The organism is Macromonas nakdongensis (genome assembly GCF_002837145.1).
Lineage (GTDB): Bacteria > Pseudomonadota > Gammaproteobacteria > Burkholderiales > Burkholderiaceae_C > Macromonas_B > Macromonas_B nakdongensis.
The window spans coordinates 1-48,583 of sequence record NZ_NWMV01000016.1; the positions used below are offsets into that span (position 1 = coordinate 1).

Annotated in this window: 47 protein-coding genes and 1 tRNA gene; 14 read left to right on the forward strand and 34 right to left on the reverse strand. The window is 66.7% G+C overall.

The window, feature by feature from the left end; genetic code table 11:
- The 5 genes from mutS to CON77_RS02700 form a co-directional block, all read left to right on the forward strand.
- The coding region (mutS, locus tag CON77_RS02680; RefSeq protein ID WP_101047580.1) for a DNA mismatch repair protein MutS at nt 1-2,011 on the forward strand (2,011 nt) is incomplete at its 5' end.
- A gap of 42 nt (nt 2,012-2,053) precedes the next feature.
- A complete protein-coding gene (locus tag CON77_RS02685) occupies nt 2,054-2,737 on the forward strand; it encodes a TetR/AcrR family transcriptional regulator (RefSeq protein ID WP_101047582.1) in 684 nt (227 codons plus the stop codon).
- A 40-nt stretch (nt 2,738-2,777) separates the two neighbouring features.
- On the forward strand, nt 2,778-3,476 hold the full coding sequence (locus tag CON77_RS02690; protein ID WP_101047584.1) for a protein-L-isoaspartate O-methyltransferase family protein: 699 nt from the start codon (nt 2,778-2,780) through the stop codon (nt 3,474-3,476).
- Between the two features lie 14 nt (nt 3,477-3,490).
- Nucleotides 3,491-3,841, forward strand: a complete 351-nt coding sequence (locus tag CON77_RS02695) for a rhodanese-like domain-containing protein (protein WP_101047586.1) — start codon at nt 3,491-3,493, stop codon at nt 3,839-3,841.
- Nucleotides 3,842-3,884: 43 nt separating this feature from the next.
- On the forward strand, nt 3,885-5,255 hold the full coding sequence (locus CON77_RS02700) for a TolC family outer membrane protein (RefSeq protein WP_101047588.1): 1,371 nt from the start codon (nt 3,885-3,887) through the stop codon (nt 5,253-5,255).
- Here the strand turns inward: CON77_RS02700 and CON77_RS02705 are convergent.
- From CON77_RS02705 to CON77_RS02715, 3 genes are read right to left on the reverse strand one after another with little or no spacing between them, the layout of a single operon-like run.
- The gene (locus CON77_RS02705) at nt 5,233-6,546 is read right to left on the reverse strand and encodes a 3-deoxy-D-manno-octulosonic acid transferase (protein WP_101047639.1); all 1,314 of its coding nucleotides are present in this window, start codon (nt 6,544-6,546) and stop codon (nt 5,233-5,235) included. The two genes, CON77_RS02700 and CON77_RS02705, sit on opposite strands and share 23 nt — an antisense overlap.
- A gap of 12 nt (nt 6,547-6,558) precedes the next feature.
- Nucleotides 6,559-7,617: a glycosyltransferase family 4 protein gene (locus CON77_RS02710; RefSeq protein ID WP_101047590.1), complete on the reverse strand. Its 1,059-nt coding sequence runs from the start codon at nt 7,615-7,617 to the stop codon at nt 6,559-6,561.
- Between the two features lie 16 nt (nt 7,618-7,633).
- A complete protein-coding gene (locus CON77_RS02715) occupies nt 7,634-9,031 on the reverse strand; it encodes a phosphomannomutase/phosphoglucomutase (protein ID WP_101047592.1) in 1,398 nt (465 codons plus the stop codon).
- 98 nt (nt 9,032-9,129) lie between these two features.
- Between CON77_RS02715 and CON77_RS02720 the strand changes: the two genes are divergently transcribed.
- Together CON77_RS02720 and CON77_RS02725 are read left to right on the forward strand one after the other, a co-directional pair.
- Entirely contained in the window at nt 9,130-9,627 is a 498-nt protein-coding gene (locus CON77_RS02720) for a methylated-DNA--[protein]-cysteine S-methyltransferase (RefSeq protein ID WP_101047594.1), read from the forward strand.
- The gene (locus CON77_RS02725; protein ID WP_232788377.1) at nt 9,624-10,532 is read left to right on the forward strand and encodes a DMT family transporter; all 909 of its coding nucleotides are present in this window, start codon (nt 9,624-9,626) and stop codon (nt 10,530-10,532) included. Before CON77_RS02720 ends, CON77_RS02725 begins: the two co-directional genes overlap by 4 nt.
- 42 nt (nt 10,533-10,574) lie before the next feature.
- On the opposite strand, the gene CON77_RS02730 is transcribed toward CON77_RS02725, so the two are convergent.
- The 11 genes from CON77_RS02730 to hemN form a co-directional block, all read right to left on the reverse strand.
- Nucleotides 10,575-10,928, reverse strand: coding sequence for an integration host factor subunit alpha (locus CON77_RS02730; RefSeq protein WP_101047596.1), 354 nt, complete (start codon nt 10,926-10,928; stop codon nt 10,575-10,577).
- Nucleotides 10,929-10,950: 22 nt separating this feature from the next.
- Nucleotides 10,951-13,374, reverse strand: a complete 2,424-nt coding sequence (gene pheT / locus CON77_RS02735; RefSeq protein ID WP_101047598.1) for a phenylalanine--tRNA ligase subunit beta — start codon at nt 13,372-13,374, stop codon at nt 10,951-10,953.
- 30 nt (nt 13,375-13,404) lie between these two features.
- A complete protein-coding gene (gene pheS, locus CON77_RS02740; RefSeq protein ID WP_101047600.1) occupies nt 13,405-14,475 on the reverse strand; it encodes a phenylalanine--tRNA ligase subunit alpha in 1,071 nt (356 codons plus the stop codon).
- Between the two features lie 114 nt (nt 14,476-14,589).
- Complete coding sequence (gene rplT, locus CON77_RS02745; protein ID WP_101047602.1) at nt 14,590-14,949, reverse strand: 50S ribosomal protein L20; 360 nt, start codon at nt 14,947-14,949, stop codon at nt 14,590-14,592.
- A 25-nt stretch (nt 14,950-14,974) separates the two neighbouring features.
- Complete coding sequence (gene rpmI / locus CON77_RS02750) at nt 14,975-15,178, reverse strand: 50S ribosomal protein L35 (RefSeq protein WP_087278704.1); 204 nt, start codon at nt 15,176-15,178, stop codon at nt 14,975-14,977.
- 173 nt (nt 15,179-15,351) lie between these two features.
- A complete protein-coding gene (gene infC, locus CON77_RS02755) occupies nt 15,352-15,954 on the reverse strand; it encodes a translation initiation factor IF-3 (RefSeq protein WP_101047604.1) in 603 nt (200 codons plus the stop codon).
- A 36-nt stretch (nt 15,955-15,990) separates the two neighbouring features.
- Complete coding sequence (thrS, locus tag CON77_RS02760) at nt 15,991-17,898, reverse strand: threonine--tRNA ligase (protein WP_101047606.1); 1,908 nt, start codon at nt 17,896-17,898, stop codon at nt 15,991-15,993.
- A gap of 321 nt (nt 17,899-18,219) precedes the next feature.
- Nucleotides 18,220-18,870, reverse strand: a complete 651-nt coding sequence (locus CON77_RS02765; protein WP_101047608.1) for a LysE family translocator — start codon at nt 18,868-18,870, stop codon at nt 18,220-18,222.
- 83 nt (nt 18,871-18,953) lie between these two features.
- On the reverse strand, nt 18,954-20,285 hold the full coding sequence (gene aceA, locus CON77_RS02770; RefSeq protein ID WP_101047610.1) for an isocitrate lyase: 1,332 nt from the start codon (nt 20,283-20,285) through the stop codon (nt 18,954-18,956).
- 344 nt (nt 20,286-20,629) lie between these two features.
- Nucleotides 20,630-21,301 carry a sulfite exporter TauE/SafE family protein gene (locus CON77_RS02775; RefSeq protein WP_101047612.1) on the reverse strand — a complete coding sequence of 224 codons (672 nt, stop codon included), beginning with the start codon at nt 21,299-21,301 and terminating at the stop codon, nt 20,630-20,632.
- Nucleotides 21,302-21,334: 33 nt separating this feature from the next.
- Nucleotides 21,335-22,714 carry an oxygen-independent coproporphyrinogen III oxidase gene (hemN, locus tag CON77_RS02780; protein WP_101047614.1) on the reverse strand — a complete coding sequence of 460 codons (1,380 nt, stop codon included), beginning with the start codon at nt 22,712-22,714 and terminating at the stop codon, nt 21,335-21,337.
- A gap of 144 nt (nt 22,715-22,858) precedes the next feature.
- Here hemN and fnr point away from each other — a divergent pair, with 144 nt between their 5' ends.
- Entirely contained in the window at nt 22,859-23,575 is a 717-nt protein-coding gene (gene fnr / locus CON77_RS02785; protein ID WP_101047616.1) for a fumarate/nitrate reduction transcriptional regulator Fnr, read from the forward strand.
- Here the strand turns inward: fnr and CON77_RS02790 are convergent, their stop codons facing one another.
- The 9 genes from CON77_RS02790 to CON77_RS02830 form a co-directional block, all read right to left on the reverse strand.
- Nucleotides 23,576-23,899, reverse strand: a complete 324-nt coding sequence (locus tag CON77_RS02790; RefSeq protein WP_101047618.1) for a hypothetical protein — start codon at nt 23,897-23,899, stop codon at nt 23,576-23,578.
- 28 nt (nt 23,900-23,927) lie between these two features.
- The gene (locus CON77_RS02795) at nt 23,928-24,233 is read right to left on the reverse strand and encodes a hypothetical protein (protein ID WP_232788379.1); all 306 of its coding nucleotides are present in this window, start codon (nt 24,231-24,233) and stop codon (nt 23,928-23,930) included.
- A 35-nt stretch (nt 24,234-24,268) separates the two neighbouring features.
- Nucleotides 24,269-25,696: a cytochrome c oxidase accessory protein CcoG gene (gene ccoG, locus CON77_RS02800; RefSeq protein ID WP_232788380.1), complete on the reverse strand. Its 1,428-nt coding sequence runs from the start codon at nt 25,694-25,696 to the stop codon at nt 24,269-24,271.
- Nucleotides 25,697-25,726: 30 nt separating this feature from the next.
- The gene (gene ccoP, locus CON77_RS02805; protein WP_101047620.1) at nt 25,727-26,635 is read right to left on the reverse strand and encodes a cytochrome-c oxidase, cbb3-type subunit III; all 909 of its coding nucleotides are present in this window, start codon (nt 26,633-26,635) and stop codon (nt 25,727-25,729) included.
- Between the two features lie 26 nt (nt 26,636-26,661).
- Complete coding sequence (locus CON77_RS02810) at nt 26,662-26,799, reverse strand: cbb3-type cytochrome oxidase subunit 3 (protein ID WP_101047621.1); 138 nt, start codon at nt 26,797-26,799, stop codon at nt 26,662-26,664.
- Nucleotides 26,800-26,817: 18 nt separating this feature from the next.
- Entirely contained in the window at nt 26,818-27,444 is a 627-nt protein-coding gene (ccoO, locus tag CON77_RS02815) for a cytochrome-c oxidase, cbb3-type subunit II (protein WP_198552246.1), read from the reverse strand.
- Nucleotides 27,445-27,457: 13 nt separating this feature from the next.
- Nucleotides 27,458-28,900, reverse strand: coding sequence for a cytochrome-c oxidase, cbb3-type subunit I (gene ccoN, locus CON77_RS02820; RefSeq protein ID WP_101047623.1), 1,443 nt, complete (start codon nt 28,898-28,900; stop codon nt 27,458-27,460).
- Nucleotides 28,901-28,969: 69 nt separating this feature from the next.
- Nucleotides 28,970-29,107, reverse strand: coding sequence for a cbb3-type cytochrome oxidase assembly protein CcoS (ccoS, locus tag CON77_RS02825; protein ID WP_101047624.1), 138 nt, complete (start codon nt 29,105-29,107; stop codon nt 28,970-28,972).
- 5 nt (nt 29,108-29,112) lie between these two features.
- Nucleotides 29,113-31,503 (reverse strand): heavy metal translocating P-type ATPase, encoded by a 2,391-nt coding sequence (locus tag CON77_RS02830; protein ID WP_101047625.1) that lies wholly within the window; start codon nt 31,501-31,503, stop codon nt 29,113-29,115.
- A gap of 100 nt (nt 31,504-31,603) precedes the next feature.
- Here CON77_RS02830 and CON77_RS02835 point away from each other — a divergent pair, with 100 nt between their 5' ends.
- On the forward strand, nt 31,604-32,047 hold the full coding sequence (locus CON77_RS02835; protein WP_101047626.1) for a universal stress protein: 444 nt from the start codon (nt 31,604-31,606) through the stop codon (nt 32,045-32,047).
- Nucleotides 32,048-32,073: 26 nt separating this feature from the next.
- On the opposite strand, the gene CON77_RS02840 is transcribed toward CON77_RS02835, so the two are convergent.
- The 4 genes from CON77_RS02840 to CON77_RS02855 form a co-directional block, all read right to left on the reverse strand.
- Complete coding sequence (locus tag CON77_RS02840) at nt 32,074-33,624, reverse strand: malonate--CoA ligase (protein WP_101047627.1); 1,551 nt, start codon at nt 33,622-33,624, stop codon at nt 32,074-32,076.
- A 37-nt stretch (nt 33,625-33,661) separates the two neighbouring features.
- Nucleotides 33,662-34,471, reverse strand: a complete 810-nt coding sequence (gene lgt, locus CON77_RS02845; RefSeq protein WP_101047628.1) for a prolipoprotein diacylglyceryl transferase — start codon at nt 34,469-34,471, stop codon at nt 33,662-33,664.
- A gap of 76 nt (nt 34,472-34,547) precedes the next feature.
- Entirely contained in the window at nt 34,548-36,407 is a 1,860-nt protein-coding gene (ilvD, locus tag CON77_RS02850) for a dihydroxy-acid dehydratase (protein ID WP_101047629.1), read from the reverse strand.
- A 118-nt stretch (nt 36,408-36,525) separates the two neighbouring features.
- Entirely contained in the window at nt 36,526-36,768 is a 243-nt protein-coding gene (locus tag CON77_RS02855; protein ID WP_101047630.1) for a TIGR04438 family Trp-rich protein, read from the reverse strand.
- A gap of 125 nt (nt 36,769-36,893) precedes the next feature.
- On the opposite strand from CON77_RS02855, the gene CON77_RS02860 reads away from it, so the two are divergent.
- Nucleotides 36,894-37,199, forward strand: a complete 306-nt coding sequence (locus tag CON77_RS02860) for a c-type cytochrome (protein WP_101047631.1) — start codon at nt 36,894-36,896, stop codon at nt 37,197-37,199.
- Nucleotides 37,200-37,289: 90 nt separating this feature from the next.
- Here CON77_RS02860 and acs read toward each other — a convergent pair whose 3' ends face one another.
- Entirely contained in the window at nt 37,290-39,284 is a 1,995-nt protein-coding gene (gene acs / locus CON77_RS02865) for an acetate--CoA ligase (protein ID WP_101047632.1), read from the reverse strand.
- A 158-nt stretch (nt 39,285-39,442) separates the two neighbouring features.
- On the opposite strand from acs, the gene CON77_RS02870 reads away from it, so the two are divergent.
- The gene (locus tag CON77_RS02870) at nt 39,443-40,036 is read left to right on the forward strand and encodes a TIGR00645 family protein (protein ID WP_101047642.1); all 594 of its coding nucleotides are present in this window, start codon (nt 39,443-39,445) and stop codon (nt 40,034-40,036) included.
- A 42-nt stretch (nt 40,037-40,078) separates the two neighbouring features.
- On the forward strand, nt 40,079-41,629 hold the full coding sequence (locus CON77_RS02875) for a fumarate hydratase (RefSeq protein WP_101047633.1): 1,551 nt from the start codon (nt 40,079-40,081) through the stop codon (nt 41,627-41,629).
- 52 nt (nt 41,630-41,681) lie between these two features.
- Here CON77_RS02875 and CON77_RS02880 read toward each other — a convergent pair whose 3' ends face one another.
- Nucleotides 41,682-42,308, reverse strand: coding sequence for a DUF6806 family protein (locus tag CON77_RS02880; protein ID WP_101047634.1), 627 nt, complete (start codon nt 42,306-42,308; stop codon nt 41,682-41,684).
- Nucleotides 42,309-42,415: 107 nt separating this feature from the next.
- Between CON77_RS02880 and CON77_RS02885 the strand changes: the two genes are divergently transcribed.
- Nucleotides 42,416-42,502 (forward strand) — tRNA-Leu (locus CON77_RS02885).
- Nucleotides 42,503-42,542: 40 nt separating this feature from the next.
- On the opposite strand, the gene CON77_RS02890 is transcribed toward CON77_RS02885, so the two are convergent.
- From CON77_RS02890 to CON77_RS02910, 5 genes are all read right to left on the reverse strand, one after another.
- Nucleotides 42,543-43,148 carry a hypothetical protein gene (locus CON77_RS02890; RefSeq protein WP_101047635.1) on the reverse strand — a complete coding sequence of 202 codons (606 nt, stop codon included), beginning with the start codon at nt 43,146-43,148 and terminating at the stop codon, nt 42,543-42,545.
- A 145-nt stretch (nt 43,149-43,293) separates the two neighbouring features.
- Entirely contained in the window at nt 43,294-44,250 is a 957-nt protein-coding gene (gene ylqF / locus CON77_RS02895; RefSeq protein ID WP_101047636.1) for a ribosome biogenesis GTPase YlqF, read from the reverse strand.
- Between the two features lie 31 nt (nt 44,251-44,281).
- Nucleotides 44,282-44,941 (reverse strand): HAD family hydrolase, encoded by a 660-nt coding sequence (locus tag CON77_RS02900; protein WP_101047637.1) that lies wholly within the window; start codon nt 44,939-44,941, stop codon nt 44,282-44,284.
- 70 nt (nt 44,942-45,011) lie between these two features.
- Nucleotides 45,012-45,320, reverse strand: a complete 309-nt coding sequence (locus CON77_RS02905; RefSeq protein ID WP_101047638.1) for an H-NS histone family protein — start codon at nt 45,318-45,320, stop codon at nt 45,012-45,014.
- 33 nt (nt 45,321-45,353) lie between these two features.
- Complete coding sequence (locus CON77_RS02910) at nt 45,354-46,361, reverse strand: RluA family pseudouridine synthase (RefSeq protein ID WP_101047643.1); 1,008 nt, start codon at nt 46,359-46,361, stop codon at nt 45,354-45,356.
- Between the two features lie 559 nt (nt 46,362-46,920).
- Here CON77_RS02910 and CON77_RS02915 point away from each other — a divergent pair.
- A partial coding sequence (locus CON77_RS02915) for an Rne/Rng family ribonuclease (RefSeq protein ID WP_157826826.1) occupies nt 46,921-48,583 on the forward strand: 1,663 nt, incomplete at its 3' end.

Consider the following 48,583-nt stretch of genomic DNA (forward strand, 5'->3'; position numbering starts at 1 on the left):
CGCCTGGGCCTTCGACGGCGCCCTGGGCGAGCGCAAGCTGCGCGAGCAGTTGCAGAGCGCCAGCCTGGCCGGCTGGGGCGCGCAGGAACTGCCCGAAGCGCACGCCGCCGCCTCGGCCCTGCTGGACTACGCCGAACACACCCAGGGCCGGGCCCTCGCCCACGTGCGCCACCTGCAGGTGGCGCGGCCGAACGAGGTCATCGACCTGCCCGCCACCACCCGCCGCAACCTGGAGCTGACGCAGAACCTGCGCGGTGAGGCGGCGCCCACGCTGTTTTCCCTGCTCGACACCTGCCAGACCGGCATGGGCAGCCGCGAACTGAAACGCTGGTTGCTGGAGCCGCCACGCCAGCGCGACACGGCCGAACAACGCCTGCAGGCCATCGCGGCGCTGCGCGCCGGTTTGCTGGAGCCCCTGCGCCGTGCCCTCAAGGGCGCCACCGACGTGGAACGCGTCACCGCCCGCACCGCCCTGCGCCAGGTGCGCCCGCGCGAACTGGTGGGCCTGGGCGCCACCTTGCAACAGGCCGCCGAACTCGCCACCGGCCTGCAACAGGCCCTGGGCCAGCACGGCGCGGACTCCGCCCTGCTCGGCCACCTCGTCACCGAGCTGGAACCCCCCGAAGACTGCGCCGTGCTGCTGCACCGCGCCCTGCTGCCCGAGCCGGCCGCGCTGGTGCGCGACGGCGGCGTCATCGCCCACGGTTTTGACGCCGAACTGGACGAACTGCGCGCCATCCAGACCAATTGCGACGGCTTTCTGCTCGACCTCGAAACGCGCGAACGCGCCCGCACGGGCATTGCCAACCTGCGCGTGCAGTTCAACAAGGTGCACGGCTTCTACATCGAAGTCACGCAGGGCCAGATCGACAAGGTGCCCGACGACTACCGCCGCCGCCAGACGCTGAAGAACGCCGAGCGCTTCATCACCCCCGAACTCAAGGCCTTCGAGGACAAGGCCCTGAGCGCCCAGGAACGCGCCCTGGCGCGCGAAAAATGGCTGTACGAAGGCCTGCTCGACGCCCTGCAGCCCTTCGTCCCGGCCCTGGGCCGCATCGCCCGCGCCTTGGCCGGGCTGGACGCGCTCTGCGCCCTGGCCGAGCGCTCGCTCACGCTGAACTGGACCGCCCCCGAGTTCGTCAAGGAGCCGTGCATCGAAATCCGCGGCGGACGCCACCCGGTGGTGGAGGCGCGCCTGAACGAAACCGGCGGGGGCCACTTCGTCCCCAACGACACGGTGCTGGGCAACAAGGCCCGGCTGCAGGTCATCACCGGCCCCAACATGGGCGGCAAATCGACCTACATGCGCCAGGTGGCCGTCATCGCCCTGCTCGCCAGCCTGGGCAGCTACGTGCCCGCCAGCCGCTGCCGCCTGGGGCCGCTGGACGCCATCCACACCCGCATCGGCGCGGCCGACGACCTGGCCAACGCCCAGTCCACCTTCATGCTGGAGATGACCGAGGCCGCGCAAATTTTGCACAGTGCCACGCCGCACAGCCTGGTGCTGATGGACGAGATCGGCCGCGGCACCTCCACCTTCGACGGGCTGGCCCTGGCCGGCGCCATCGCCACCCACCTACACGACAAGGTCAAGGCCTTCACCCTGTTCGCCACCCACTATTTCGAGCTGACCGAATTCCCGGCCGAGCACCACGCCGCGCTGAACGTGCACGTCAGCGCGGTGGAAAGCCAGGGGCGCGACATCGTGTTCCTGCACCAGATCGAGCCCGGCCCCGCCAGCCGCAGCTACGGCGTGCAGGTGGCGCGCCTGGCCGGCGTGCCCAGCGCCGTGGTGCAGCACGCGCGCCACGCACTGGAAGCTCTGGAAACCCACAGCGCCCACGCACAGGCCCAGGTGGACCTGTTCGCCCCGCCCCCCGCCGCGGCCACGCCCGAGCCGAGCGAAGTGGACCGCGCCCTGGCCCAGATCGACCCCGATGCCCTGAGCCCGCGCGAAGCCCTGGAAGCGTTGTACCGCCTGAAACAACTCCAGGCCCCCGGCAGCGCCTGATCCGGCCCGGCTGCGGTATATTTAATGACCCATCGGTCAATAATGCAAACCGCCACCCCGTCCGCCCCCGCCAAACGCGCCCGCCGCAAAGACGCCCGTCCGGGCGAACTGCTCGACGCCGCACTCGACTTGTTCGTGGAGCACGGCTACGCCGCCACCCGGGTCGAGGCCGTGGCCCAACGCGCCGGCGTGTCCAAAGGCACGCTGTTCCTGTACTTTCCCAGCAAAGAAGACCTGTTCAAGGCCGTGGTGCGGCACCACCTGGCCGGGCGCTTTGCCGAATGGAACGAGGAGTTCGATGCCTTCGAGGGCTCCAGCGCCGACATGGTGCGGTATTGCCTGCTGCAATGGTGGGAGCGCATCGGCGCGACCCGCCTGTCGGGCATCACCAAGCTGGTCATGACCGAGTCGATGCACTTCCCCGAAATCGCCCAGTTCTACGAGGCCGAAGTCATCGCACCGGGCAACGCCCTGCTCAAACGCGTGCTGCAGCGCGGCATCGACCGCGGCGAGTTCCGCGCGCTCGACCTGGACCACGGCCTGTACGGCCTGCTCGCCCCGATGATTTTTCTGGTGCTGTGGAAACACGCCATGGCGCCCTGCCTGCCGCAGAGCCAGGCGATCAATCCGTTCGCCTTCATACAGACCCAGGCCGACGCCCTGCTGCACGGCCTGTTGCAGCGCCCCGCCCCGCCCGGACAGCCCGGCGACACCCACCTTCGGTAAAATGGGCCAGAACCGGCCAATATACCCAATGGAGTATCAAATGAGCACCGCCACCCCCGCCTTCGATTTCGAACAAGCCCGTTTCAACATGATCGAACAGCAGATCCGCCCCTGGGAGGTGCTGGACGCCCGGGTGCTGGAACTCCTGGGCCAGGTCAAGCGCGAGCAGTTCGTCCCGGCGGCCTACCGGGCGCTGGCCCTGGCCGATATGGAAATTCCCCTGAGCACGCCCGCGCGCGACGGCGCCTGCCTGCTGGCCCCCAAGGTCGAGGCCCGCACCCTGCAGGACCTGGCCCTGACCCCGACCGACCGGGTGCTGGAAATCGGGACCGGCTCGGGCCACATGGCCGCCCTGCTGAGCCGGCTCTGTGCCCAGGTGCTCACGGTCGAAATCGACCCGGCCCTGGCCGAACAGGCCCGCGCCCACCTGGCCCAGGCCGGTGTGACCAATGTGGAAGTCAGGACCGCCGACGCCGCCGCCCACCATTTCGCCGCCTGCGCCTCGGGCGCGCCTTACGACGCCATCGTCCTGAGCGGCTCGGTGACCGAAGTGCCGGGCGACCTGCTCGACCTGCTCAAGGTCGGCGGCCGCCTGTTCGCCATCGTCGGCCAGGAACCGGTGATGCGGGCCACCCTGGTGCGCCGCACGGCGCAGGGCAGCTTCCACAGCGAACAGCCCTGGGACACCGTGGCCCCGCGCCTGCAGCACTTCCCGCAGCCCTCCGAATTCCGCTTCTGAACGGGCGCGCCACTGTGATCCAGCACATCCGCCCCGCCCAACTGGCCGACTGGCTCGCCAGCCACAACGCCGGCCCCGATCAGGCCCTGCCCATCGTGCTGGACGTGCGCGAACCGTGGGAACTGCAGACCGCCAGCGTGCGCCCCCAGGGCTTTGAGCTGCTGCACATGCCAATGAGCAGCGTGCCGGCCCGCCTGAACGAACTGCCGCGCGAGCGGCCCATCGCCTGCCTGTGTCACCACGGCGGCCGCAGCGCCCAGGTCGCGTTCTTTCTGAAAAACCAGGGCTACGACGCGGTCGTCAACATCAACGGCGGTATCCACCTGTGGTCTGCCGAGGTGGACCCGACCGTGCCCCGCTACTGAGCACGCCACCCTTCCACCCCACCGCCTGAAAGGCCCGGCCGCCATGACATCCCTCCGCGATCGACATTTCCCCCCTGTGTTGACCCGCACGCAGCCGGTGCGCCGCCCCCTGGCGGTGGTGGCGGGCCTGGCTTGGTGCCTGGGCAGCGCGGGCGCGCAGGCCCAGAACCTGCAGACCCTCTACGAAGCGGCCCGGGGCTTTGACGCGACCTACCTCTCAGCCCTGTCGCAATTCCAGGCCAGCCAGGCCCGCGCGGCGCAGGCGCTGGCCGGCGTCCGGCCCAACGTCGGCTTGTCGGCCGGGGTCAACTGGACCCACACCGACAGCAGCCTGCCCGGCCAGGACCGCAGCACCAACGGCCAAAGCGCCGCCGTGTCGGCCAGCCAGCCGCTGTACCGCCCGGCCAACCGCCTGACCGTGGAGCAGGCCGACCAATCGCTGCTGGCCGCACAGGCCCAGTTGCGCAGCGCCGAGCAGGAACTGATCGTGCGCACCGCGCAGGCCTACTTCGACGTGCTCGCCGCGCAGGACAGCCTGACCTTTGTGCAGGCCCAGAAAACCGCGGTGGCCGAGCAGCTGGCCGCGGCCAAGCGCAATTTCGAGGTCGGCACCGCCACCATCACCGACACGCGCGAAGCCCAGGCCCGCTTCGACCTGGTCACGGCCCAGGAAATCGCCGCCGACAACGACCTGCGGGTGAAGAAACTGGCGCTGGACCAGCTGGTCGGCCGCTCCGGCACGGCCCCCTGGAAGCTGGCCAGCGCGGCGCGCCTGCCCGAACTCGCTCCGGCCGACGTGAACCAGTGGGTGGGCCGGGCCGAAGCCGAACACCCGCTGGTGCAGCAGGCCAGCGCCGGCCTGACCGTCGCCGAGCTGGAAACCCGCAAGGCCCAAGCCGCCCGGCTCCCGACCCTGGACGCCACCGCCCAGTACCAGGTCGGCCGGGGTCCGACCACCGGCGTGCCCTACAGCTACGTGCGCAGCCACAACGCCACCGTGGGCCTGCAGTTCAACCTGCCGCTGTACACCGGGGGCGCGGTACAGAACCGCATCGCCGAGACGCTGGCACTGGAAAACAAGGCCCGCACCGACCTGGACGCCGCCCGCCGCGGTACCGCCCAGGCCACGCGCACCGCCTACTTCGGCGTGGTGTCTGGCCAGGGCCAGGTCAAGGCCCTGGAAGCGGCCGAAGCCTCCAGCCAGAGTGCGCTCGAGGCCAACCAGCTGGGCTACCAGGTGGGGGTGCGCATCAACATCGACGTGCTCAACGCCCAGAGCCAGCTGTTCCAGACCAAGGCCAGCCTGGCCAAAGCGCGTTACGACGTGCTGGTGGGGGGCCTGCGCCTGCGCCAGGCCAGCGGCGTGCTCCAGACGGAGGACCTGGGTCCGGTCAACGCCCTGCTGGCGCCTTGAACCAGACCGACACGGCCTGGGCGTAACGCCCGGCCGCGCCCGCACCGCTGTCGACCAGGGTGCGGCAGGCGCCTTCGGCACGGCCGCGCGCCGCGCCGTCCGCCACCCAGTCCTGCAGTTGCCGCAAGGCCTGCCCCAGGTCGGGCACCCGTACGGCCGCGCCCACGTCCACCGCGGCCGCCGCGGCCTCGGCAAAGTTGAAGGTGTGCGGCCCCATCACCAGGGGGCATTCGCAGGCGGCGGCCTCGATCAGGTTCTGCCCACCCAGCGGCAAAAAGCTGCCGCCCAGCAAAGCCATCTGGGCCAGACCGTAGTACAGGGGCATCTCTCCCATGGAGTCGCCCAGCCACACGTCGGCGTTCAGCGCCTCGGGCGGCAATGCCGCCGCGGTGGGCGGCAACTGGCTGCGGCGCCACACCCGCCAGCCCTGGGCTTGCAGCAGACCCGCGACCTCGTCAAAACGCTGCGGGTGCCGCGGCACCACCACCCACAAGGGGCGCACCCCCGCCGGCCAGGGCGCTTGGTGCAAGGCCTCCAGCCAGGCGCTTTCCTCGCCTTCGCGGGCGCTGGCCCACAGGACGATGGGTCGCTCGGCGGCCAGCTGCTGGCGCCAGGCCCGCCCGCGCGCCCAGGGGTCGGGGTGCCAGGGCACGTCGAACTTGAGGTTGCCGTACACCCCTCGCACCGGCGCCCCCAGGTCGCGCAGGCGCGCTGCGTCGTCCTCGGACTGGGCGTAGACCGCCGTCAAGCCGCGGTAGGCGGGGCCCGACAGGGCGGCCAGTCGCTGTGCCCGGGTGTGCGAGCGCGCGTTCAGTCGGGCGTTCACCAGCAGCAGCGGCACACCGGCACGCCGACAGCCCCGCACCAGGTTGGGCCAGACCTCGGTCTCCATCAACACGCCGACGGTGGGACGGAAATGGTCTAGAAAGCGGGCGACGGCCCCGGGCAGGTCCCAGGGCAACCAGGCTTGGACATCGCCCGGGCGCAGCAGCTTGGCGCCTTCGGCCCGGCCGGTGGCGGTGCTGTGGGTCAGCAGCAGGCGCAGGCCCGGCGAGCGCTGCCGCAACGGCTCGATCAGCAGGGCCGCGGCGCGCGTTTCGCCCAGGGACACGGCATGCACCCACAACCAGCCGCCGGCCGATGTGGCGGGCTCGGTGTAACGGCCCCAGCGTTCGGCCACCCGGTGCAGGTAGCCGGGTTCGTGCGCGCCCCGCCGCCGCAGTTTGCGGCGCAGCGCCGGCTGCAAGCCCCACACAGCGACGCTGTACAGCGCCAGGGCCACGGTCTCCAGCACCGACACCGTTCAGGCAGCGGCGAAGAGCCGCTCGTACACCCGGCCGATGCCCGCGGCCTCCTGCGCCAGCGAGAAGTGCGCCACGACGCGCTCGCGCGCCGCTTCGCCCATGCGCCGGGCCGCTTCGGGGTCGCGCATCACGCGCTGCACCGCCTCGGCCAGGCCGGCGGCGTCGCCGGTGTCCACCAAGTCGCCGTTCTCGCCCGGGCGCACCAGCTCTTCAAACGCCCCGGTGCGGGAACAGACCACGGCACAGCCGGTGGCCGCGGCCTCGAACGGGGTCAGGCCAAAGGGTTCGTAGCGCGGGCACGCCACGCACAGCAGGCAGCGCTGGTACCAGCGGTGCACCTCGCCGGCCGGCACCTCGCCCAGGAAGACGATGCGCTCGCTCAGGCCCGCGGCCGCGATCTTGTCTTTCAAGGCCTGCTGGTAGGCCTGGTGCTTGGGCTGGGCCAGGCCAGCGATCACCGCCGTGGCGTCGGGCAGGTGCGGCAGGGCAGCGATCATCGCGTCCACGAACACGTCGGTGCCTTTGTCGTCGCGCACCCGGCCGAACACGCCAATGCCGTATTTGCCGGGCAGGCCGCTGTCGGCCCAGGCCTGCAGCTTGTCGGGCGGCGGCGAAAAGCGCGACAGGTCGATGCCGTGCGGCACCACCGCGGTGGTGTTGGGCACGCAACTGGCGGCCTTGGGCGTGGTCGAAATCACCGCATCCATGCGGCTGATGAGCCAGCGCGGGAACCAGCCGTGGCGGTGTTGCGCCGCCGAGGTGAACATCAACTTGATCGGCAGCCGCAGCACGTCGCGCGCCCACAGACCGGCCATCATCTCGTGGTCGCGGCGCACGTGCCAGATACGGAACGGCCGCCCGGCGGCCGGCTGGCGCGAGAGGCGGATCGCCTCTTTCAGGCGCATGCCGGGCACACCGTTGGACAGCGGCGTGCCGCAATATGCCAGCCGCCACTGCCCCAGTTGCAGCGGCACCAGGGCGTTGACGGTCGCCGACACCCCGGTGTAGCGGTGCTTCAGGTTGAAAACGATGACTTCGGGGTCGGCGCTGGGGTGCATGGTAGCGGTGGGTGGGTCAGTGGGCCGAGTGTTCGATGCGCGCGTCCGGCTTGGCGGCCAGCAGCACGGCCATCATGGTGGCGCGGATGCGCTCCAGCGCCTCGGGCGTCTGGCCTTCAAAGCGCAGCACCAGCACCGGCGTGGTGTTGGAAGCGCGGATCAGGCCGAAACCATCCGCCCAGTCAACGCGCAGGCCGTCGATGGTGTTGACCTGGGCGGCCTCGTCGAAGCGGGCCTGGGTCTGCATCTGCGCCACCAATTGGTGCGGCTCGCCGTCGGCGCAGGGCACGTTCAACTCGGGGGTGCTGTGGCTGGTGGGCAGGGCTTCCAGCACGGCGGCCGGGTCGGGGTGGCGCGCCAGGATTTCCAACAGGCGGGCACCGGCGTAGGTCCCATCGTCGAAGCCGAACCAGCGCTCCTTGAAGAAAATATGGCCGCTCATCTCGCCGCCCAGGGGCGAATCGACCTCTTTCATCTTGGCCTTGATCAGCGAATGCCCGGTCTTGAACATCAGCGGCTCGCCTCCGGCGGCGCGGATGGCCGGCGCCAGGCGCTGGCTGCACTTCACATCGAACACGATGGTGCCACCGGGTACGCGGCTGAGCACGTCCTGCGCGAACAGCAGCATCTGCCGGTCGGGGAAGATGTTTTCGCCACGCGGGGTGACGATGCCCAGACGGTCGCCGTCGCCGTCGAAGGCCAGGCCCAGGTCGGCCCCGGTGCGGGCCAGGGCGGCGATCAGGTCGCGCAGGTTTTCCGGCTTGGACGGGTCCGGGTGGTGGTTCGGGAAGTTGCCGTCCACCTCGCTGAACAACTCAGTGACCTCGCAGCCCAAGGCGCGGAACAAGGCCGGCGCCGAGGCCCCGGCCACGCCGTTGCCGCAATCGACCACGATCTTCAGCGGGCGTGCCAATTTCACGTCGGACACGATGCGTTCGCGGTACGCGGGCCCCACATCCTGGGTGCTGACGGCACCACCGGCCCGCACCACCCCGTCGTCGGCCAGCATGGACTGGCGCAGCGCCTGGATCTCGTCGCCGTAGATGGCACGACCGGCCAGCACCATCTTGAAACCGTTGTGGTGCTTGGGGTTGTGGCTGCCCGTCACCTGGATGCCGCTGCGGCACAGCGTGTGCGCCGCGAAATACAACATCGGCGTTGTGACCATGCCCACGTCGATCACTTGCACACCAGCGTCCACCAGACCTTGGATCAAGGCCGCGGCCAGCACCGGGCTGCTCAGGCGGCCATCGCGGCCCACGGCCACGGTGCTTTCGCCCAGGGCCAGGGCGCGGGCGCCGAAGGCCCGGCCCAGGGCATGGGCAAAGTCCGGGTTGAGCGCGTCGGGCACCACCCCACGGATGTCGTAGGCCTTGAAGGCGGAAGGGGGAAAGGCGGCAATGGCAAAGGTCATGGCAAATCGAAGAGAGTGTGTGACAAGCCCCGATTGTAGAAACTGCCACACCGACCACGGCACGCGGCCTAGAATCTCTTTTTGCCTGGAGCCCGGCCATGTCGCATCCACCCCCCGCCCTGCACGCCCTGCGCTGGCACAGCCCAGTGGGCGAATTGCTGCTCGCGGCCAGTGACACGGCCCTGTGCGGCCTGTGGTTCGCCGACCAGCACCGCATTCCCGCCTGGGCACAGGCTGCTGCGCCCCAGGCCGACCACCCCCTGCTGCGCGAAACCGTGGCCCAGTTGCAGGACTACTTTGCCGGTGGCCGCCAACGCTTTGACCTGCCCCTGGACACCGGCCACGGCACGCCCTTCCAGCAGGCCGTGTGGGCCACGCTGGCACACATCCCCTACGGGCAGACACGCAGCTACCGCGACATCGCCCAACACATCCAGCGCCCGGCGGCCACGCGCGCCGTGGGCGGGGCGGTGGGCCGCAACCCACTGGGCATCGTGCTGCCCTGCCACCGGGTGCTGGGCGCGGGCGGCGCGCTCACGGGCTACACCGGCGGACTGGAGCGCAAGGTGGCCTTGCTGCGCCTGGAAGGCCTGTGAGCCCCGCCCTGCCCCGTTCCACCGCCGCCGAATTCATCGCACTGGCGGCGCTGTGGGGTTCGTCGTTTCTGTTCATGCGCCAGGTGGCCCTGGAACTGGGTCCCTGGGCCACCGCCGGCGCGCGCGTGGCCATCGCCAGTCTGGCCCTGGCGCCGGTGCTGTGGTTCAGTGGCCAATGGCCGGCTTTCAAAACCCACGCCGGTCGCATCCTGTTCGTGGGCGTGCTCAACTCCGGCCTGCCGTTCGCGTTGTACGCCTATGCGCTGCTGTCCATCAGCACCGGTCTGTCGGCCATCCTGAACGCCACCGCGCCGCTGTTTGGCGCCCTGGTGGCCTGGGGGTGGCTGGGCGAGCGCCCGGGGCGCTGGCGCGCCCTGGGGCTGGCCCTGGGCTTTGTCGGGGTGGCCTTGTTGTCGTGGGACAAGGCCAGCTTCAAGCCCGGCGGCACGGGCTGGGCGGTGCTGGCCTGCCTGGGCGCCACCCTGTGCTACGGCCTGGCCGCCAGTTTCACCAAGAAATACCTGACCGGGGTGCCCCCGATGGCCACGGCCACCGGCAGCCAGTTCGGCGCCACCCTGGCCCTGACCGCGCCCACCCTGTGGCACTGGCCGGCACAGGCCCCCAGCGCCACGACCTGGGGTGCCATGCTGGCCGCGGGCGTGCTGTGCACCGCACTGGCCTACCTGCTGTTTTTTCGCCTGATCGCCAGCGCCGGGCCCAGCAAGACGCTGACCGTGACCTTCCTGATCCCGGTGTTCGCGCTGGGCTACGGCGCTTGGCTGCTGCAGGAGGCCATCAGCGCGGTCATGGTGCTGGGCGGTGCCGTGATTTTGTGCGGGGTGGCCTTGGCCACGGGCTTGGTCGCCCCCCGAACACCGGCGCCGGCACAGACCGCACCGAACTGAGCGACGGCACCGCACGCAGCGGGCCGCCTGTGCCCAGCGCGGTCAGTCCCCGTCCACCGGGCTGCCGCCCTGGACCGATTCCTTGAGCTTGGGGCTGGCGTGAAAGGTGACGACACGCCGCGCCTCGATCGCCACCGGCTCGCCGGTGCGCGGGTTGCGTCCCGGGCGCGGCGCCTTGGTGCGGATCTGGAAGTTGCCGAAACCGGAAATCTTCACATCCTCACCGCTCACCAGGCTGTCACCGACCAGGTCGAAGAAGGCATCGACCATGTCTTTGGACTCGCGCTTGTTCAGGCCGATCTGCTCGTACAGCAGTTCGGCCAGTTGGGCCTTGGTCAGGGCCGACGCGTCGGCATCGGGCGTGTCGGCGTCGGGGGGCGTTGGCAGGGCGGCCATGGTCGTGCTCCTTCGCAAGCGGTCAACGCAAACGCGCCTGGACGCGCTCGGCCAGTGTGGCGAGCACCGCCTTGACGGTGCCGTCGATCTCTTCGTCGGTCAGGGTGGCGTCCTCGCGCTCCAGCGTCAGGCGCACGGCCAGGCTTTTCTCGTCGGGGGCCAGGCCACCGCCGTGTTCGGCGCCCTTCTTGGGCCGGTAGACGTCGAACAGCACCGCCTGCTTGAGCCAGCCCTGGGTCGGGGCGGCGTGCACCGCCGCCATCAAGGCGGCGTGGCCCACGCCTTCCTTCACCACCACGGCGATGTCGCGTTCCACCGGCTGGTGACGCGCCACGGCACGGGCCACGGCGACCTCGCGCGCCAGCACCGCCGGCAGCTCGAGTTCGAACATCACCGGGGCTTGCAGCCAGCCTTCGGCCTGGCGCCAGCGCGGGTGCAGTTCGCCCACAAAGCCGATGGCCACGCCGTCCAGGCAGACGCGGGCGCAACGTCCCGGGTGCATGGCCGGGTGTTCGGCCGCTTCAAAGGTCGGCACGCGCGGGGCCAGCAAGGCCTCCACATCGCCTTTCACGTCGAAAAAATCGACCGCTCGCGCCGCGTGGCCCCACTGCTGCGTGGCCTCGTCGCCGAAGGCCAAGCCCGCCACCCGCATCGGTTGGTCGAAGCCGGCCACGGTGGTGTCGCTGTCAGTCACCGAGGCGTCTTTGCGGAACACCCGACCCAGTTCGAACACGCGCACGCGCGCGGCCTTGCGATCGGTGTTGAACTTGAGCACGTTCAGCAGACTGCCCAGCAGCGAGGAGCGCATCACGCTCAACTGGCTGGCGATGGGGTTGAGCAGCTGGATCGGGTCGGCGTTGCCGGCGTAATCGCGCTCCCAGCGCGCCTCCACGAAGCTGTAGTTGATGGTTTCCTGGTAGCCCAGTTGCGCCAACTGGCGGCGCAGCTGGAAGGGCCCACGGCGGTTTTCCGGGCGGATCTTGGCCGTCACCGGCGCCAGCGGCGGGGTGTGCGGCAGCTGCTCGTAGCCGATCACGCGCGCCACTTCCTCGATCAGGTCTTCCTCGATCTGCAGGTCGAAGCGGAAGGACGGCGGGGTCACCGTCACGCCGCCATCGCCTTCGGTCACCGGCAGGCTCAGGCTGCGCAGCGCGTCGGCACATTGCTGCTGCGTCAGCGGCATGCCGATCACCTTGTTGGCGCGCGCCACGCGCAGCGTCACCGGCTGGGCTTGCGGCAGGTTCACGGTCTGGTCGTTCACCGGGCCGGCCTCACCACCGCAAATGTCCAGGATCAGCTGGGTGATGCGCTCGACGTGCTCCACCGTCTGCTGCGGGTCCACGCCGCGCTCGAAGCGGTGGCCGGCGTCGGTGCTGAAGTTGTAGCGGCGCGAACGGCCGGCGATGGCTTTGGGCCACCAGAACGCGGCTTCCACGAACACGTTACGGGTGTCGTCGCCCACGGCGGTGGCGTCACCGCCCATGATGCCGGCCAGCGATTCCACCGCCTGCTCGTCGGCGATCACGCCCACGGTCTCGTCCACCGCCACGGTGTTGCCGTTGAGCAGCTTCAAAGTTTCACCGGCCTTGCCCCAACGCACCTGCAAGCCGCCGTGGATCTTGTCCAGGTCGAAAATGTGCGACGGACGGCCCAGCTCGAACATCACGTAGTTGGAAATGTCCACCAGCGCCGACACGCTGCGCTGGCCGCAACGGGCCAGGCGGTCCACCATCCAGGGCGGCGTGGCGGCTTGCGGGTTGATGCCGCGCACAATGCGACCGGTGAAGCGGCCGCACAAGTCGGGCGCATGCACCTGCACCGGCAACACATCGGCGTGCTGCACGGGCACAGCCTGGAAGGTGGGCGCGTTCAGCGGGGCGCCGGTCAGCGCGGCCACCTCACGGGCAATGCCGTAGACGCTCAGGCAGTGCGCCAGGTTGGGTGTGAGCTTCAGGGTGAACAGCTGGTCGTCCAGCTTCAAATACTCGCGGACCGACTGGCCCACCGGGGCGTCCAGCGGCAACTCGAGCAGGCCCGCGTTCTCTTCCGACAGTTTCAGTTCGCGCGCGGAGCACAGCATGCCGAAGCTTTCCACCCCGCGCAGCTTGCCCTTGCCGATCTTGAAAGGCTTGCCATCCTCGCCCGGCGGCAGCTCGGCGCCCACCAGCGCACACGGCACCTTGATGCCCACGCGCGCATTGGGCGCACCGCAGACGATCTGCAGCAGCTCGCCGGTGCCGGCGTCCACCTGGCACACGCGCAGGCGATCGGCGTTGGGGTGCTGCTCGGCCGCCACGATGGCGCCCACCACGATCTGGGTGAAAGGCGGCGCTACGGGCACGCACTCCTCCACCTCCAGACCGGCCATGGTCAGGGTGTCGGCCAGCTGCTGGCTGGTCAGGGACGGGTTGCAGAATTCGCGCAGCCAGGACTCGGGGAATTGCATGTTCTCTACTCTCGAATTGCGGGGCGCGGGTCAGCGGAATTGGCTCAGGAAACGGACATCGCCGTCGAAGAACAGGCGCAGGTCGTTCACGCCGTAGCGCAACATGGTCAGGCGGTCCGGGCCCATGCCGAAGGCAAAACCGATGTATTTCTCGGGGTCCAGCCCCATGTTGCGCACCACGTTCGGGTGCACCTGGCCGCTACCGGCCACCTCCAGCCAACGGCCCGCCAACGGGCCTGTCTGGAACTGGATGTCGATCTCGGCGCTGGGCTCGGTGAAGGGGAAGAAGCTCGGGCGGAAACGCAGCACCAAGTCATCCGACTCGAAGAAGGTGCGGCAGAAATCGGTGAACACGAACTTCAAGTCCTTGAAGCTCACGTTCTCGCCGATCCACAGGCCTTCGCACTGGTGGAACATGGGCGAGTGGGTGGCGTCGCTGTCCACCCGGTAGGTGCGGCCTGGCGCGATCACGCGGATCTCGGCCATGTCACCGCTGAACAGCGTATCCGCCGGGGCGCCGGCCAAGGCCTTGGCGCGCTTGACGTGCTGCACCGCGTGGCGGATCTGCATCGGGCTGGTGTGCGTGCGCAGCAGGTTCGGCGCCTTGTCGCTGCCGCCTTCCACGTAGAAGGTGTCGTGCATGGACCGCGCCGGGTGGTCTTCGGGCGTGTTCAGCGCGGTGAAGTTGAACCAGTCGGACTCGATTTCGGGGCCGTCGGCCACCTCGAAGCCCATGGAACCGAAGATCGCCTCGATGCGCTCCAGCGTCAGGCTCACCGGGTGCAGACCGCCGGTGCCGCGCTGGCGGCCGGGCAAAGTCACGTCCAGCGCCTCGGCCTGCAGCTGGCGCTGCAATTCGGCTTCGGCCAGGGCGGTGCGGCATTCGTTCAATGCCGCCTCGATCGCCTGCTTGGCCACGTTGATGGCGGCGCCCCGGGTCTTCTTCTCTTCCACGCTCAGGCTGGCCATGCCCTTCATCAGCTCGGTCATGCGGCCGCTCTTGCCCAGGTACTGGGCTTTGGCGTTTTCCAGGTCGGCGGGGGTGGCGGCCTGCGCGAACAGCTCGCGCGCCGACTGCACCAGGGAATCGAGGTCGTTCATCTCAACGGTCCACTGCGGGCCCTGCAAGGGCGTGATCCAAATGAAAAAGGGCCAGTGCCGTACAGCGCTGGCCCTTCAAACCGGGTATTTTCGCTCAGAAAAACCCGAGGTCCATCAAGCGGCCAGCTTGGCCTTGACCTGAGCGACGATGGCGCCGAAGGCGGCCTTGTCGTTCACAGCCAGATCGGCCAGCATCTTGCGGTCGATCTCGATGGCGGCCTTCTTCAGACCGTTGGCGAACTGGCTGTAGGTCAGGCCCAATTCGCGCGCACCGGCGTTGATACGGGCGATCCACAGCTGGCGGAACACACGCTTCTTCGCACGGCGGTCGCGGTAGGCGTACTGACCGGCCTTCATCACCGCCTGTTTGGCGATGCGGTAGACGTTGCCGCGGCGGCCGCGGAAACCTTTGGCCAGGGCCAGGACTTTCTTGTGACGGGCACGTGCGGTGACACCACGTTTGACGCGAGGCATAAGCTACTCCTTGTTCGTCGTTGAATTACAGGCCGGCCTTGGGCAGCATCTGTGCCATGTGACCCATGTTGGTCTCATGCACATTCACCGCACCGCGCAGGTGGCGCTTGTTCTTGGTGGTCTTCTTGGTCAGGATGTGACGCTTGAAGGCTTGACCGCGCTTGACGGTGCCACCCGGACGAACGCGAAAACGCTTTTTCGCACTGCTCTTGGTCTTCATCTTGGGCATTTCAATGCTCCTTATGGTTTGTGCTCGTGAGGCGCCGCGAACCTGATCGCGGTCTTGTTGGCCCCGAGCCACTTGGTGTGGTGCGCAGAAAACCGCGCACCGTGCGGCGTCCAAAAACGCCGCACGGACCTGGCAGGCGACCCACCCACCAGGCCCGTGTTCGGTGTGGCGGCTTACGCCGCCGTTTCGACCGTTGCGTCCGCCGGCTTGGCAGCGCCACCGGCCTTCTTGCGGCCGGGGGCGATCATCATGATCATCTGACGGCCTTCGAGCTTGGGGAACTGCTCCACCACGATCAAATCCGCCAACTCGTCGCGGATGCGGTTCAGCAGCGCCAGACCCAACTCCTGGTGGGTGATTTCCCGGCCGCGGAAACGCAAGGTGATCTTGCACTTGTCGCCGTCGTCCAGGAAGCGCTTGATGTTGCGCATCTTGATGTTGTAGTCACCATCGTCGGTACCGGGGCGGAACTTGATTTCCTTGACCTCGATGACCTTCTGCTTGGCTTTCGCTTCCGCGGCCTTTTTCTGCTCGGCGTACTTGAACTTGCCGTAGTCGATCAGGCGGCACACCGGCGGCTTGGCCATCGCGGCGATCTCCACCAGGTCCACGTCCAGTTCACCCGCCATGCGCAGCGCCTCTTGCAGGCTGACTACGCCGATGGCCTCGCCTTCGGGGCCGGTGAGGCGGACCTCGGGGGCCATGATTTCGCGGTTCAGGCGGTGGGCGCGTTCCTCGCGCTGACGACGGTCACGGAAGTTGGGAGCGGTAGCGATGGTGAAATCCTTTGTTCAATGGGCTGCAGGGCCTTTTCAGGCCTTGGCGGCGATGTCGCCACGGATGCGGCTGGCAAACGCCTCGAGCGACAACACCCCCAGGTCCTGGTTGCCGCGCGCACGCACCGCAACCGCCCCGGCGGCCTTCTCTTTGTCACCCACCACGAGGATGTAAGGCAGCTTCTGCAGCGAAAACTCTCGGATTTTATACGTGATTTTTTCGTTGCGCAAATCGAGCGCCACCCTAAGACCTTGATTTTCCAGCGTTTTGGCAATTTCGCGACAGTAATCGGCCTGCGCGTCGGTGATATTGAGGATCGCCACCTGCACCGGCGCCAGCCAAGTGGGCAGCGCACCGGCGTGTTGTTCCACCAAAATGCCGATGAAACGCTCCAGGCTGCCGACGATGGCACGGTGCAGAATCACCGGGCGCTGACGGCTGCCGTCCTCGGCCACGTACTCCGCGTCCAGGCGCTCGCTCAGGTTGAAGTCCACCTGGATGGTGCCGCACTGCCACTCGCGGCCGATCGCATCCTTCAGGGTGTATTCGATCTTGGGGCCGTAGAAGGCGCCATCGCCCTCGGAGATGACGAACTCGCAGCCGCTGTGGCGCAGGCTGTCCATCAGCGCTTTTTCGGCCTTGTCCCACAGCTCGTCGGAGCCGATGCGCGCGGCCGGGCGGGTCGATACCTTGTACAGGATGTTGGTGAAGCCGAAGTCGGCGTAGACCTGCTTGAGCACCTTCGTGAAGGTGTCGCACTCGGCCAGGATCTGGTCTTCGGTGCAGAAAATGTGGCCGTCGTCCTGGGTGAAGCCACGCACGCGCATGATGCCGTGCAAGCCACCCGAGGGCTCGTTGCGGTGGCACTGGCCAAATTCACCGTAGCGCAGCGGCAGGTCGCGGTAGCTCTTGATGCCCTGCTTGAAGATCAGGATGTGGCCGGGACAGTTCATCGGCTTGAGCGCGTAGTCGCGCTTTTCCGATTCGGTGGTGAACATGTTGTCGCGGTATTTGTCCCAGTGGCCGGTTTTTTCCCACAGGGCTTTTTCCAGGATCTGCGGACCCTTGACCTCCAGGTAGCCGTTCTGGCGGTAGACGCGGCGCATGTACTGCTCCACCTCCTGCCACAGCGTCCAGCCCTTGGGGTGCCAGAACACCAGGCCGGGCGCGTGCTCGTCGATGTGGAACAGGTCCAACTCGCGGCCCAGCTTGCGGTGGTCGCGCTTTTCGGCCTCTTCCAGCATGGTCAGGTATTGCTGCAATTCGTCTTTGGTGGCCCAGGCGGTGCCGTAGACGCGCTGCAGCATCTCGTTGCGGTGGTCGCCGCGCCAGTAGGCGCCGGCCACCTTCATCAGCTTGAAGTGCTTGAGCTTGCCGGTGCTGGGCACGTGAGGGCCGCGGCACAGGTCCTCGAACGCGCCTTCGCGGTACAGGCTCACGTCCTCGTTGCTCGGGATGCTGGCGATGATTTCGGCCTTGTAGTGCTCGCCCAGGCCTTTGAAATAAGCCACCGCTTCGTCGCGCGGCAGCACACGGCGCACCACCGGCTCGTCCTTCGCGGCCAGCTCGGCCATTTTCTTTTCGATCGCAGCCAGGTCGTCGGGCGTGAACGGGCGCTTGTACGAGAAGTCGTAATAGAAGCCGTTGTCGATCACCGGGCCGATGGTCACCTGCGCTTCGGGGAACAGGGCTTTCACCGCGTAGGCCAGCAGGTGGGCGGTGGAGTGGCGGATCACGTCCAGGCCGTCGGCGTCCTTGGCCGTGACGATGGCCAGGGCGGCGTCTTGCTCGATGCGGAAGGAGGTGTCAACCACTTGGCCATCCACCTTGCCTGCCAGCGCGGCCTTGGCCAAACCGGTGCCGATGGACGCGGCCACCTCGGCCACGGTGACGGGGCCGGGGAACTGGCGTTGCGAACCGTCGGGAAGCGTGATGTTCAACATGAGAGATGTCCAGACAACAAAAACGCGGCTCGGGGCCGCGCTGGGAAGAAGAACAAAGTGCAGGCGCGAACTGCCGCCCATCAATGGGCAGTGAACAACTCCTGTGTAGTTCGCGGTGTCATAACCGGGGCGCCTTTCTCGTTCTTGCTGAATGCGTTCAATCGTGCATTTTCCCACAGTTCGCCGCGCCCATGCCAGCGCAGCCCCTTTCGGCCATCGGGGGCGGCTGTGGCGGCGGCGGGGTTTCTGGACGTTGTCAAGATTTCCCGGGCTGCACCGGGAAAATTCCCCATGTGTCTTGACTCCACTTTGGCACCGACTTCATGGCCCCGGGCGCTCGGTCAGGGCCAGTCGAAGACCAAACAAGACGAACATCACCCCCGCGACTTTGTCGAGCCCATGCATGCCGCGCTGAACGAAATCGTGACGCGCCATCCACGCAGCCAGCAGGGCCCACCCGGCGCTGACGGGAATGCTGTTCAGGTTGAAAAGCAAGCCCAGCAGCAAGAACGCCTGCGTCTTGTCGGCCACATCGGGCGCGATGAACTGGGGCAGAAAGGCCAGAAAAAACAGCGCCACCTTGGGGTTGAGCACATTGGTCAAAAAGCCACCCCAAAAGACTTTGTGCAGCCCCGTGCTCGGCAACCCACTCGCCAGCGCCCGCAGGTCATTCGAGGCCGTCGGGGCGCGCGCCACCAACATGCGCACGCCGGTCCACAGCAGGTAGGCCGCGCCCAGCCACTTGAGCACCGTGAAGGCGGTGGCCGACGCCGCCAGCAAGGCCCCCATGCCCAGGGCCGCCGCGAACACATGGACAAAGCATCCACCCGTGATGCCCAACCCGGCCACCATGCCGGCACGCCAGCCGCCGCGAAGCGCGTGCGTGACGATGTAAAGCACGTCAGGCCCTGGCGCCAAATTCAGCAACCAACCCGCGGCGATGAACACAAGCAGGTGGGGCGTGTCGGGCATGGGAGGCTTTTAAAGATTTGAAAAAAAGGGCCACCCCGCAGGGTGGCCCGTCTGTCTCCGCCTCCCCGCAAGGGGCTGGGAGATCAGTGGAACTGCTCTTCTTCGGTGGAACCGGTCAGGGCCTTCACGGAGGAAGAACCGCCCTGGATCACGGTGGTCACGTCGTCGAAGTAACCGGTGCCCACTTCTTGCTGGTGCGACACGAAGGTGTAGCCTTGTTCGCGGGCGGCGAACTCGGGCTCTTGCACCATGTTGACGTAGTGCTTCATGCCTTCGCCGCGGGCGTAAGCGTGGGCGAACTTGAAGGTGTTGTACCAGTTGACGTGGATGCCGGCCAGGGTGATGAACTGGTACTTGTAGCCCAGCGCGCTCAGCTCTTCCTGGAAGGAAGCGATCTGGCTGTCGTTCAAGTTCTTCTTCCAGTTGAACGACGGCGAGCAGTTGTACGACAGCAGCTTGCCCGGGCAGGCGGCCAGCACGGCTTGGGCGAATTCGCGGGCGAAGCCGATGTCAGGCACGCCGGTTTCGCACCACACCAGGTCAGCGTACGGAGCGTAAGCCACGCCACGGCTGATCGACTGCTCCAGACCGTTCTTCACGCGGAAGAAGCCTTCCTGGGTGCGCTCGCCGGTCAGGAAGGGCTTGTCGTTCTCGTCGTAGTCGCTGGTGATCAGGTTGGCGGCTTCGGCGTCGGTACGGGCCAGGATGAGGGTGGGCACACCCATCACGTCAGCAGCGAAACGGGCGGAGATCAGCTTTTCGACGGCTTCGCGGGTGGGGACCAGCACCTTGCCGCCCATGTGGCCGCACTTCTTGGCAGCGGCCAGCTGGTCTTCGAAGTGCACGCCAGCAGCGCCGGAGGCGATCATGTTCTTCATCAGTTCGAAGGCGTTCAGCACGCCGCCGAAACCGGCTTCCGCGTCGGCCACGATGGGCAGGAAGTAGTCGATGAAGCCTTCGTCACCGGGGTTGATGCCACGGCTCCACTGGATTTCGTCGGCGCGCTTGAAGGTGTTGTTGATGCGACGGACCATGGTCGGCACCGAGTCGTAGGCGTACAGCGACTGGTCCGGGTACATGGTTTCAGAGGTGTTGCCGTCGGCGGCGACTTGCCAGCCCGACAGGTACACGGCTTCCAGGCCGGCCTTGGCCTGCTGCATGGCTTGACCGGCGGTGATGGCGCCGAAAGCGTTGACGTAGCCTTTCTTGGCGCCGCCGTTCACTTTGTCCCACAGGACCTGGGCACCGCGCTGGGCCAGGGTGTACTCGGGCTGCAGGCTGCCACGCAGACGCACCACGTCAGCGGCGGAGTAACCGCGCTTGACGTTTTTCCAACGCGGGTTGTTGGCCCAGTCTTTTTCCAGCGCTTCGATCTGCTGCTGGCGGCTCAGTTGTTGGGTGATGGAAGAAGGCATGAAACACTCCTGTGGGTTGAGACGGATCGGATGGCAGAGGGAACTTGTCAGGGCATGCAAGACCGGTGCCGCGGGATCCAGTGTAAGTCTTCTATAAGACCTTGATTCAATCTTATGTCTTATAGAAGACTTTTTAAAATTTGTTCAAAAACAAAGTGTTATGAACACAGTTTCTCAATACGGGATTTATTTTTCCATACTGGGAAAAATTTTTGCGCCGCAACATTTTTATATTTCACATTGTGAATTCGAATGTTGGCATGGAGAAAATTCAGGGCAGGTTCGCACCCGCACGGGCCCGCCTGCCCCAAAACGAACCGGGTGACCGCACTGGCCGTGGGCATTCAGGCGCACCACAGCCCGGTGGGCTGGGTGATGCCCATCCACAGCGCCCAGCCCGAGGTCAGCACCAGGGCCAACCCGGCCAGGCGCATGCCCCAGCCGCCGGAACGCGCCGCCTGCAGGCGCAGCAGCAACCACGGCGCGGCCACCAGGGACACCATGGTGCCGGTGGCGAATGCCGCCATCACCGCCGCGCCTTGCCAGGCGCTGGCCGACAGGGAGGCCACCAGCAGCGCCGAATACAGCAGCCCGCAAGGCATGAGCGCCCAGCCCACGCCCAGCACCACTGGGGCCTTGCCGCCCATGGCCACCATGGCCGGACGCACCTTGCGCCAAATGCCCTGGGCCCAGCCGTCGATGAAGGCCGGCTGCCGCGCCTGCCAGAGCAACGCCAACCCGAGCAGCAAGGCGGCCACGTGCATCAGGGTCCAGAGTGGGCGGATCACCGCGGTCTGCTGCCCCATCCACGCCAGACCTTGGACAGTGCCCCCCGCCAGCGCCCCCATGAGGCTGTAGCCCAGCAGGCGACTCAACTGGAATTTCCACAGGGCCTGGGTGCTGCGGGGCGCAGCGCTGCGGGCGATGCCGGCGCAGGCCGCGCCGCACATGGCGACACAGTGCGGGCCGCCGACCAGCCCCATCACCAGGGCCGAAAGGGTCAGGGAAGCTGACATGCCGCGACTGTAGCAGCGCCGTCGCGCAGGTGCTCAGATGATCTTTGAAAACCGGGCGCGGTCCTGGTCGACCTGCAGGTACTTGTCGAACACCATGGCGATGGCGCGCACCAGGTACCAGCCGGCGGCGGTGACTTCAATGGCGCTGTCGCTGACCTGCACCAGGCCCATGTCCACCATGTCCTGCAAGCGCTCCAGCTCGCGCGCGAAGTAAGCACGAAAATCGACCAGGTGCGCCAGCCCGACCGATTCGAAATCGACCCGCCCCTGGCACATCAGCGCCATGATGACGCTGCGGCGCAGCACGTCGTCGCGCCCCAGGGCCAGGCCGCGGACGATGGGCAAGCGGCCCTGGTCCAACGCGTCGTAGTACTCCTCCAGCGTCTTGGCGTTCTGGCTGTAGGTGGCGCCGATGCGGCCGATGGCGGACACGCCCAGCGCGATCAGGTCGCAGTCGGGTTGCGTGCTGTAACCCTGGAAGTTGCGGTGCAGGCGCCCCTGGCGCTTGGCCACGGCCAGGGCGTCGTTGGGCAGGGCGAAGTGGTCCATGCCCACGTAGACGTAACCGGCTTCGCTGAACATGTCGAGCGAAATCGACAGCATGCCCAGCTTGTCGGCCGGGCTGGGCAACTCGGCCGCGATGATGCGGCGCTGAGGCTTGAAGCGGGCCGGCAGGTGGGCGTAGGCATACAGGGCGATGCGGTCGGGGCGCAACTGCTGCACCTGCTCCAGGGTGCGCCGGAACGATTCGAGCGTCTGCTGCGGCAGGCCGTAGATCAGGTCGACGTTGACCGATTCGAAACCGATGCGCCGCGCCGCGGCCACCAGGTCAAACACCTGCTCGGCCGGCTGCACCCGGTGCACCGCCTTCTGCACGGTCGGGTCAAAATCCTGCACGCCAAAGCTCAGGCGGTTGAAGCCCAGCCGGTGCAGGTGTTCCAGCCGCGCCACCGTGACGGTGCGGGGGTCGACCTCGACCGAATATTCGCCGCCGGGCACCAGGGTGAACTGGCGCCGGATCATCGCCACCAGATCGTCCAGCTCCGTGTCGCTCAGGAAGGTCGGGGTGCCGCCGCCCAGGTGCATCTGCGAGACGTGGTGACCGCGCCCGAAATGCTCGACCTGCAATTCCAGTTCGCGCGACAGGTAGCGCAGGTACTCCGCCGCCTTGCTGTGGTGCTTGGTGATGACCTTGTTGCAGGCGCAGTAGTAGCACAGCGATTCGCAGAACGGGATGTGCACATAGACCGACAGCGGCAGGGCCAAGGAACCGACGCGGCGCTGCTCCAGGGCCTGGATGTAGTCCTTCTCGGTGAACGCTTCGACGAAACGGTCGGCCGTGGGGTAGGAGGTGTAACGCGGGCCCGGCACGTCGAAACGTTTGAGCAGGCCTTCGTCGATGACATGGTTCACGGATGCTTCTCCAATCTGGAGGCTAATGTGCCGCAAAGCCCCGGGCCGGCCATTGACGTGAGTCAAACAAAGCCACCGGCGTGTCGTCAACGGGGGTTATCATTCGGCGCATCTGGGGTTGCGCACCGATCAGGTGATTGACGAATGGATTTACAGAGCATCAAAGTCGCGTGTTCGAGCTGCAATCTGCGCGAACTCTGCCTGCCCGTCGGACTGAGCACCGACGAGATGGCCAAGCTCGACCATGTGATTTCCACGCGCCGACGGGTGAAACGGGGCAGCTCGCTGTTCAACGCGGGCGACCCGTTCACCTCGCTGTACGCGGTGCGCTCGGGCTTCTTCAAGACCAGCGTCACCACCGCCGACGGCCGCGACCAGGTCACGGGCTTTCAGATGACCGGGGAAATCATCGGCATGGACGGCATCGTGCAGGACAAGCACTCCTGCGCCGCCATCGCGCTGGAAGACGCCGAGGTCTGCGTGCTGCCCTTCGACAAGCTGGAGCAGCTCTCGCGCGAATTCAGCGCCTTGCAGCACCACGTGCACAAGATCATGAGCCGCGAGATCGTGCGCGACCACGGCGTCATGCTGTTGCTGGGCAGCATGCGTGCCGAAGAACGGCTGGCGGCTTTTTTGCTCAACCTGGTGCAACGCCTGCACGCCCGCGGTTTCTCGCAATCGGAACTGATCCTGCGCATGACCCGGGAAGAGATCGGCAGCTACCTGGGCATGAAGCTGGAGACGGTCAGCCGCACGTTTTCCAAGTTCATGGACGACGGCATCATCGACGTGAAGCAGCGCTACGTCCACATCAAGGACACGAAGGCGCTGGCCGCCATCGTCAACCAGCCGGCCGACTGATCAGCAGCCGCCGCCCGAACACCCCTTGCGGGCGCAGTCGTCCTGCAGCCTGGCGCAATCGGCCGGGCGCTGGTCCGGCGGCACGGGGCAGCGGTTGACCTCGAAGGGCGAGAGCGACAGCAGGGTGGTCAGGGCACTGGATGCCACGGCCGCGGCCCAGAAGAAAAAGAAAGCCACGGTGTAGATGGCCTGGCGCGACAGTTCCAGGGGATGGCCTTGCCAATGCAACTCGCCGGGATCGACCAGGGCGAACACCACCATCTCCATCACGCCGGCCACCAGAAAGGCCGGCCAGACGATCCACATCCAGCGTTGTCCCAGCATCTGCGTCTCCTGAAGGGTGGTGCGTTGATCAGTCTTTGGGCAAAGTCGGGCTGACCACGTGGTTGCGGGCCTGGCCGGCCGGCATCACGCTGAGTTCGGCCGAGGTGCGTTCGGACGGAGCGAGCTTGTCCAGGGCGGCCGGAGCGACCCGCACCGCCTGGGGCGAACGGTCCAGCACCGGATCGGCGTGGGTGACCGCCAGGTAGACGGTGACCGCGGAGGCCGCGATCACGGCCAATGGCCCACCCAGCACCAGCCACACATACGGTTCCTGGTACCAGCGCTTGGCGGACCCCTTCGGGGGGGTGGCGGGAGAGGCGAACAAGGTGGTCATGGTCGGGCCTGGGTAGGGGCTCTGGTGCGCGCGGCTCAGCGGGGCACCAGGAACACGGATTTCTCGGACACCTGCAGGCGGGCATCGCCCTCGGCCTGCACCTCGAAATGGATGGGGTGGGAGCCGGGTTCGGCCGCGCCCGGCGGAATCTGCAGGCGCACCGCCAGGGAGCGCACCTCGGTCGGCAGCACGGCCACACTGGCCTCGGAGGCCACGGCGATGCCGGGCAGCCCGCTGGCGCTGACTCGGAAGGTCTGGGCAGACTCGGTGGCATTCATGACCTGCAAGCGGTACACGTTCTCGATGCGCCCCTGGTCGACCAGGCGGGCCAGGGCACCGCGGTCGCGGATCACATCCACCTTGAGCGGGGTGCGCAGGAACAGGCTGGCGCCCACGGCCACGGTGATGGCCAACAGAATGCCGCTGTAGACCAGCACACGCGGACGGAAGCCCCGGCGCACCATCTGCGCGGTGGTCCAACCGTTGGCGATGCCGTTCTGGGTCGAATATTTGATGAGGCCACGCGGGTAGCCGACCTTGTCCATGACGTCGTCGCAGACGTCGATGCAGGCCCCGCAACCGATGCACTCGTACTGCAGGCCCTTGCGAATGTCGATGCCCGTGGGACAGACCTGCACACACAAGGTGCAATCGACGCAGGACCCCAGTCCGAGGGCCTTCGGGTCGGCCTTTTTGGAACGGGCACCCCGTGGTTCACCGCGCTGCTCGTCGTAGGTCACGATCATCGTGTCCTTGTCGAACATGGCGCTCTGGAAGCGGGCGTAGGGGCACATGTACTTGCACACCTGCTCGCGCATGAAGCCGGCGTTGCCGTAGGTGGCAAAACCGTAGAAGAACACCCAGAAGGTCTGCCACGGCCCCAGGTCCCAGGCGACGACGGCGGCGCCCAGTGCCTGAATGGAGGTGAAATAGCCGACGAAGGTAAATCCTGTCCACAAGCCGAACGCCACCCAGAGGAAGTGCTTCAGCCACTTCTTGCCGAACTTGTGCAGGGACAGGGGTCCCTGGTCCAGCCGCATGCGCGCGGACCGGTCGCCTTCGACTTGCTTCTCGATCCACAGGTAAATCTCGGTGTACACCGTCTGCGGGCAGGCGTAACCACACCACAGGCGCCCGGCCACCGCCGTGAACAGGAACAGCGCCAGGGCAGAGATGACGAGCAGGCCCGTCAGGTAGATGAAGTCCTGCGGGTACAGAACCAGGTTGAAGATGTAGAAACGCCGCGCCTCCAGGTCGAACAGCACCGCCTGGCGCCCGTTCCACTGCAGCCAGGGCAGGCCGTAAAAGACGATCTGTGTGAGCCACACCAGGGCCCAACGCCACCGGCTGAACAGCCCGGAGACGGAACGCGGGTAGATCTTCTGCCGCGAAGCGTACAGAGAAATCTCGATGTCCTCGTCCGCCGAGGCCGCGCCGGTGGGTGTGGGGCTGGTGCTGCTCACAAAACCTCGCTCGTCAATGCTTCCGAACGGTCATTGCTTGGGTTTGTTCGACAGACCCCAGACGTAAGAAGCCAGCACGTGGATCTGTTGCTCGGTCAGTAGGGCGTTTTGGGCCGGCATGACGTTGTTCTTGCCTTCGTTGATCATCTTGGTGATGGCGTCCACGCCCCAGCCGTGCAGCCAGATGTTGTCGGTCAGGTTGGGGGCCCCCAGGGTAGTATTGCCCTTGCCTTCGGCACCGTGGCAGGCGGCACAGGCGGCGAACTTGGGTTTGCCCAGGGTGGCCTTGACCGCGTCGTGCGGGCTGCCCGACAGGCTGAGCACATAGTTGGCCAGGTTGTTCACGTCGTCGGCATTGCCCACCGCGGCGGCCATCGGCGGCATCATGCCGTTGCGGCCGTTGGTGATGGTGGCCTTGATCGCGGCGGGGTCGCCGCCCCACAGCCAGTCGCCATCGGTCAGGTTGGGGAAGCTCTTGCTCCCGCCGGCGTCAGAGCCGTGGCACTGGGCGCAGTAGTTCATGAACAAACGCTCGCCCACGGCCTTGGCGGTCGCATCGCCCGCCAGCTGCTCGGGGGTCTGGTTGTTGAAGGCGGCGTAGATGGGCGCGGTCGCATCCCCGGCCTTCTTCACCTCCGCGGTGTGCTGGCCGGTCGACGACCAGCCCAACTGACCGGCCCACTTGCCGAAAGTGGGGTAGAGGGCGCCGTAGACCAGGGCGAAGATCACGGTGATGATGAACAGGTAGACCCACCATTTGGGCAGCGGGTTGTTCATCTCGCGCAGGTCGCCATCCCAGACGTGGCCGGTGGTGTTGTCGTCGTGGGCCTTGACCTTGGTGGTGCCGCTGATCCACAGCAGCACCAGGCAGGCGATGATGCTGACCAGGGTCAGCCCGGCCACGTAGAGGTGCCAGAAATCGCTAGTGAAGTCGCTCATGATTGTTCTCTCGGTTTCGAGGCTCTTTATTCGTCACGGAAGGGCAACTGGGCCGCTTCGTCGAAGTTCGCCTGGTTGCGCTTGGACCACGCCCACCAGACGATGCCCAGAAAAGTCACCAGGCTGAGCACGGTGACGATGCTTCGCAGGTCATTGACGTCCATTTCGGAGCCCTCCTGGTGTCAACGGACCGCGGTGCCCAGGCCTTGCAGGTAGGCGATGACGGCCTCCAGCTCGGTCTTGCCCTTGACGGCTTCGGTCGACTGGGCGATCTCCTCGTCCGTGTACGGCGCGCCCAGCGTGCGCAGCACTTCCATGCGCTTGGGCATGTCGGCGCCACTGAGGGTGCGCTGCTCCAGCCAGGAGTAGGCCGGCATGTTGGACTCGGGCACCACGTCACGCGGGTTGTTCAAGTGGATGCGGTGCCACTCGTCGGAGTAGCGGCCGCCCACGCGGGCCAGGTCGGGGCCGGTGCGCTTGGAACCCCACTGGAAGGGGCGGTCGTAGACGAATTCCCCGGCCAGCGAGTAGTGGCCGTAGCGCATGGTCTCGGCGTGGAAGGGGCGGATCATCTGCGAGTGGCAGTTGTAGCAGCCTTCGCGCACGTAGATGTCGCGGCCGGCGATCTGCAGGGCGGTGTAGGGCTTGAGGCCCTCCACCGGCTGCGTGGTGGATTTCTGGAAGAACAGCGGAACGATTTCCACCAGACCACCCACCGCCACCACCAGGGTGATGAGGATGATCATCAGCAGGTTGTTGGTTTCGATCCGCTCGTGGGTGAAACCCTTGGGTGCTTCGTGTTGTGCCATGTTATTCAACTCCTCAGGCGTGGACAGCTGCCGCGGGAATGGCCACTTCATTGGCCTGGCCCTGCGCCACGGTTTTCGCAACGTTCCAGGCCATCACGCACATGCCGCCGAGGTACAGCACCCCACCCAGCAGACGGATGACGTAGAACGGGAAGGTGGCCTTGACGGATTCGACAAAGGTGTAGGTCAGCGAACCGTCGGGGTTGACGGCGCGCCACATCAGGCCCTGCATCACACCGGCGATCCACATCGCGGCGATGTAGAGCACGATGCCGATGGTGGCAACCCAGAAGTGCACCTCGATGGCCTTGACGGAATACATCTTGGTCTGGCCGAACAGGCGCGGGATCAGGTAGTACATGGAGCCCATGGTCACCAGACCCACCCAGCCCAGGGCGCCGGAGTGCACGTGGCCCACGGTCCAGTCGGTGTAGTGGCTCAGGGCGTTGACGGTCTTGATCGACATCATCGGGCCTTCGAAGGTGGACATGCCGTAGAACGACAGGGACACGATCAGGAAGCGCAGGATGGGGTCGTCGCGCAGCTTGTGCCAGGCGCCCGACAGGGTCATGATGCCGTTGATCATGCCGCCCCAGCTGGGGGCCAGCAGGATGAGGGAGAACACCATGCCGATGGACTGGGTCCAGTCGGGCAGCGCGGTGTAGTGCAGGTGGTGCGGACCCGCCCACATGTAGGTAAAGATCAGCGCCCAGAAGTGGACGATGGACAGGCGGTAGGAGTAGACCGGGCGCTCGGCCTGCTTGGGAATGAAGTAGTACATCATGCCCAGGAAGCCAGCGGTGAGGAAGAAGCCCACCGCGTTGTGGCCGTACCACCACTGGACCATGGCGTCCTGCACGCCGGCGTAGGCCGAGTAGGAGTGCAGCAGGCCGGTGGGCAGCTGGATGTTGTTGAAGATGTGCAGCAGGGCCACGGCGATGATGAAGGCGCCGAAGAACCAGTTGGCCACGTAGATGTGACGGACCTTGCGGATGCCGACGGTGCCGAAGAACACGATGGCGTAGGCCACCCAGACCAGGGTGATCAGTACGTCGATCGGCCAGATCAGCTCGGCGTATTCCTTGCCCTGGGTGTAGCCCAGCGGCAGGGACACGGCGGCCAGCACGATCACCGCGGTCCAGCCCCAGAAGGTGAAGGCGGCCAGCTTGTCGGAGATGAGGCGGGTCTGGCAGGTGCGCTGCACCACGTAGTAGCTGGTGGCGAACAGGCCGCTACCGCCAAACGCAAAAATCACCGCATTGGTGTGCAGCGGCCGCAGGCGGCCGTAGCTCAACCATTCAATGCCCAGGTTGAGCTCGGGCCAAGTGAGCTGCGCGGCGATGATGACGCCGACCAGCATCCCCACGATGCCCCAGACCACGGTCATGATGGCGAATTGCCTCACGACCTTGTCGTTGTAGACGCCCTTCTGAGCGCCCGCTGTTGTCACAGACATACCTAACTCCTCTTGAAATTCACCACGGTGCAGTATCCGGGGATACCCCAGGGTTCCAGTTGATATATGTCAATCGCTCCGCAAAATGCGTTCGCCTTCGCGTTCGATGTTGTCGAACTGCCCCGATTGCAGGGACCACCAGAACAGACCGATGATGCCCAGCACGAGCAACACGGACAAGGGGATGAGCAGGTAGAGGACTTCCATCGGGGTCACCTCGCTGTGACAGTTTCAGAAACGGGGGCCAAGCGGGACAGGCGCAAGGCGTTGCCGATGACCAGCAGGGAACTGGCGGCCATGCCCAGACCGGCCAGCCAGGGCGGCATCCACCCCAGCAGCGCCAGGGGCACGCACACCGCGTTGTAGCCCGCCGCCCACCAGAGGTTCTGGCGCACGACCGCCATGGTACGCCGGGCGTGCTGCAACGTCAGCACGATGTCGCTCAAACGCCCGCTTTGCACCACGAAATCGGCCTGGGCCTGCGTCAGCGGCGCGCCATGGCCCAGCGCGAACGAGGCGTCGGCCCGGGCCAGCACCGGACCGTCGTTCAGACCGTCGCCCACCATGGCCAGGCGCGAACCGGCCGCCTGGAGGGCTTGCACGTCGGCCAGTTTGTCTTCCGGGGAGGCCTCGGCCACCACCGCGCCCATGCCCAACTGCCGCGCCACCCGGTCGACGGCGCTGCGTCGGTCGCCCGACAGCAGGCGGGTGCGCAGACCGGCACGGTGCAGGGCCGCGATGGCCTCGGTCGCGTCGCTGCGCACCCCCTCGTCCATGACGAAGGTGGCGACCCAGCCGCACGCATCGACCAGGTAGGCGCAAGGCGCGTCGGCCACCGCCTGGCCCTGGGCCAACAGGATGGCCTCGTCCAGACCGCAGTGCCGGGCCGAGCCCAGGCGCCACAGCTGCCCTTGGGCGTCCTGCATCGACAGGCCCCGCCCCGGGGTGTCGTTCACCTCGACGAAGGGCACGCCCTCCCCCGGCCCCGCTGCCAGCGCGATGGCCCGCGACACCGGGTGCAAGGACGTGGCGCTCATGGGCTGGGCCAGGCGCAAGGCCTGGGCGGCGTCCAGGCCCGGGCGGGTCAGGACGTCGCGCAGCACCACCCGGTCCTGGGTCAGGGTGCCGGTCTTGTCGAACACCACGGTGTCCACCGCGGCCAGGGTTTCGAAGGCTTGCAGGCGCCGCACCAGGGTGCCTTGCCCGGCCAGGGCCCCGGCCGCGGCCAGCATGGCCGCCGGCGTGGCCAGCGACAAGGCACACGGGCAGGTGACGATCAGCACCGCCACGGCCACGGCCAGGGCGCGCTGCGGATCGATCTGCCACCAGTACAACCCGGCCACGGCGGCGGCCAACAGCACCAGCAGCAGGAAGGGCGCGGCGATCCGGTCGGCCAACTGCGCCAGCCGGGGTTTTTCGGTGGAGGCGCGCTCCATGAGCGAGACGATCTGGGCGAAGCGGGTGTCGCGCCCCAGGCGGTCGAGTCGCACCAGCACCGGCCCGGCCAGGTTGTAACTGCCGGCCACCACCGCCTCGCCCTGGCGCCGGGTGACGGGGTGGGACTCGCCGGTCAGCAAGGCCTCGTCCACGGTGGCACCGGCGCTCAACACCTCGCCGTCGCCCGGGAAGGCCTGACCGACCTGGACGCGCACCACATCGCCCAGGGCCAGGCGCTTGAGCGAAACGGATTCGAAACCACCGGCCGCGGTCTGGCGTTCGCACTGCTCGGGCAGGCGGTTCATCAGGGCGTCGAGCGCGCCGGCCGTGCGGTCGCGGGCCTTGAATTCCAGGTAGCGCCCGCCCAGCAAGAAAAAAACGAACATGGTGAGCGAGTCGAACCAGACCTCGCCGCCCCAGGGACCGGTGGGCTCGAAGGTGGCGGCGGTGCTGACCAGGAAGGTGACCAGGATGCCGATGGACACCGGCGTGTCCATGCCGACACGGCCGCGCCGGAGGTCGCGCCAGGCCCCCTGAAAAAACGGCCCGCTGGCGAAGAACAGCACCGGCAGGCTCAGCACCCAACTGGCCCAGCGCAGCAATTGTTCGATGTCGGCCGGGATGTCGCCGGGCTCGGTGACGTAGGCCGGCCACGCGTACATCATCACCTGCATCATGCAAAAACCGGCGACGAAGAGGCGCCACAGGGCGCGGCGGGTCTCGGCCAGGCGCTCGCCAATGCCGAGCGCCTGCTGCAGAGGCAGCAGGCGGTAGCCGGTGTCGCCGACGGCGCGGGCCAGGTCGGAAATGCGGGTGCGCGCCGGGTCCCAGCGCACGGTCAGGCGGCGGGTGGCGGCGTGCACCTGGGCCGAAGCCACCCCGGCCCGGCCAGTCAGGGCACTTTCCACGGTGTCGGCACAGGCGGCGCAATACATGCCCTGCACCATCAGCACCGATTCGCACAGGGCCTGGCCGGCCACTTCGCAAGGCTGGGTGAAGACCTGCTGCTCGATCGGGTCGTCCAGCACGCGGAAGTCGTCGTCCACCGTGAGCGGGCCGCGGTGGGTGCCGAAGATCCCCAGGCCGGCCGGCTCCGCCGCTGCAGCGCCCGCACCCGTCACCTGCGCGACGCTCCCGACTTGCCCCACCACCGTCGAATCTGCCATGGTTGGAGCTTACCCCAGAGGACTGCCGCCGCGTTTGACTTACATCAACCGGTCCGGCCCGAACGGTGTTAGGCTGAAAACTCACCTGAGGAGAACGAAGATGTACAAGCGCATTCTGGTGGCCACCGACGGCTCCAAACTGTCCCAGGCCGCGGTCGAGCACACCCTGAAGCTGGCCGACGCCACCGGCGCCGAGGTGGTGGCCCTCAAAGTGGTGCCGCGCTACCCGCAGACCTACTTCGAAGGCGGCATGGCGCTGGCCAACGAGGAAATCCAGCGCATCGAAAAGGAATGGCAGGAAGACGCCCAGGCCGTGGTCAACGCGGTCAAGGCCGAAGGGCAGAAACGGGCCGTCAAGGTCAAGGCCACCACGGTCAAGTCGGACCTGATCGCCGAGGCCGTGATCGCGGCGGCCAAACGCCACAAGGTGGACCTGATCGTGATGGCCTCGCACGGCCGTCGTGGCCTCAAGCGCCTGCTGCTGGGCAGCGAAACCCAGCAGGTGCTGACGCACTCGCACACCCCGGTGCTGGTGTTGCGCTGACGCCGGCTTAGGCGCCCCTCAGCCCGTCAACCCGCGAAGCTGTCGCGGTAGGTGTCGCGCAGCAGGTTCTTCTGCACCTTGCCCATGGCATTGCGCGGCAGGTCTGGCACCAGCACGCAGCGCTTGGGCACCTTGTAATTGGCCAACGAGGCCTTGAGCGCAGCCAGCACCGCCTCGGGCACCATCGCCGCCCCTGGCCGGGCCACCACCAGGGCCACGCCCACCTCGCCGAAATCGGGGTGCGGCACGCCCACCACCGCGCTTTCGACCACGCCCGGCAGTTCGTTGATGACGCTTTCGATTTCCGCCGGGTAGACGTTGTAGCCGCCGCTGATGATGAGGTCCTTGTTGCGACCGACGATGCTGAGGTAGCCGCGCCCGTCCTGCTGGCCGACATCGCCGGTGCGGAACCAGCCGTCGGCGGTGAATGCCTCGCGGTTTTTTTCGGGCATGCGCCAGTATCCCTGGAACACGTTGGGGCCACGCACCTGGATGTGCCCGACCGTCCCCGTGGCCACGGGGTGGTCGCGGTCGTCCACCAGACGCAAGGACACCCCGGGCAGAGGAAAGCCCACCGTCCCGCCCCGGCGCTCGGCCTGGCCGCCGTGGCGCGCATCGGCGCGGTAGGGGTTGGAGGTGAGCATGGTGGTTTCGCTCATGCCGTAGCGCTCCAGGATGGTTTGGCCAGTGCGCGCCTGCCAGGCCCGGAAGGTGTCGATCAGCAAGGGCGCCGAGCCCGAGACGAACAGGCGCATGTGGCGGGCCGCTTCGGCATCGAGCCGGGGGTCGGCCAGCAGGCGCACGTACAAGGTGGGCACGCCCATGAAGACGGTCGCCCGAGGCAGCCAGGCGATCACCTGGGACGGCTCGAACTGGACGCACCAGAGCATGGGGCTGCCGTTGAGCAGGGCGGCGTGGATGGCCACGAACAGGCCGTGCACGTGGAAGATCGGCAGGGCATGGATGAGCACATCGCCGGACTGCCAGCCCCAGTAGGCGTGGAGCACCTGGGCGTTGCTCAACAGGTTGCCGTGGCTCAGCATGGCCCCCTTGCTGCGCCCGGTGGTGCCGCTGGTGTAGAGGATGGCGGCCAGGTCGTCGGCGGCACAGGGCACCAGCGTCTGCACGTCGCTGTGGTGGGCCGCCCGCTCCAGCAGGCTGCCGCTGCGGTCGTCGCCCAGGGTGAACACCGCTTGGGCGCCGGCCTTGAAGGCGATCTTGCTGACCCAGCCGAAATGGGCGGGCGTGCAGACCACGACCGCGGGCTCGGCGTCGGCGATGAAATACCCGATCTCGGCCTTCTGGTAGGCGGTGTTCAAGGGCAGGAACACCAGACCGGCGCGCAGGGTGGCCAGGTAGAGCACCATGGCCTCCACCGATTTGTCCACCTGTGCGGCCACCCGGGCGCCCTCGGGCAGACCCAAGGACTGCAGCAGGTTGGCCACCATGGCGCTGGCACGGTCCAGGTCGCGCCAGGTGTAGACCAGGCCCTGGTCGGTTTCCACCGCCCAGGTGTCCAGGTCGGCGGGGAAGGCCGCGCGCAAGGCGGCATACAGGTTCTGGTTCGAAGTGCTCATGCCCAACACCGGAAACTTGGTGGACCCACAGCCCGCCTCAAGGGCGGGAGGGGCGTTGCGCCCAGCGCCACAGCGCCAGACCCGCCAGCACCATGGGCAAACTCAGCCACTGCCCCATGCTCAGCCCCAGACCGAGCAGACCGAGGTGGGCATCGGGTTCGCGGAAGAATTCGGCGGTAAAACGCATGCTCCCATAGCCCGTCAGGAAGGCGGCGGAGACCTCGCCCACTCGGCGCGGCCGGCGGGCGTACAGCCACAGCAGCACGAACAACAACAGGCCTTCCAACAAAAACTGGTAGAGCTGCGAGGGGTGGCGCGGCAGCGGGCCCGCGCCGCGGAACACCATGCCCCAGGGCAGCGCGGGATCGGCCACCCGCCCCCACAGCTCGCCGTTGATGAAGTTGCCGATGCGGCCCGCGGCCAAGCCGGTGGGCACGCAGGGGGCCACGAAGTCCATCACCTGCAACCAGGGGCGCTGGCGGCTGCGGGCGAACCAGGCCATGGCCAGCAACACGCCGATCAGGCCGCCGTGGAAGCTCATGCCCCCTTCCCACACGGCGAACACGCTCAACGGGTGGGCCAGGTAGTCCAGCGGCTTGTAGAACAGCACGTAACCCAGGCGCCCGCCCAGGATGACGCCGAGCACGCCCAGGAACAGGATGTCTTCCACGTCGCGGCGCGCCCAGGCCTGCGCCCCCGTGAGCGAGGCGAAGGGCTCGTGACCCAGGCGCCGGGTGCCCAGCCACAGAAACAGGCCAAAGGCCGCCAGGTAGGTCAGGCCGTACCAATGGATGGCCAGCGGCCCCAGCTGCAGGGCCACCGGATCGATTTGCGGGTACATCAACATGCGCGCATTGTGCCTGCAAAGCACACAGCCCCTGGGGCGGACCGCAGGGGCTGTGCAGAGGGAATGGCGACGGGGCTCAGTCGTCCAGCAGCGACAGGTCGCGCACCGCGCCCTTGTCGGCGCTGGTGGCCAGCAACGCGTAGGCCTTCAGCGCGGCCGACACCTTGCGCGGGCGCGGCTGCGCCGGCTTCCAGCCCTTGGCGTCCTGCTCGGCACGGCGGGCGGCCAGTTCGTCGTCGCTCAGCAGCACGTCGATCGAACGGTTGGGGATGTCGATGCGGATGCGGTCGCCGTTGCGCACCAGGCCGATGGCGCCACCGGCCGCCGCCTCGGGAGAGCAGTGGCCGATGGACAGGCCCGAGGTGCCGCCCGAGAAACGGCCGTCGGTGAGCAGCGCGCAGGCCTTGCCCAGGCCCTTGGACTTGATGTAGCTGGTCGGGTAGAGCATTTCCTGCATGCCCGGGCCGCCCTTGGGGCCTTCGTAACGCACGATCACCACGTCGCCGGCCTTCACCTTGTCGGCCAGGATGTCGGCCACCGCCTCGTCCTGCGACTCGGTCACGTAGGCCGAGCCCTCGAACACCAGGATGGACTCGTCCACGCCCGCGGTCTTGACCACGCAGCCGTCCAGGGCGATGTTGCCGTGCAGCACAGCCAGACCGCCTTCCTTGCTGAAAGCGTGGTCGTAGGAGCGGATGCAGCCCTCGGCGCGGTCGGTGTCCAGGCTGGGCCAGCGGGTGGCTTGGCTGAAGGCCACCTGGGTGGGGATGCCGGCCGGGCCGGCCATGTAGAAGGTCTTGACTTCGTCGGACGGTGCGCGAGCGATGTCCCACTGGTCCAGCGCGTCCTTCATGGTTTTGGCGTGGATGGTGGGCACGTCGGTGTGCAGCTTGCCGGCGCGGTCCAACTCACCCAGAATGGCCATGATGCCGCCCGCGCGGTGCACGTCCTCGATGTGGTACTTGTTGGTGTTGGGCGCGACCTTGCACAGCTGCGGCACCTCCCGCGACAGGCGGTCGATGTCCTTCATGGTGAAGTCGATGCCGGCCTCCTGGGCGATGGCCAGCAGGTGCAGGATGGTGTTGGTGGAACCGCCCATGGCGATGTCCAGGGTGATGGCGTTCTCGAAGGCCTTGAAACCCACCGAGCGCGGCAGCACCGATTCGTCATCCCCTTCGTAGTAGCGCCGGCACAGTTCCACCGCCAGGCGGCCGGCGCGCTTGAACAGCTGTTCGCGGTCGGCGTGGGTGGCCACCACGGTGCCGTTGCCGGGCAGGCTCAGGCCCAGCGCCTCGGTCAGGCAGTTCATCGAGTTGGCGGTGAACATGCCCGAACAAGAACCGCAGGTCGGGCAGGCCGAACGCTCGACCTCGGCCAGGTCGGCGTCGCTGACCTTGTCGTCCACGGCCATCACCATGGCGTCCACCAGGTCCAGCTTCTTGATCTGGATGGTCTGGGTGCCCGGCACCGCCAGGCGCACCTTGCCGGCTTCCATGGGGCCGCCCGAGACGAAAACGACCGGGATGTTCAGGCGCATGGCGGCCATCAGCATGCCAGGGGTAATTTTGTCGCAGTTGGAGATGCACACCAGCGCGTCGGCGCAGTGGGCGTTGACCATGAACTCGACCGAATCGGCGATCAGGTCGCGGCTGGGCAGCGAGTACAACATGCCGTCGTGGCCCATGGCAATGCCGTCGTCCACGGCGATGGTGTTGAATTCCTTGGCCACGCCACCGGCGGCCTCGATCTCGCGCGCCACCAGCTGGCCCAGGTCCTTCAGGTGGACGTGGCCGGGGACAAACTGGGTGAAGCTGTTGGCGATGGCGATGATGGGCTTGGAAAAATCATCGTCCTTCATGCCGGTGGCGCGCCACAGGGAGCGCGCACCCGCCATGTTGCGGCCGGCGGTAGAGGTTTTGGAACGGTAGACGGGCATGGGAAAGCTCTCTCAGAAAACGGGCCAACCCGGCAAACCGGGCCAACTTGGAATTATGCGGCAGGCGCCCCGGCCCCAGCCCCCGACCCGGGCGGAACCCTGGCCAGGCCACGGGATTTCAGCGCTTGGGTTTGACCGGCATGCCCAGGCGTTTGCGACTCTCGTTGATGCGATCGAGCTTGCGCTGCGCTTCCTTTTCCATGGCCTTGCGTCGGGTGTAGCCGGTCTTGTCGGCAAACGCCCACCACAGCACGGTCAAGGCGAAGGGCGACAGCACCCACCACCAGGACCAATCGGCCACCGGCCCCACGGCCAGGTATTTGAGCAACAGCAACACCACCCCCAGAACCAACAGGTACATGGCTCAACCTCCTGTGACGCCCCGCGTTTCGAGTGCAACAAGTCGTAAGGGCTCGACCAGCGCACAAAAGACTGCCCGTAGAATCGGGCCGTCCATCAACCGTATTCTCACCCAAGGAAGTCACGATGAAACGCGCACTGCTCATCCTCGCTGCCAGCACCGTGGTGGCCCTGCCCGCCATGGCCGACGAAGCCCTGGCCAAATCCAAGAACTGCATGGCCTGCCACGCCGTGGACAAAAAGCTGGTGGGCCCGGCTTACAAAGAAGTGGCCAAGAAGTACGCCGGCGACAAAACCGCCGCCGACAAGCTGGCCACCAAGATCGTCAAGGGCGGTTCTGGCGTGTGGGGCGCGATCCCGATGCCGGCCAACCCGCAGGTGAGCGAAGCCGACGCCAAGAAACTGGCCGCCTGGGTGCTGGGCCTGAAGTAATTCGCCGGCTCTGCCCACAAAAAAACCCGCAGCAGGCTGCGGGTTTTTTTGTGCCTGCGCCCCATCCGTGCGGAGGGGGCGCCCGGTGCATCAGTTGGTCTTGGCCAACTGCTCCAGGATGTGCGGGTTCTCCAGGGTGGAGGTGTCCTGGGTCACGGCTTCGCCCTTGGCCAGCGAGCGCAGCAGGCGGCGCATGATCTTGCCGGAGCGGGTCTTGGGCAGGTTTTCACCGAAGCGGATTTCCTTGGGCTTGGCGATCGGGCCGATCTCCTTGGCCACCCAGTTGCGCAGTTCGTTGGCCAGGGCCTTGGCTTCGTCACCGGTCGGGATCGGGCGCTTGAGCACCACGAAGGCCACGATGGCTTCGCCGGTCAGGTCGTCCGGACGACCCACCACGGCGGCTTCGGCCACCAGGTCGGTCTTGCCCACCAGCGCGGATTCGATTTCCATCGTGCCCATGCGGTGGCCGGACACGTTCAGCACGTCGTCGATGCGGCCGGTGATGCGGAAGTAACCGCGGTCGGCGCTGCGCACGGCACCGTCGCCAGCCAGGTAGTAGCCCTTGAGCTCTTCGGGGAAGTAGCTCTTCTTGAAACGCTCCGGGTCGCCCCAGATGGTGCGGATCATGGACGGCCAGGGGCGCTTGACCACCAGGATGCCGCCCGCGCCGTTGGGCACGTCGTTGCCGGTCTCGTCCACGATGGCGGTCATGATGCCCGGCAGCGGCAGCGTGCAGGAACCCGGCACCAGCGGCGTGGCGCCCGGCAGCGGGGTGATCATGTGGCCGCCGGTTTCGGTCTGCCAGAAGGTGTCCACGATCGGGCAACGCTCGCCGCCGATGTGCTTGTAGTACCACATCCAGGCTTCGGGGTTGATCGGCTCACCGACCGAGCCCAGGATGCGCACGGACGACAGGTCCCAGTTCTTCGGGTGCACCTTCTCGTCGGTGTCCGCGGCCTTGATCAACGAGCGGATGGCGGTGGGCGCGGTGTAGAAGATGGTGCACTTGTGCTTCTCGATCATCTGCCAGAAGCGGCCTGCGTTCGGGTAGGTGGGCACACCTTCGAACACGATCTGGGTGGCGCCGGCGGCCAACGGGCCGTAGGCCACGTAGCTGTGGCCGGTGATCCAGCCGATGTCGGCGGTGCACCAGAACACGTCGTTGTCCTTCAGGTCGAAGGTCCAGTTCATGGTCAGGTTGGCCCACAGCAGGTAGCCACCGGTGCTGTGCTGCACGCCCTTGGGCTTGCCGGTGGAGCCGGAGGTGTAGAGCACGAACAGCGGGTGCTCGGCGCCCACCATTTCGGCCGGGCAGTCGGTGGACTGCTGGGCCATTTCTTCGTGCATGAAGGTGTCGCGGCCGGCCACCATGTTCACGGCGGTCGGGGTGCGCTGGTACACCAGCACGCTGCGGATGGTCTCGCAACCGCCCATGGCCAGGGCTTCGTCCACGATGGACTTGAGCGGCAGCTCCTTGCCACCGCGCATCTGGTAGTTGGCGGTGACCACGGCCACGGCACCGGCGTCCTGGATGCGGTCTTTCAGCGCGCCGGCGGAGAAACCACCGAACACCACGCTGTGGGTCGCGCCGATGCGGGCACAGGCCTGCATCGCCACCACGCCTTCGATGGTCATCGGCATGTACAGAACGACGCGGTCGCCCTTCTTCACGCCTTTGGCCTTGAGCACGTTGGCAAACTGGCTGACCTTGGCCAGCAGTTCCTTGTAGGTGACCTTGGTCACCTCGCCGCCGTCGGCTTCGAAGATGATGGCGGTCTTGTTCTCTGTCGGGGTGCCCATGTGGCGGTCCAGACAGTTGTAGGAGGCGTTCAGTTCACCGTCCTGGAACCACTTGTAGAACGGGGCCTCGGACTCGTCCAGCACTTGGGTGAAAGGCTTGTGCCAGGCCAGCAGCTCTTTGGCGCGCTTGCCCCAGAAGCCTTCAAAATCCTGCTCGGCCTCGGCGCACAGGGCGTTGTAGGCATCCATGCCGGCGATGCGAGCGGACGCGACGGTGGCGGCGCTGGGCTCGAACACGCGGTTTTCCACGAGCGTGGATTGGATGGCGGTGGATGGTTCGGACATGCAAGGTCTCCTCTAGGGGGTCAGGGAACATTCAACCCTGCGGACTGTGCGCAAAATCTCTGACGAGGCTCTTACACAAGACTGCCGACGCTGTAAAGCACACACTCTACAATTGATCAGATCTGTGCGACCCCGTGGTTGCCCCCATTGCGCCCAACATGACGACCCCCCTCAAACCCATCGCCCCCCTGCCGAAACTGATTTTTGCCAGCCGTTGGCTGCAATTGCCGCTTTACATCGGCCTGATCGCGGCCCAGGGCATCTACGTCTTCCACTTCTGGGTGGAGCTGGTCCACCTGATCGAAGCGGCCTTCGGCAACGAGGTGGCGCTGCAGAAGCTGATCACCAGCATCGGCTATGTCACCACCACCCAAATCAACGGACTCAACGAAACCATCATCATGCTGGTGGTGCTGGCCCTGATCGACGTGGTGATGATCTCCAACCTGCTGATCATGGTGATCGTGGGTGGCTACGAAACCTTCGTCAGTCGCATGGGCCTGGAAAGCCACCCCGACCAGCCGGAATGGCTCAGCCACGTCAACGCCTCGGTGCTGAAGGTGAAGCTGGCCACGGCCATCATCGGCATCAGCTCGATCCACCTGCTCAAGACCTTCATCAACGCCGCCAACTATTCGGAGAAGGTGTTGATGTGGCAGACCATCATCCACGTGGTGTTCCTGCTCAGCGCCATGGCCATCGCCATGACCGACCGGCTGCTGCACCGCCCTTCCGCCGACGACGGCCATTGAGCCGAACGCCCCTTCCCCGCCAACCGCATCCGAAAGACAGCCATGACCGCCATCAAGCAGGAAGACCTGATCCAGTCCATCGCCGACGCCTTCCAGTACATCAGCTTCTACCACCCGCTGGACTACATCCAGGCGCTGGGCGAAGCTTATGAGCGCGAGCAAAGCCCCGCCGCCAAGGACGCGATCGCGCAGATCCTGACCAACAGCCGCATGAGCGCCGAAGGCCACCGCCCGATCTGCCAGGACACCGGCATTGCCGTGGTGTTCCTGAAAGTGGGCATGAACGTGACCTGGCCCGACGCGACGATGAGCGTGCAGGACATGATCAACGAAGGCGTGCGCCGCGCCTACCTGAACCCGGACAACCCGCTGCGAGCCTCGGTGCTGGCCGACCCGGCCGGCGCCCGCAAGAACACCAAGGACAACACCCCCGCGGTGGTGCACTACGAAATCGTGCCGGGTGACCACGTGGAGGTGATCTGTGCGGCCAAGGGCGGCGGCTCGGAGAACAAGTCCAAGTTTTACGCGCTCAACCCGTCCGACTCGGTGGTGGACTGGGTGCTGAAAACCGTGCCCACCATGGGCGCCGGCTGGTGTCCGCCGGGCATTCTGGGCATCGGCATCGGCGGCACACCGGAAAAGGCGCTGCTGCTGGCCAAGGAGTCGCTGATGGCGCCGGTGGACATCCACGAACTGATCGACAAGAAGAAGTCCGGCGCCGCGCTGAGCCGCGTGGAAGAACTGCGCCTGGAACTGTACGAGAAGGTCAACGCCCTGGGCATTGGCGCGCAAGGCCTGGGCGGCCTGACCACGGTGGTGGACGTGAAGATCCTGGACTACCCCACCCACGCGGCCTCCCTGCCCGTGGCCATGATCCCCAACTGCGCGGCCACCCGCCACGTGCACTTCCACCTGGACGGCAGCGGCCCCGCCACCCTGGAGCCGCCCAAGCTGGAAGACTGGCCGGCCGTGACCTGGACGCCGGACACGAAAAGCGCCACCCGCGTCAACCTGGACACGCTGACCAAGGAAGAAGTGGCCAGCTGGAAAGTGGGACAGAAACTGCTGCTCAACGGCAAGATGCTGACCGGCCGCGACGCCGCGCACAAGCGCATCCAGGACATGCTGGCCAAGGGCGAGCCGCTGCCGGTGGACTTCACCAACCGCGTGATCTACTACGTGGGCCCGGTGGACCCGGTGGGCGACGAAGTGGTCGGCCCCGCCGGCCCGACCACCGCCACCCGCATGGACAAATTCACCCGCATGATGCTGGAGAAGACCGGCCTGATCTCGATGATCGGCAAGTCCGAACGCGGCCCAGTCGCCATCGAAGCCATCAAGGACAACAAGAGTGCTTACCTGATGGCCGTGGGCGGTTCCGCCTACCTGGTGGCCAAGGCCATCAAGGCCGCCAAGGTGGTGGGCTTTGCCGACCTGGGCATGGAAGCCATCTACGAATTCGATGTGAAGGACATGCCTGTGACCGTGGCTGTGGACTCCAGCGGCGACAACGTGCACGAAAGCGGCCCGGCCGAATGGAGCAAGCGCATCGGCAGCGGCGAGTTCAAAGGGATTGCCGTGACAGCGGGCTGAACCCCTCCGACCCCAGCAAAAACCCCGGCATGCCGGGGTTTTTTGTGGAGTGTCAGTGCAAATGGCGCGGCTTGCGTGGGCCGCCATGCCCGCCGGTGGGGCCGCTGCCACGGGGCGGTTTGCCCAACTGCATGGAGCTGACGAGCGCGTCGAAACGGTCGGTGAACAGGCGGTCCACCGCTGCCACCACATCGCCCAGTTCCGACGCGTCGAAATGGCGCTCCATCAGGTGCACCACGTCCTGCACCAGCATGTCGCGCTGCACCTGCATGATGGCCGCCGGCGTCGGGCCCACGAAACACATGACGAAGTCGTCGCGGGCTTCAGCGTCCGGGTCGCCGTCTTCCTCTTCGTCGAATTCGATGTCGTAGAAGGACACTTCGATCGCCGCGCCGGTGGCAGCGATGTCGTTCAGGCCCATACAGGCCTCGTCGATGGCCAGACGGAAATCCTCGTCGCCCTCGAGGGTCCAGCACATCTGCAGCAGGTGCTGCTTGGGGTCGAAACGGATGCCGGGTTCGTCTTCGTAGGCGCTGGGGGCGGCGTCGATCAGCGAACGGGCACCGGCATAGGCCCACAGGGGCTTGAGCGCCTCCTGGATCTGGTTGTAGTCCACGTCGTCGCGCAGGTGGATGTCCCCGTGGACATGGATCTCAAAAGGCGGAGGTTGGTGGCTCATGGTGTTGCTCGCTGGTGGGCGCCGAAGGCGCGTTCCTGCCCTTTTCGACAGGGACCGATTGTAAATCCTGGGGCCGGACCGTGCCCGCTACAATCCCCGACAGCCCGGCGAGCGTGGTGAAATTGGTAGACACACAGGACTTAAAATCCTGAGGCCTCACGGCCGTGCGGGTTCGATTCCCGCCGCTCGCACCAGCCGCCGGAGGCCGCGGCGCCAGGCCCGGCCAGCGGCCACTCAACGCCCAGGGCCGGCCTGCAGCCAGTCGGCGTAACGGCGCCGCGTCTCTTCAGACACCTCCTCCAGCACCTGTTCCAGCGTCGCGCGCTGGCGCGCCAGCAGCCGCGCCGAGGCCACAGTTTTCGACTTGCAGAACCAGTGGCAGGTGTGCTGCATCAGCACCATTTCGGCCAGCAGGCAGCGCGCCTTGGCCTTGGCCGATCGCCCGGTCGCGTTCTCGGCCACGGACTGCAAGCCCTGGGCGTGCAGGGCCAGGGCGGCACGCAAGTCCAGCGTGGCGGCGGGCCACCACTTGTCCGCCAGCGGCCAGCGGCAGATGCGGGTGTCGGCGGCGGGCACACGGGCCATGTCGGCCGACAGACCCGCGAACTGCGAGGCGAGTTCGCGCTCGGCCCCGGTCAGCACTTGCCAGACCTGCTCGCGCCGCTGCGGGTCGTCCTCGCCCAGCGCCCGCAGGTAGCCCTCGGTCAGCTGCGCCATCAGCCGCTCGATCTGGTAGCCACGCAAATGACCGCCCAGCAAGGCGATGCGGCGGCGCTCGTCGCGCCACTTGACCACGTAGGCGCCCAGCGCCAGCAAAACAAACCAGACCAAAGTGTCCATGGAGACGGTCGCAAAATCGCTGAAAAATGTGGCAGGTCAAACAGAAGGCTGGCAAATCAAGGACTTGCGCCCGCCATACCGGACTTCCCCACAGTTGTGCACACACTTGTCCAGCGAATCGCGGGACAAGTACCGGGAAAACCCTTCAGGCCGTCCCCGGCGCCGCACGCGAACCCCCGCGCCGGGCCGCCTGGCGCGCCTTGCGCTCGGCGGCGAGGTCGGCCTCGTGTTGCAGGGCCGCCTGCAACCAGCGGGTGTGTTCCTCGGGGGTTTCCAGGGTGATGGGACCGAGCGCCCCGGTGCGAAAGTCGGTCAGCAGGATTTCGGCGGCCTTCTGCGCGTTCAGGCGCCCGCCCGGCAACAAGGCCCCGCGCTTGCGGCCCACCGCGGTGAGCAACTCGTCTTCCTTGCACCGGGCCACGGCCTCGGCCGTCCAACCCCATTTGTAACGCGCTTCCAATTGCGCACCGTAAGGCCCTTTGAGCGCCTTGAGCAGCTCCAGCGCCACCTCTTCCTCGTCGTAGGCGTTGCGGCCCACCGCCCCGCTGGCGGCCAGGTGGTAGCCGCTTTCGGGCACCACGATCTTGGGCCAGAGCATGCCGGGGGTGTCGTAGAGGTAAAAATCGTCGGCCAGAGCGATGCGCTGCTCCTGCTTGGTGATGCCGGCCTCGTCCCCGGTTTTGGTGGCGCGCTTGCCCACCAGGGTGTTGATGAGGGTGGACTTACCCACGTTGGGAATGCCGCCGATGAGCACGCGCATGGGCTTGACCATGCCGCCGCGGTGCGGCGCCAGTTCGTGGCATGCGGCGATGAGCGCGCGCGCCGGCGCCACCGTGCCGGCGTGCAGGCCGATGGCGCGGGTGTCGGGCTGGGCGTTGTAATGCGCCAGCCACAACGCGGTGCGCGCCGGATCGGCCAGGTCCTGCTTGTTCAGCACCTTGAGCGTGGGCTTGCCCGCGGTGAGCTGGGCCAGCATGGGGTTGGCGCTGGAGCCCGGCAGGCGGGCGTCCAGCATCTCGATCACGACATCGATCTCCTTGATGCGTTCCAGAATCGCCTTTTTGGTGGCGTGCATGTGACCGGGAAACCACTGAACCGACATGGGCGGCGCTCCTTGGGGTGTCTGCAGGAAATCAGGCGTGTTCGGCCAGCCAGCGGCGCAGTTCGGCCACCGAATGGGCCACGAAACGCGGCTGGAATTCGGCGAAACCGGCCGGGTCGTGGGCGCCGTAGCTCACGCCGACGCTGGCGCAGCCGGCGTTGACCGCCATCTGCAGGTCGTGGGTGGTGTCGCCGATCATCAGGGTGCGTGCCGGGTCCACGCCGAATTCGCGCATCAGCTCCTGCAGCATCAGGGGGTGCGGCTTGCCGGCGGTTTCGTCGGCGGTGCGGGAGCCGTCGAACAAGCCCTGCAACTCCACCGCTTGCAAGGCTTCGTCCAGCCCGCGGCGGCTTTTGCCGGTGGCCACCGCCAACCAATGGTGGCGGTCGCGGAGTTCATCCAGCAGGGGCAGCACCCCGTCAAACAGGCTGATGTCGTGCTGGTGCGCCCAGTAGTGGTGGCGGTAGCGCTCGCCCAGGCGCGGGTAGTGCTCGGGCGGCACGTCGGGGGCGGCGTGCGCCAGGGCCTGCATCAGCCCCATGCCGATGACCCAGGAGGCCTGCTCGGCCGTGGGCTCGCGCCCGCCCACGTCGCGCACCGCGGCCTGGATGCAGCGCACGATGATGGCGGTGGAGTCGAACAGGGTGCCGTCCCAGTCGAAGGCGATCAGGTCGAATTGGCGTGGACGCATGGCACGGTGGGCAAGAAAAACAAAAGGGCGCATTGTGCGCCCTTTTTCACACGCCTGACGGCGCGGGGGTTCAGATGCGGAAGGTGTCCAGATCCTGCCCGGCGGCCAAAGCGGCCTTGACCCAATCAGGTTTGCGGCCCGGACCACCAGACCACAGTTCGCCGTTGGGGCCACGGTATTTGGCGGCGGCCTTGGATTTGGGGGCCGCGGCCTTGCGGCCGGCACCGCTGTTTCCACCCAGATCTTCCACGGTGATGCCGTATTCGCGCATTTGGGCTTTGATGCCGGCGATCACATTGGCCAATTCCTGTTTGCGCACCTGTTCTGCTTGCTGCATCAGGGCCTGGGCTTGGGAAACCAGTTCGCTGTAAGTTGCCATGAAACGACGTCCTTCTATTGAATAAAACCGGAATTATTCTAACCCCAAAATCGAAGGCACCCCACCCCAATTTTTCAATTCGGGTGGCAAAGGCGCCCGCAATTGCACCGGGGCTTGCGACACCGGATGGGCAAACCCCAATTGCCAGGCGTGCAGAAACATCCGCTTCAGGCCGTGGCGTTGCAACAGCCGATTGAGTTCGAAGTCGCCGTATTTGTCGTCGCCCAATATCGGGTGTCCCGCGTGGGACAAATGCACCCTGATTTGGTGCGTGCGGCCGGTCTTGATCGTCACCGCCAGCAAGGTGAATGCCTGCTCGGCCTGCACCGGCCAATCGGCCGGCGGCGTCACCGCGCCCAAAACCCGGACCAGGGTGATGGAACGCATGCCTTCGGGATCGTCGGGGGTGGTGACGCGCACGCGCCGCTCGCCATCGGGCAGCAGGTATTTGTGCAGGGGCCAGTCGAGCACTTTCTGGCGCGCCGGCCACGCCCCCTTGACCAGGGCCAAATAGGTCTTGTCGGTTTCGCGTTCGCGGAATTGGTCCTGCAACGCACGCAATGCGCTTTTCTTCTTGGCAATCAGCAGAATGCCGCTGGTTTCGCGATCGAGCCGGTGCACCAGTTCCAGCAGGGGGGCCGCGGGCAGGGCCTGGCGCAATTGCTCGATCACCCCAAACGACACGCCGCTGCCGCCGTGCACCGCCACGCCGGCCGGTTTGTCGATGGCCAGCAGGGCCGCATCGTCCCACAGGAGTGGGAATTGCCGCGCCGGTGCCGGGTGTTGCGCTTTCTGTTCGGCGCGTTCGCTCAAACGGATGGGCGGCACGCGGATCTGGTCGCCCGCCTGCACGCGGGTATCGGCCTGGGCCCGGCCTTTGTTGACCCGCACCTCACCGGACCGGATGATGCGGTAAATGTGGGTTTTGGGCACGCCTTTGAGTTCGCGCACCAGGTAATTGTCGAGCCGTTGTCCGGCAGATTCGCCATCGACGGTGAAATGGCGAACGGTGGCCGGAGCGGGAGAAGAAGGGGTCGCCATGCGGGCTGTGCTGGACGGGGTCGGCTCGGCCACGGGCGCGGCGCCGACCGGGTTTCGTGAAACGGGCGCTGGCGTCTATAATGGACATTCCCAGCGGTGGCTGCAAGTGTTTGATTTGCCTCAGAGTTTAAGGCACGCACGGTGAGTGGCCAGACTGGGAAGGTTGCCAGCCTGTGCCCATGCGCCCCTGCCGTCGCTTCCAGACGCCGGGCGCTCGCACACAGGCGAGCCAGCGTCACCGAACAGCGAACCCGATACGGAATACCCCAAACGCTCAGCCGTCCACCCCATTGGCGGGGCTGAGCGCGGACCCAAGTGAACCCAGAGACCCACAGGCAAACGCAGTGTCAAGCACCGACTTGCCCCCTTTGATCACCCAACGCCACGCGCCTATGCCTGGGCAGGACTGAGCACGCGCGGCGCGCCCCTCTGGCGCACCGCCCGGCTGCAGCGGCCACAGGCTCTCCGGCAATTCCTCCTCGTTCGCGCCGTTCCGACGCCGGTTCATGGCTCATGCCCCCACCCGGGGCGCCGTAGTCAGTGAAACTGAGGAACGCACATGAAGCGCATGTTGATCAACGCCACGCAGGCCGAAGAGCGCCGCCTGGCGATCGTGGACGGGCAGAAACTGCTCGATTACGAAATCGAAATCGAAGGGCGCGAGCAGCGCAAGGGCAACATCTACAAGGCCGTCGTCACCCGCGTCGAGCCGTCGCTGGAAGCCTGTTTTGTTGATTACGGCGAAGAACGCCACGGCTTTTTGCCGTTCAAGGAAATCTCGCGCATGTACTTCAAGGAAGGTGTTTCGCCTTCCCAGGCGCGCATCCAGGACGTGATCCGCGAGGGCCAGGAACTGCTGGTCCAGGTGGAAAAGGAAGAGCGCGGCAACAAGGGGGCTGCACTCACCACCTTCGTCAGCCTGGCCGGCCGCTACGTGGTGCTGATGCCCAACAACCCGCGCGGCGGTGGCGTGAGCCGCCGCATCGAGGGCGAGGACCGTGCCGAACTGAAAGCCGCGCTGGAGCAGCTGGAATACCCCAACGGCATGAGCATCATCGCCCGCACCGCCGGGATCGGGCGCGACGCGGCCGAACTGCAGTGGGACCTGAACTACCTGCTCAAGCTCTGGAGCGCCATCGACGGCGCCGCCAAGGGCGGCAAGGGCGCCTTCCTGATCTACCAGGAATCGAGCCTGGTGATCCGCGCCATCCGCGACTACTTCAACAGCGACATCGGTGAGATCCTGATCGACACCGACGACATTTACGAGCAGGCGCACCAGTTCATGGCGCACGTGATGCCGGAGCACGGTCACCGCGTCAAACGCTACCGCGATGACGCCCCGCTGTTCAGCCGCTTCCAGATCGAGCACCAGATCGAAACCGCCTACAGCCGCACGGTGCAACTGCCCAGCGGCGGCGCCATCGTGATCGACCAGACCGAAGCGCTGGTGGCGGTGGACGTGAACTCGGCACGCGCCATCAAGGGCGGCGACATCGAGGAAACCGCCACCCGCACCAACCTGGAAGCCGCCGACGAAGTGGCGCGCCAGGCCCGCCTGCGCGACCTGGGCGGCCTGATCGTGATCGACTTCATCGACATGGAGGAAAGCCGCAACCGCCGCGAGGTGGAAAACCGCCTGCGCGACGCGCTGCGCCAGGACCGCGCCCGCGTGCAGTTCGGCTCCATCAGCAAGTTCGGCCTGCTGGAAATGAGCCGCCAGCGCCTGCGCCCGACGCTGGCCGAAGGCGCCTCCATCCCCTGCCCGCGCTGCGGCGGCTCCGGCCACATCCGCGACACCGAATCTTCCGCGCTGCAGATCCTGCGCATCATCCAGGAAGAGTCGCTGAAGGACAGCACCGCCGCCGTGCTGGTGCAGGTGCCGGTCGAGGTGGCCAGCTTCCTGCTGAACGAAAAGCGCACCGAGATCACCAAGATCGAACTGAAGCAGCGCATCAACGTGCTGCTGGTGCCCAACAAGTCGCTGGACACGCCGCACTACAAGCTGGAGCGCATCAAGCACGACGACCCGCGCCTGGACAACCTGGACGCCAGCTACAAACTGGCCGACGAGGTGGACGACGTGGCCGCCGTGACGCGCCGCAGCCAGGAACGCACCAACAAGCAGGAACCGGTGATCAAGGGCGTGCTGCCCGACGGCCCGGCCCCGGTGGCCGCCCCCAAACCCGAAGCCGTGGCCCCTGCGCCCGCACCGGTGGCTG

What these genes read in the sequence shown, in the direction of transcription:
- CON77_RS02730 (WP_101047596.1), bottom strand. Translation starts at nt 10,928, where the DNA reads ATGGCCGCCCTGCCAACGCCCCCCGACGCCGACACGCCCGATGCCGAC.
- ilvD (WP_101047629.1), bottom strand. Translation starts at nt 36,407, where the DNA reads ATGCCCGTCTACCGTTCCAAAACCTCTACCGCCGGCCGCAACATGGCG.
- fnr (WP_101047616.1), top strand. Translation starts at nt 22,859, where the DNA reads ATGGATTTACAGAGCATCAAAGTCGCGTGTTCGAGCTGCAATCTGCGC.
- CON77_RS02905 (WP_101047638.1), bottom strand. Translation starts at nt 45,320, where the DNA reads ATGGCAACTTACAGCGAACTGGTTTCCCAAGCCCAGGCCCTGATGCAG.
- rpmI (WP_087278704.1), bottom strand. Translation starts at nt 15,178, where the DNA reads ATGCCCAAGATGAAGACCAAGAGCAGTGCGAAAAAGCGTTTTCGCGTT.
- CON77_RS02700 (WP_101047588.1), top strand. Translation starts at nt 3,885, where the DNA reads ATGACATCCCTCCGCGATCGACATTTCCCCCCTGTGTTGACCCGCACG.
- aceA (WP_101047610.1), bottom strand. Translation starts at nt 20,285, where the DNA reads ATGCCTTCTTCCATCACCCAACAACTGAGCCGCCAGCAGCAGATCGAA.
- acs (WP_101047632.1), bottom strand. Translation starts at nt 39,284, where the DNA reads ATGTCCGAACCATCCACCGCCATCCAATCCACGCTCGTGGAAAACCGC.
- CON77_RS02835 (WP_101047626.1), top strand. Translation starts at nt 31,604, where the DNA reads ATGTACAAGCGCATTCTGGTGGCCACCGACGGCTCCAAACTGTCCCAG.
- CON77_RS02810 (WP_101047621.1), bottom strand. Translation starts at nt 26,799, where the DNA reads ATGGACGTCAATGACCTGCGAAGCATCGTCACCGTGCTCAGCCTGGTG.
- CON77_RS02715 (WP_101047592.1), bottom strand. Translation starts at nt 9,031, where the DNA reads ATGACCTTTGCCATTGCCGCCTTTCCCCCTTCCGCCTTCAAGGCCTAC.
- CON77_RS02720 (WP_101047594.1), top strand. Translation starts at nt 9,130, where the DNA reads ATGTCGCATCCACCCCCCGCCCTGCACGCCCTGCGCTGGCACAGCCCA.
- CON77_RS02710 (WP_101047590.1), bottom strand. Translation starts at nt 7,617, where the DNA reads ATGCACCCCAGCGCCGACCCCGAAGTCATCGTTTTCAACCTGAAGCAC.
- CON77_RS02855 (WP_101047630.1), bottom strand. Translation starts at nt 36,768, where the DNA reads ATGTACCTGTTGGTTCTGGGGGTGGTGTTGCTGTTGCTCAAATACCTG.
- CON77_RS02875 (WP_101047633.1), top strand. Translation starts at nt 40,079, where the DNA reads ATGACCGCCATCAAGCAGGAAGACCTGATCCAGTCCATCGCCGACGCC.
- CON77_RS02685 (WP_101047582.1), top strand. Translation starts at nt 2,054, where the DNA reads ATGCAAACCGCCACCCCGTCCGCCCCCGCCAAACGCGCCCGCCGCAAA.
- ccoO (WP_198552246.1), bottom strand. Translation starts at nt 27,444, where the DNA reads ATGGCACAACACGAAGCACCCAAGGGTTTCACCCACGAGCGGATCGAA.
- lgt (WP_101047628.1), bottom strand. Translation starts at nt 34,471, where the DNA reads ATGTTGATGTACCCGCAAATCGATCCGGTGGCCCTGCAGCTGGGGCCG.
- CON77_RS02860 (WP_101047631.1), top strand. Translation starts at nt 36,894, where the DNA reads ATGAAACGCGCACTGCTCATCCTCGCTGCCAGCACCGTGGTGGCCCTG.
- CON77_RS02880 (WP_101047634.1), bottom strand. Translation starts at nt 42,308, where the DNA reads ATGAGCCACCAACCTCCGCCTTTTGAGATCCATGTCCACGGGGACATC.
- CON77_RS02870 (WP_101047642.1), top strand. Translation starts at nt 39,443, where the DNA reads ATGACGACCCCCCTCAAACCCATCGCCCCCCTGCCGAAACTGATTTTT.
- CON77_RS02900 (WP_101047637.1), bottom strand. Translation starts at nt 44,941, where the DNA reads ATGCGTCCACGCCAATTCGACCTGATCGCCTTCGACTGGGACGGCACC.
- CON77_RS02690 (WP_101047584.1), top strand. Translation starts at nt 2,778, where the DNA reads ATGAGCACCGCCACCCCCGCCTTCGATTTCGAACAAGCCCGTTTCAAC.
- CON77_RS02765 (WP_101047608.1), bottom strand. Translation starts at nt 18,870, where the DNA reads ATGCCCGACACGCCCCACCTGCTTGTGTTCATCGCCGCGGGTTGGTTG.
- pheT (WP_101047598.1), bottom strand. Translation starts at nt 13,374, where the DNA reads ATGCAATTCCCCGAGTCCTGGCTGCGCGAATTCTGCAACCCGTCCCTG.
- ccoS (WP_101047624.1), bottom strand. Translation starts at nt 29,107, where the DNA reads ATGGAAGTCCTCTACCTGCTCATCCCCTTGTCCGTGTTGCTCGTGCTG.
- CON77_RS02890 (WP_101047635.1), bottom strand. Translation starts at nt 43,148, where the DNA reads ATGGACACTTTGGTCTGGTTTGTTTTGCTGGCGCTGGGCGCCTACGTG.
- CON77_RS02790 (WP_101047618.1), bottom strand. Translation starts at nt 23,899, where the DNA reads ATGCTGGGACAACGCTGGATGTGGATCGTCTGGCCGGCCTTTCTGGTG.
- CON77_RS02840 (WP_101047627.1), bottom strand. Translation starts at nt 33,624, where the DNA reads ATGAGCACTTCGAACCAGAACCTGTATGCCGCCTTGCGCGCGGCCTTC.
- CON77_RS02910 (WP_101047643.1), bottom strand. Translation starts at nt 46,361, where the DNA reads ATGGCGACCCCTTCTTCTCCCGCTCCGGCCACCGTTCGCCATTTCACC.
- CON77_RS02795 (WP_232788379.1), bottom strand. Translation starts at nt 24,233, where the DNA reads ATGACCACCTTGTTCGCCTCTCCCGCCACCCCCCCGAAGGGGTCCGCC.
- thrS (WP_101047606.1), bottom strand. Translation starts at nt 17,898, where the DNA reads ATGTTGAACATCACGCTTCCCGACGGTTCGCAACGCCAGTTCCCCGGC.
- CON77_RS02775 (WP_101047612.1), bottom strand. Translation starts at nt 21,301, where the DNA reads ATGTCAGCTTCCCTGACCCTTTCGGCCCTGGTGATGGGGCTGGTCGGC.
- rplT (WP_101047602.1), bottom strand. Translation starts at nt 14,949, where the DNA reads ATGCCTCGCGTCAAACGTGGTGTCACCGCACGTGCCCGTCACAAGAAA.
- pheS (WP_101047600.1), bottom strand. Translation starts at nt 14,475, where the DNA reads ATGAACGACCTCGATTCCCTGGTGCAGTCGGCGCGCGAGCTGTTCGCG.
- ccoP (WP_101047620.1), bottom strand. Translation starts at nt 26,635, where the DNA reads ATGAGCGACTTCACTAGCGATTTCTGGCACCTCTACGTGGCCGGGCTG.
- ylqF (WP_101047636.1), bottom strand. Translation starts at nt 44,250, where the DNA reads ATGTCGGTTCAGTGGTTTCCCGGTCACATGCACGCCACCAAAAAGGCG.
- CON77_RS02830 (WP_101047625.1), bottom strand. Translation starts at nt 31,503, where the DNA reads ATGGCAGATTCGACGGTGGTGGGGCAAGTCGGGAGCGTCGCGCAGGTG.
- ccoN (WP_101047623.1), bottom strand. Translation starts at nt 28,900, where the DNA reads ATGTCTGTGACAACAGCGGGCGCTCAGAAGGGCGTCTACAACGACAAG.